The sequence below is a fragment of the Myxococcus sp. RHSTA-1-4 genome (genome assembly GCF_020037125.1).
Lineage (GTDB): Bacteria > Myxococcota > Myxococcia > Myxococcales > Myxococcaceae > Myxococcus.
In genome coordinates, this window is the sequence record NZ_JAIQDG010000015.1 from 1 (window position 1) to 55,642 (window position 55,642).

The window sequence follows — 55,642 nt, forward strand, 5'->3', positions numbered from 1 at the left end:
TGACGGCCCGCCTGCTCCTGACGGATGCCCATCAACCAGCCGGCTTGCTCGCCCATCAGCAGACGTGCGCGTCAACACCATGGCAGGACGCATCCGCGCCCTGACTGAGCCCGCGCGGGCCCGCGAGGCAGGGACGCACGGAGTGGCGCCCCCGCCGCCAGGAGAGGCCTGGCCTGCCGGACCAACGCAAATGGGATGCAATCTGGGAGCTGAACCGCCGCGTCACCGGCCAGGGGCAGCCCTTCCCGGTGACGGACGAAATCCGAGCTCTCCTTCAAGCAACCGCGCCGGATGTGGCTACCAGCCCAGAAGAAGCCGAGCGGGCACTGCGGACCGACGCGAGCACGGCCGAGCTGTTGAGGGAGGTTGCAACGCACATCCGCCAAGGTTCGCGCCGCCTGCCGCGTGTCATGCGGGAGGTGGACCAGCGCAATCAGGCGGGTGACGTGGATGGTGCTCGAAGGCCGTTGTTGGACGTGCGCAATGTGGGCCAGCTCCGGCAGCGAGGCGCCGGCGCGACCCGTCCTGCCCGCTCCATCCAGCAGCGCGGCGCAGTCTCGCACTGAGACGTGGCGTGTGTTCCCGTCAGGCGCGGGCGTCTGGCGTAGATTCGCCGGTCTCATGCCCCTGACCCGACTGGACTGTACGAAGTGCGACCGGACGTACGCGCCGGGCGTCGTGCTGAACCTGTGCGCCGCGTGCAACGCGCCGCTGTTCGCGCGGTACGACCTGGAGCGCGCGGCACGGACGCTGCGGCCGGAGGCGCTGGCCTCGCGCGAGCGCTCCATGTGGCGCTACCACGAGGTGATGCCGGTGGAGGACCCGGCGCAGCGGTTGAGCCTGGGGGAGGGCTGGACGCCGCTGTTGTCCGCGCCCCGGCTGGGCGCGCACCTGGGCATGAAGCGCGTGTGGGTGAAGGACGAGAGCGGCAACCCGACGGGCTCGTTCAAGGCGCGCGGGTTGTCCGCGGCGGTGACGATGGCGAAGGTGCTGGGCGCGAAGGCGGTGTGCCTGCCGTCGGCGGGCAACGCGGGGAGTGCGCTGGGGGCCTACGCGGCGCGCGGCGGGCTGGAGGCGCACGTCTTCGTGCCGAGGGACATCGCCAGCCTGTTCCTGATGGAGACGCGCGCGTACGGCGCCCACGTGGAGACGGTGGACGGCCTCATCACGGATGCGGGGCGCATCTGCGCGGGGCTGGCGAAGGAGCACGGCTGGTACGAGTGCGCGACGCTGAAGGAGCCCTTCCGCGTGGAGGGCAAGAAGACGATGGGCTACGAGCTGGCGGAGCAGCTCGGGTGGACGCTGCCGGACGTCATCCTCTACCCGACGGGGGGTGGTACGGGGCTCATCGGCATGTGGAAGGCGTTCGAGGAGATGGAGGCCATGGGCCTCATCGGCTCGAAGCGGCCGCGCATGGTGGCGGTGCAGGCGGAGGGGTGCGCGCCGATTGTGAAGGCGCACGCGGAGGGGAAGCCGGACGCGCCGATGTGGCCCGGGGCGACGACGCACGCGCACGGCCTGCGGGTGCCCAAGGCGCTGGGGGACTTCCTGATTCTGCGCGCGGTGAAGGAGAGCCGGGGCACGGCGGTGGCCGTGACGGAGGCTGAAATCATCCAGGGCGTGAAGGACGCCTGCTCCGCCGAGGGACTCTTCGTCGCACCGGAGGGCGGCGCGTGCGTGGCGGCGCTGCGCAAGCTCCTGGCGGCGGGGCAGGTGACGCCCGAGGAGTCCGTGGTGGTGTTCAACACGGGCACGGGCTTCAAGTACGTGGAGAACATGGCCCCGCTGTGGTGACGCGGGGCCACATGGCCGGGCCGGCTACTGGGTGAGGTAGAAGACGCCGAGGCACATCTCGTCGTCGGTGCCCTCGCCCCAGGAGCGGTCGGTGGCGCCCGGGGCGCTGTTGTCCCAGTGGCACTCGACGTTCAGCCGGTCCCCGTTCCAGAGCTGCACGGGCTTCTGAAGGTAGTAGCTGCCCTGCCAGTGGAAGTCCCAGTGGGGAATGTCCAGGAGGCACTCGCGGGCACCGGAGGCGCGCTGGATTTCGGCGCGAGTGCGAGTGCCCCGGGTGTGCATGTGCAGGGCGGCGGAGTGGATGGTGACGGGCACGCCGTTCTGGAAGACGCCCCCGGTGATGAAGGACGCGAAGGGCGTCAGTTCCTGGGACCACAGGTGCGAGGTGTCTGCGCTCCCGGCGGGAATCGGCATGGGGACGGTGCCCCGCGGCCAGCCCGGGTTGGCCCAGGGCTGGACGATGGCGACCTTCCGCACGGTGTCGTCGACCTTGAAGGCGACGGCGGTGCGGTCCGAGCCGGCGCGCTGGCCGTGGTCGTTGTAGTGGACCTGGAGGATGACCTTGGAGCCGGGCTCGATGCGCAGGCCGGTGTCCTCGGGGAAGTCCTGGCCGAGGGTGCCGGGAGCCCAGCCGCCCAGCCACGTGGCGCGGGTGGCGTCGGGGCCACCGGGGCCGCCGAAGCAGGTGTAGCCGGGGCCGGCGGAGGCGTCATCGAGGGCCTGGTAGGCGGCGGCCTCGTCGGGCTGGGCGAGGAAGGCGATGACGTGGTGGACGGTGGCGCGGTTGCCCGGGTCGGCGCGGAAGCCGGTGATGTAGCGCGTGCGCGTCTCGGGCCAGTCGATGAGGAAGCAGCGGTAGTCGTCGGGGGACTGCTGGGGGAGGTAGGCGTCGGCCATCTCCAGCCGGACGTCGACGCGGGACAGGCCGCCGGTGGGGGCGACGGGAGCGGGGGCCTCGGCCGGGTTGCCCTCGGCGGCGCCCTCGTCCACCCAGCGCGTGAGCAGGGCCACCTGCGTGTCGTTGAGCGAGCGGTCCTGCTGGTACGTGGAGCAGTCCGCGGCTGGGGGCCAGGGCGGCATGGTGCGGGCCTGGACGGCGGACCGGATGGCGGCGCGGTGGGCGAAGGCGTCGGCGTACGTCTGGAGCGCGAAGGGGGCGATGCCGCCCTCGACGTGGCAGGTGCCGCACTTCTGTTGCATCAGCGGCGCGACGTCCTTGTGCCAGGTGGCCGGAGTCTGGGGCGCGGTGGGAGTGGGCGCCGGGTCGTTCCCGCTGCATGCGGCGGCGACGGCGAGGAGCGCGCACGCGAGCGCGCGGAAGTGGAAGGGGCGGGACATGAAGACCTCGGCTGCACGGGGCCCGGGAGGCGTGGGTCGTTGCATCATGCCTCACTCTGGCTCTCGGGCTCACGTATCCACCGTCAGCCGCGTCCAGCCCGCGGCCACGCGGATTTCCAGCACACCTCGCTCGAACGTGTACGAGCGCGCGCCCGTCACCCCACTCACGTAGGGCAGTCCGTACACGTGAAGCGTCTCCTCCGCGCGCGCCAGGGGCAGCACGCCCTCCACCCGCTGCTCCAGCTCGAGCGCGCCGTCCGCCTGCCGCCCGCTCAGCAGGGTGAGGCGTGAGTCGCCATACCCGTCCCCCGCGTCCTCATAGAGCCGTCCGTGCACCTCCGGGGCCGCGTGCAGGTGCCACTCCAGGTGGCCCCAGTTGGCCGTGGTGGTGTGCTTCGCCGGCCGTGTCAGCGCCACCGCGCCGCCCGCGCGCAGCCACACCGGCACCGTGTCCAGGGGCCCCTCCGCGATGACGTGCCGGCCGCCCTCGACAATCGCGCCCGGCCGCTCCAGGCCGGGCCACTCCAGCCACAGCCCCGCGGGCAGGTACGCCAGCCGCTTCGTGTGCCCGGGGCGCACCACCGGCGCCACCAGCAGGTCCTCCCCGAAGAGGAACTCGTCATACGCCGCCACCGTCTCCGCATCCTCGGGCGCGTGCAGCACCAGCGGGCGCAGCGGGGGCAGTCCCGTCTCCGCGGCCTCGTGCATCAGCGTGTAGAGCGTGGGCAGCAGCCGGTAGCGCCGCTTCAGCGCCTCGCGCGCCAGGGACAGGTACGGCTCACCGAAGCGCCACGGCTCCTGCGGCTCCGTGCCCTTGCCCGCGTGGTTGCGCATCAGCGGGTAGAAGGTGCCCGTCTGCATCCACCGCACCAGCAGCTCGCCGCTCGGGTGGCCGATGAAGCCGGGGATGTCCACGCCCGTGAAGGGCACACCCGACAGGCCCAGCCCCACCAGCATGGGAATGCTCGTCTCCAGTTGCGTCCAGTGGCTGGAGTTGTCCCCCGTCCACACCGCCGCGTAGCGTTGGATGCCCGCGGAGCCCGCGCGCGTGAGGAGGAAGGGCCGCGCCTCCGGCCGCATCTCCCGCAGTGCCTCGTACGCCCCCTTCGCCATGCCCAGCGCGTAGACGTTGTGCACCTCCAGGTGCCGCTTGTCCCCGTGCCGCGCGTCGTACGGCAGCGTCTTGCCCTCCACCGTGCCAACGCCCTGGGCGCGCTCGTTGCTGATGGTGAAGATGCCGACGTCCGGCTGCACCGCGAAGCAGGACGGCTCGTTCATGTCATTCCAGAAGCCGGCCACGCCCAGCGCCACGAAGTCACGGTGCAGGCCGCCCCACCAGCGCTGCACCTCCTCGCGCGTCAGGTCCGGGAAGACGGCGGGGCGGGGCCACACCTCGCCCACCAGCACGTCGCCGCGGTCGTACCGCACCAGGAAGTCGCGCTTGCGAGCCTCGTCGTACACGGACCACCCCGGCTCCTGCTTCAGCGCCGGGTCGACGATGGGGACCACGCGCACGCCCTCGGCGGCGGCGTCACGGATGAGCGCCGCCGGGTCCGGGAAGCGCGTCCGGTCCCACGTCCAGGCCTTGTAGGTGTCCATGTAGTCGATGTCGAGGTACACGCAGTCCAGTGGTAAATCCCTCGCGCGGTAGCCGCGGATGACGCCCCGGATGTCCTGCGCGCTCTCGTATCCCCAGCGGCTCTGCTGCGCGCCCAGGCTCCACAGCGGCGGCAGCGGCATGCGGCCGGTGAGCGCGGTGTAGCGGCGCACCACGTCCGCCGGCCGGGGGCCGACGAAGAGATAACAGTCCAGCTCCGGCCCCCAGGACTCCCACTCCATCCGCGTGCCGTCCGCCAGCGCCACGTCCACCTCGGAGCGCCACGTCTCGTCCAGGTACAGGCCCCAGGCCACGCCGCCGCGCAGGCCCACGAAGAAGGGGATGGACTGGTAGAGCGGGTCCGTGTCCGGGTGGTGCGGCAGCACGTCCGTGTTCCAGAACGTGAAGTGCATGCCGCGCTTGTCCAGCGGGCCCACCTTCTCGCCGAAGCCCAGGTAGGCCTCGCCCGGCGGCGCGTGCAGCGTCAGCCAGGAGCGGTATGTGCTCATCGGGTAGCCGGCCTTCACCTCGCCGGCCACGCGGGTGCTGCGCGCCAGCTCGCGCCCGGCCGCGTCGTGGAAGCTCCACGTGCCGGTGTCCGTCGCCAGCTCCAGCGCCGCGTCCTCCGTGTGTACCCGCACACGCCCGTCCTCACGCGTCACGTCCAGGGGGCGGAGGCCGGAGGTTCCCACCACGGCCCACGAGCGCCTGGCGGGAAGCTGGGGATGCAGGAAGCCAACGGTGGAGGACGTCGGCGCATGCCGCAGCCGCAGCACGCCGGGGAGGGGACAGGAGACCTCCAGCGTGGCCCGCGGTCCCCACAGCCGCAGGCGGGCAGGCTCGACGGCCAGCTCTTCGATGCGCATGCGCGGATTGTAGGGAGGGCAGTCAACCGGGCGGCATACGAAGAATGTCAGGGGCGCGGGAGATGTTCTTGGCGGACACCCATGTGCCCTCGTTCGAGGCACGGCTTCCAGCACCGGACGGGCGCTCCTACCGAGGGGCGCGGGTCTGGCGGAGGCGAGATGAGGCAGCAGGACGTACGACGATGGCATTCGAGGGACCGCGGGGCGATGCCCTGCACACGCTGAGGAGTGATGGGCGCCTGCGCGCGCGGCCGGACAAGGCCCGCGGCGAGAAGGCCGGACCGAAGGGGCTGCACCCGCTGGGGTTGGGCGGCAAGCGGGACGGGCTGCTGTACGTGCCGGAGGACTACAGCCCGGAGAAGCCGGCGGCGCTGGTGGTGATGCTGCACGGCGCGGGAGGCAACGCGCGGCAGACGCTGGGCTGGCTGCAGGACCTGGCGGACACGGAGGGCTTCCTGCTGCTGGCGCCCGAGTCGCGTGCGCCCTCGTGGGACCTCGTCATGGGGGACTACGGGCAGGACGTGGCCTTCCTGGACCAGGTGCTGGACCACGTCTTCGAGCGCTACGCGGTGGACCCGGAGCGGGTGGTGCTGGCGGGCTTCTCGGACGGGGCTTCGTACGCGCTGTCACTGGGCATCATCAACGGCGACCTGTTCCGGCACATCATGGCCTTCTCGCCGGGCTTCGCGGCGCCGCGCGACTCGCACGGGACTCCGCGCCTGTTCATCTCGCACGGGGACAAGGACGGGGTGCTGCCCGTCGCGCGGTACAGCCGCCGCATCGTCCCGCAGTTGGAGGCGGCGGGGCTGGACGTGCGCTACCACGAGTTCAAGGGCGGCCACGTGATTCCGCCCGAGGTCGTGGGCGAGGCCATCGACTGGCTGAACGCGGCCGGAGGGCGCTGAGGCAGGTTCGAAGGGGAGTTGTGGCGGCTTTCCGGGGGGCTCATGCGATGCTCCCTCCCGCACAGGCCATGACACAGCCACCGCCCGAATCGCTGCCCTTTCCGGAAAGCCTCTGCCACCGCTGCGCCGCGCCGCCGCGCTACGTCCAGTCGCGGACGTCCACGTTCATCATGTGCCCGCTGCTGCCCCGGAAGTACCCGCCCCAGCCGGTGCGCATCTGCGCGCTGTTCCGGCCCGCGGAGCCGGACGCGTCCCGGTAGCCCCCGCCGGCGCCGCCCGCGTCAGTGCACGACGGGCGCGTTCGGAGGGGCGAGCTGGCGCAGCGGGTTCTGGGCGTGCATGGCGGCCTCACGCACCGCTTCCAGGTCCGCGGGCAGCAGCGGCGCGCGCTCGCAGCCCTGGAGCGTCAGGTCGAGCTGGCGCTCCAGCTCCCGCTGCGTACCGAGCCGGTCCGCGCCCTCCACCGCCTCCCAGAGCATCCGCAGGGAGCGCACCAGGGCGATGGCCACCTGGGGGTGGGGCGCCGCGTAGACGCGGAGCTGCTCGAAGGCATGACGGACGTACTCCGCGTGGTCGAGGTCCCACGGTTGCAGCAGCACGGAGCCGTTGTCCGCCACGCGCACCTGCGGGGGCAACTCGGTGAGCAGCAGCGGCCGGAGGATGGTGGCCATGCGCACCACCACCTCGATGGCGGTGGTGGGGTCGTTCACCGCCGGGGAGAGGGAGCGCAGGGCGATGTCCGAGAGCTGCCGCAGCCCGAAGTCCACGTCCTGCCGGGTCGTCCGGCGGTCCCCCACCGCCAGCGAGGCCTGGATGGCACGCCCCACCGTCTCTCCCCGCGGAGGCCGCGGCCAGAGGGTCGCGAGCGGGATGCCCTTCGCGAGGAAGGCCCCCACCCGTGTCTCCAGCCGCAGCACGCTGCCCGGGGGAATCGCCGCGAGCAGTCCCGTGGTGTTCACCTGCTGGACCCAGCCACTGACCTGAGCGCTCACCACGAGCGGCGGGCCGAGTCCGGACACGTCGGGCGGCTCTCGTGGCGGGAGGTGTCGCCGCATCCGGCATATCGCATCGACCTGCCCGACGGTCTCCTCGGTGATGGAGGCGATGATGCTGCCCACGTACTGCCGGCGCGCGATGCGGTGCAGGTAGAGCACCAGCGCGATGACGCTCACCAGGGTGAGGAGCACCGCGACATCAACGGTGAGGTGTGGCACCGCGGTGGGCGTCGACTCGAGGTTCTCCGGCAGCGCCCTGAGCGCCAGCACGCAGTAGGTGAAGACCGCCGTGAGCAGGCCCACCACCACCTTGCCGAGCCGCTCGCGAAAGAAGGTGTGCAGTACACGCGGGGAGAACTGCCCGCTGGCGAGCTGCATGGAGACCACGAGGAGCGAGAAGACCACCCCCACGGTGGTGATGGTGGCACCGGCGATGGTGCTCAGGAGCTGGACGGTGGCCTCGGAGGAGAGGCGCAGGAAACCCGGGAGCGAGCGCGGCTCGAGGATGCGGTCCAGCCGGGAGACCGTGAGCTCCAGCAACACGGCTCCCAGCACCATGACGGCGGGGATGATGAGCAGACTCTCGCCGAGCCGGTTGGCAAGCGACCGGACACGAAGGAGCAGCATCGAGCGATAGGGATGCCAGTCCACGCTCCTACGATGGGGACACCCGCCGACCCTGGCAGGGCGAGAGGTGTCCACTGGAGGACCCCCCGGTACCTCCAGGCACGGTGGAGAGCGAGGGCCCGGTGCCCCGGCGCTCCGAGCCCTCCGCGCTGGGTTCTTTCCTTTGGCGAGACTTGAATGTTTATTCAGTTTGTCCTGCTTTTCATGCAGGACGGCTCTGGCGCGGGCCGAAGGCCACGCGCATTTCCAAGAAGGAGTCCTGGATGACCCGACGTTACGCTCTAGCCCTCGCCGTGCTCGCGTCAGCCTGCGCGCCGGAAGGGGCCCCGCCCGAACAACCCGACCCACAGCAGCTCGGTGAGGAGGCGCAGGCCATCGAGCCGCTCGACACTCCCTCCGAGGAGAACGCCATCCGCTTCCTGGAGCAGGCCACCTTCGGCCCGCGCCTCGCGAACGGGGCCACCACGCTGCCCCTCGACTCGGTGGAGCGCGTGGTGTCGGTGGGCATCACCCAGTCCATCTCCGACCAGTTCAGCGCCCCGCGCTCCCTGTTCGATGGCACCAGCGCCAGCAAGGACCTGGGCTCGCAGTTCTTCGTCAACGCCGTCACGGGACAGGACCAGCTCCGGCAGCGGGTGGCGTTCGCGCTGAGCCAGGTCCTCGTCATCTCCCAGTCGGGCATCCCGGAGAACACGAGCACCCCCGAGTCGGAGCCCAAGGTGGCGATGGCGGGGTACCTCAACCTGCTCTCCTCGCGCGCCTTCGGCAACTTCCGCACGCTCCTGGATGCCGTCACGAAGGACCCCGCCATGGGGACGTACCTCGACATGGCGAACAACAAGGCCTTCAATACGAAGGGCGAGCCCATCGAGCCCAACGAGAACTACGCGCGGGAGCTGCTCCAGCTCTTCACGCTGGGGCTCCACAAGCTGAACGAGGACGGCACCCAGCAACTCGACGGCGAGGGGGCGCCGATTCCCGCCTACACGGAGGCCCACGTCCAGGCCTTCGCCCATGCGCTCTCCGGGTGGACCTATGGCGGCGCCGCCTGCCCCACGGTGGGGCGCTCCAACCCGGCCAGCTATGCGCAGCCGATGATTGGCTGCGATGTGAACCATGACTCCAGCTCGCAGGTGCTCCTGCGGGGCGTCTCGACGACGAACGGGGCCGGCGCCGCGCAGCACCTGAAGGAGGCGCTCGACAACATCTTCGCGGACCCCAACCTCCCGCCGTTCATCTGCAAGCAGCTCATCCAGCACCTCGTCACCAGCAACCCCAGCCCCGCGTACGTCCAGCGGGTGGTGAACGTCTTCAAGAACAACGGCAGCGGCGTGCGCGGGGATTTGCGCGCGGTGGTCCGCGCCATCCTGGAGGACAACGAGGCGCGTGGCCCGCAGCCGCCGCTGTCGCTGTACGCCACCTACGGGCACCTGCGCCCGCCCGCGCTGTTCATCACCAGCGTCGTCCGGTGGCTGAACGTGCAGCTCGACACGTCCGCGGACAAGGACCCGGGCGCGAAGCTCAATAGCTGGAGCCGCGCGCTGGGCCAGTACGTGCCCCGTCCGCCCTCCGTCTTCAGCTACTACCCGCCCAACACGCCCGCGCCCGGAGGCAACGGCCTGCTGGGCCCCGAGTTCGCCATCCTCGACACGGCCACCGTCGCCGCGCGCGCCAACTTCGTACACGAGCTGCTCTACTCGACCGCGCCCGCCACCGCCGGAGTCGTCATCGACCTGAGCACCGTGCCCGCGGACCCCGATGACCTGGTGCTCTGGCTGGGCCGCTACCTGCTGCACGACACCATGTCGTCCGACCTCCAGCTCGTCGTCTACAACGCCATCACCGACCCGCGCGCCGGCGACACGACGCGAAGGAAGAAGCTGGGCTTCTTCCTCACGTCGCTTTCCCCCGAGTTCCAGATCCAGCGGTGAGCCCCATGACCTTCTCTCGACGCAAGTTCCTCCAAGGTGCCACCAGCAGCCTGGGCTTCCTCGCCGCCGCGGCCACGCTCCCGAAGTGGCTGGGTGAGGCGAAGGCCGCCACGCTGACCGGCTACGCGGGCTACCGCGCCACGGTGTGTGTCTTCCTGCTGGGCGGCAATGACAGCAACAACGTCATCGTCCCCCTGGGCAGCACCCCCTACGCGCAGTACCTGGCGGCGCGGCCCAACGTGGGCATCCCCCAGGGCTCGCTCCTGCCCATCAACCCCGTGGGGCTGACCGCGGGCTCCTACGGGCTGCACCCCGCGCTCACGCGCCTCCAGGCGCTCTTCGAGCAGGAGCGCGCCGCCGTGCTGTGCAACGTGGGCCCGCTCGTGCTGCCCATGCTGAAGAGTGACTACACGACGGAAGCGGTGGCCCGGCCGGACAACCTGTACTCCCACAGTGACCAGCAGGACGCCTGGGCGAGCGCCATCGCGAACCCCTCCACCGCGGCGCTGCCGCTGGCCCTCGTGGGCAAGGCCACGGGGTGGGCCGGCCGTGTCGCGGACAAAATCCACGGCCTGAATCCGGGCGAGTACCCCGAGGTGACCTCGTTCGGAGGCAAGGCGCTCTTCGCCGCGGGCGCGGTGCGCCAGCCGATGATGGTGTCGTCGAGCGGCACGCTCGCCTTCCGCCAGACGACCGACGCCAACTTCAACGCGCTCCAGAACGAGGCGCTCTCCCAGGTGGTGGGCATCGACAACGACGTCACGCTGGAGGCGTCCTACGGTGGGGTGTTCACCACGGCGCAGGCCTTCGCCACGGCGCGCACCACGGCGCGAGACGCGGCCTGGAACGCGCTTCCCCAGGCCACGCGCGACGCGATTGACGCCCTGTTCGTCCCACCGCCGACGGGGAGCACGGGCTGGTCGCTGCACACGCAGCTCAAGCAGGTGCTGCGGGACCTCATCGCCGGAGCCATGCCCACGGCGAGCGGAGGGCTCGGCGTCCGGCGGCAGGTGTTCTCGGTGGGGCTCGGTGGCTTCGACACCCACGTGGGACAGCGGGCGACCCAGGACGCGCTGCTCGCGCAGCTCGACTTCTCGCTGGCGGCCTTCCACCAGGCCATGGACCTGCTCCGCGCGGAGGGCATCTTCGGCGCGAGCCCGCCGCAGGCCACGCTCTTCACGATGAGCGACTTCAGCCGGACGCTGATGGAGAACTCCGACCGGGGCACCGACCATGCCTGGGGGAGCCATGCCCTCGTCCTGGGAGACCGTGTCCAGGGGCGCCGGCTCTACGGCCCCTTCCCCAACCTGGACCTGTCGGGGAACGCGGTGAACAACCTCAGCACCGTCGACTCCAAGGGGCGCTGGATTCCCACGCTGACGGTGGACCAGTACGCCTACAGCCTCGCGTACTGGCTGGGGCTCAACACGGCCACGGAGCGTGACTACGTGTTCCCCAACCTCGCGGGCTACGTGGCCTCGGCCACGGCGAGGAGCTTCCCGTCGTCCGCGCGCTCGTACCGGATTGGCTTCATGCTGCCGGACGCGTAGCCGTCGCGGGCTCGGGGCGGCGCGCGCAGCGGAGCGCGTCGCCCCGGACGCCTCATTCGTCGACGGCGTAGACGGTGCAGGCGGAGGTGCAGGTCTCCGCGACGCGAATCTTCACCACCCGCGCGCCGGGCACCGTCAGGCGCTCGAAGAGCCACGCGGCCAGCAGCTCGCTCGTGGGGTTCTCCAGCCCGGGCACCTCGTTCAGGAGCCGGTGGTCGAGCTGGGCGTGGATGCGCTGCCAGGCCGCGGTCAGCTCGGCGAAGTCGACAATCCAGCCGAGCCGGGGGTCCACGGGGCCCCGGATGGTGATTTCCACGTTGTAGCTGTGCCCGTGCATCCGCGCGCACTTGTGGCCCTCGGGCACGTGGGGGAGCCGGTGCGCGGCCTCGAAGGTGAACTCCTTCGAGATTTCAGTCACGAGCACGGGCTTCTTCGCGGGGCGGGTCTCCATCGTGGGGGGGCCTTCTACCCCCGTCACGTCCGTGAGTCGAGCGGGAGGAAGCGGGCCTCGTATTCCGAGAGAAGCCCTGGAAAAGCGATGCACTTCTGGATTTCGGGGTACACGCCCGTGGAGTAGCGGATGGACGCGTAGGCGACGAGCTCCGTGAACAGCGCCAGCCGGGCCTCGGGAGGGGTCCGCCGGACGTGGTCATGGAAGGCCAGCACCTCTCCCTCCAGGGAGAAGGGCCGCAGGTACAGGACGTGCGGCAGGACGTCATGGACGATGCGGAAGAGGCAGTTCTCCTCCGGCGTCCAGAGGGGGTGCACGCAGTGCTCGGTGTTGATTTCGAGCCGCCCCCGCTCCACGTCCGCGGCGATGTCCTCGGGGCCGGAGTAGACGGTCCGCGTGGAGAACCCGATGTCCAGGTGCGGCCGCACGAGCGCGTGGACCTCCCGCGTGTGGTCCATCAGCGCCTGCCACGAGAAGGCGAAGGCGGGGTCGACGAGCCGGTCATCCGCGGCGTAGGCGTCCGTCACCCGCGTCGCGAACGCCAGGAGCGGAGCGGGCTGGAAGGCCGCGGGGTCCGGGTCCGCATAGTCAGAGGCGGGCAGGTGCTGGTCGAACAGCTCACGCAGGACGCTCGTGACAGGGGCCATGGCGATGCCTCCGGGACACGAGGATATCGGTGCGTGCCGATGAGCGACCCTGCCCTGGAGGGAGGGGTGAGGTGCCGTGCAGGTGGGCGCCGGTGCGTCAACTTGACGCACTCACTCCGTGACGGCCCGGGGTATGAAGGGAAGCGTGTCCAGCGTGTCGACCGACGCCCGGGCCGTCCCACCCGGTGCTCCGCTGCTGAACGCGGAGCCGCCGCGCCATGCCTACCGCAGCTCGGCCCGGGAGGTGGTGGCGCGGCTCTCCTCCAGTGCCATCGCGCTCGGCTGGCTGGTGCGGCTGCGCTGGCACGCGGCCGCCGGGCAGGCGCTGACGGTGCTCGTCGTCTCGAACGGGCTCGGGGTGGAGCTGCCGGTGGCGCCGCTGCTGGCCCTGGTGGCGACGACGGCGGTGTCCAACCTCCTCCTCGCGCTGTGGCTCGCCCGCGCCTCCACCGTGCGCCCGGGTGTGCTGGGCGGCGTGCTCGTGCTCGACCTGCTGCTGCTGACGGGGTTGCTCGCGCTCTCCGGAGGGCCGGCCAATCCGTTCGGCATGCTGTATCTCGTCCACGTGACGCTCGCGGCGCTCGTGCTGGGCCCGCGCTGGACGGTGCTCATCGCGCTGCTGTCCATGCTGGGCTACGCGAACCTCTTCGCCTTCCACGTGCCCCTGCCGCGGCCGGCGCATGGTGGCGCCGGGGAGGCGGAGTCGCTCCACCTGGTGGGCATGTGGATTGCCTTCGCGCTCACCTCCGGGGTCATCGCATTCGTGGTCGCCCGGGTGTCCGCGGCGCTGAGGGACCGGCAGGAGGCCGTGGTCCGGGCGCAGCAGCTCACGGCGCGGGCGGAGAAGCTCGCGTCCCTGAGCACGCTGGCCGCGGGCGCGGCGCATGAGCTGGGCACGCCCCTGGGCACCATCGCCATCGCCGCCAACGAGCTGGAGTCCCTCATCCTGGAGGAGCCGGGCGAGGCACTGGAGGACGCGCGCCTCATCCGCGACGAGGTGGAGCGGTGCCGCGACATCCTGGAGCGAATGAGCGCGCGGGCCGGCCGGTCGATGGGGGAGGTGCCCGAGCGGACCACGACGGGGGCGGTGCTGGCGCGGCTGCGGGAGCAGCTCGGCGCGGCGGAGCTGGCCCGCCTCCGCTTCGATGCGGGCCCGGACCTGCCGCTGTGGTGCCCGGTGCGGGGGCTGGTGCAGGTGCTGGCGAACCTGGTGCGCAACGGGCTCCAGGCGAGTGACGCCACCCAGGCGGCCGTCACCGTCACGGCGCGAGGGGACGGGGAGCGCCTGTGCTTCACGGTGGAGGACCTGGGCACCGGAGTCCCCCGCGCGCTGCTGCCGCGCCTGGGCGAGCCCTTCTTCACCACCAAGCCCGCCGGGCAGGGCATGGGGCTGGGGCTCTTCCTCAGTCAGACGTACGCCGAGCTGTGCGGAGGCCGGCTGGAGCTGGTGTCCGAGGAGGGGCGGGGGACGCGGGTGACGCTGGAATTGCCCAGCCGGACGGAGGCCGTCTGTGCGGCCGGGTGAAGCGTCCCCCACGGTGCTCGTCGTCGACGATGACGAGACGTACCGCGAGCGGCTGGTGCGGGCCTTCGGCCGGCTCGGCTTCGTGGCGCACGGAGCGGCCAGCGTGGGAGAGGCGCTCGAGCGCGCACGGGAGCTGCGCCCGGGGTACGCGGTCATCGACCTGCGTCTGCCGGACGGCTCCGGACTGGACCTGGTGCGCGAGCTGAAGGCGGTGGACGCGCGCACCAGGATGGTGGTGCTCACCGGCTACGGGAGCATCGCCACGGCGGTGGAGGCCGTGCGGCGGGGTGCCACGCACTACCTGCCCAAGCCGGCGGACGTGGACGACATCCTGCTGGCCTTCGCCGGAGCCACGCTGCCGGAGGGCCAGGAGGCGGCCCGGGAGCACGAGGTGCCCTCGCTGGCGCGCGCGGAGTGGGAGCACATCCAGCGCGTCCTCGCGGACTGCGGAGGAAACATCTCCCAGGCCGCGCGGCTGCTCCGCATCCAGCGGCGGAGCCTCCAGCGCAAGCTGGCCAAGCACCCCGTGCCGAAGTGAGCCCGCGCCCACGGGGTGCGTCATCAAGACGCATGAAGCGCCCCGGGTGCGCCGTTAGGTTGGCGCATGTCGGGAGGCTCGATGTCCACTCCGCGCCTGGGCGCGCTTCTTCTCATCCTCGTGGTGCTGCCCGGCTGGGGCTGCAACCGGAAGTCCACCCCGGAGGTGTCCGGGTGGAGCGAAACGGACGGTGGCGTCCGGTGCGAGGGGCTCCAGCATCTGGCCTGCACGGGCCTCTATGGCGAGGGCGGCACGGGCTGGAAGACGAGGACGGTGCCCCCGGAGGTGCGGCCCTTCACCCCCGGCCTCCAGCTCTGGAGCGACGGGCTGGACAAGTCGCGTTTCATCTTCCTGCCGCCGGGGACACGCGTGGACACCTCGCGGATGGACGAGTGGCGCTTCCCGGTGGGGACGAAGCTCTGGAAGGAGTTCCGGTGGAAGGGCCGGCGCATCGAGACGCGCTTCCTGTGGAAGCGGCCCAACGGCACCTGGCTGCGGACGACGTACCGCTGGAGCGACGACGAGCGCACCGCGCTCGAATTGACGGACGGCGAGCGCAACGTCCCCGGAACGAAGGACTACGAAATCCCCAGTCAGGCGGACTGCCTGACGTGCCACGGCGGTCGCGCGGACGGGGTGCTCGGGTTCGAGGCGGTCGCGCTCGCGCACCAGGACGCGCGGGGGGTGACGCTGGAGCGGCTCGTCCAGGAGGGACTCCTCACACACGCGCCCGGGCAGGCGCTCCGAATCCCCGGAGCGCCGGTGGAGGCGGAGGCGCTGGGCTATCTGCACATGAACTGCGGCGTGTCATGCCACAACGTCAACCTCCACGCGCTCGGGAGCACGTCCGGGCTCCACCTGCGCCTGGAGGCCGGCGAGCTCGGCTCCGTGGAGGCGACGGACACCTGGCGGACGTCGGTGGGCGTGAAGTCCCTCTTCCAGACCTCGGGACTGTTCGGAGGCAGCCACCCGCGCGTCACGCCCGGGGACGCGAAGCGCAGCACGCTGCTGCACCGCATGGCCGCTCGTGGAGACGCCGCGCAGATGCCGCCGGTGGGCACGCGCGTGGTGGACGAGCAGGGCCACGCGCTCATTCAACGATGGATTGACGCCATGCCCGCCCGGGCGGGCCGGTGAACGACATGCTCTATTCCGTGGTGTTGCTCCTGCACTCGTGGCTGCGCTGGGGCGTGGTGGTGCTCGGCGTGGTGGTGCTGGGAAGGTCCCTGGTGGGCTGGCTGCGCGGCCGGGACTGGACCCACTCCGACCGGCGCCTCCAGGTGCTGCTCGTCTCCGTGCTCGACCTCCAGTTCCTGCTCGGGCTGACGCTCTACTCCGTGCTCAGTCCGCTCACGCCAGGGACGATGGAGGCGTTCCGGACCAGCATGTCCGTCTCCTTCCTGCGGTTCTTCACCGTGGAGCACCCGGTGATGATGCTCCTGGCGCTCACCGCCGCGCATGTGTCGTCCCAGCTGAGCCGCCGTGCCGAGGCGCCCCATGCGCGGCACCGCGTGTGGGCGGTGGGAATCCTCGTGACGATGCTCCTCGTCGTGCTCGGGATTCCCTGGCCCTGGCTGTCCCACGGCCGGCCCCTGTTCCGGGGCTTCTGACCGCGGACCTCCACCCGGAAGGGGGTGGAGGCCCGCGGGGCCGCGGCTACTGCGCGGTGCCCTTGGCCAGCTCGGCCACGTACGCGGCGGCAATCTTGGTGAACTTGAGCGCGTGGGTGGCGGTGCCCGAGGAGCGGGCAAGCGTGTCGCTCGAGGTGTGGATGTACGGGTTGCCGGCGCTCACCGTGGCCTCGAAGGGGATGGACGCGGCGTAGCCCAGGTTGTGCCACGCGGCGTGGTCCGAGCACCCGTAGCCGCACGAGGTGTTGGTCTGCGGAATCTTCACGTACGTGGTGATGAGGTTGCGCAGGAACGTGTTCTGCGCGGCGTGGGTGTAGTCGGTGACGACGCCGACATCGATGGTGGACGAGCCCTTGTAGTTCGTCATGTCGAGCTGCAGGACGCCCACCACGTTGATGCCGTTGTTCTTGTGGTAGGTGGCGATCTCCTTGGAGCCGCGCAGGCCCACCTCCTCGGCGGCGTAGGCCATGAACTTCACCGTGCGCTGCGGCCGGTAGTTGCGGGCCATGGCGGCGCGGATGACCTCCGTGAAGGACGCCACGCCCGAGGCATCGTCATCCGCGCCCGGCGCGGTGCTGCCCGACTGGTTGATGGAGTCCAGGTGCCCGCCCACCACCACGACCTCGTTCGGCAGCGTGGTGCCGCGGATGGTGAAGATGACGGACGGCTGGGCCCAGCTCGCGTGCCGGAACAGCTCCACGGTGACGTCGGTGCGGGTGGCGGGGACGTAGCTCTTCCACTTCGACAGCAGCCAGTTGGCCGCGTCCACGCCGCTTTGTGACGTGTAGTAGCGCGTCGTGTAGCTCGACAGCGAGGTGATGGTGCTCCGCACGTTCGACTCCAGCACCGTGCCCATCAGCGTGTTGACGGTGGTGGCGTTGTCGAGCGTGTAGGTGACCAGGCTCTGCGGGGCCACGGCCGGGGCGGGCTCCAGCGAGGCCAGGGCCTCCTCACGGGTGTCATAGGTGATGAAGCCCGCGCACCGGTTGAAGCGCTCGTGCATGAGCGTCGCGAGCCGGGAGAGCTGCGACTCGCGCAGGCGGAACACCGACGCGTGCTCCTTTGCCAGGACGGTGGCGGGCTCGTCCCAGCCCGCGCTCTTGAAGGACTCGCGCATGGGCGCGACCGCGTCCGTGCCCAGGGTGACCCAGACCTCCCGGTCCGGAGGCTCGCTCTTGCGCTGCTCGGCGAAGGCGGGGGTGGTGCTCAGCAGCATCAGGGAGACGGGAATCAGCCTCTTCATGCGCACAGCTCCTCAGGGGCGGGGGTGGGGTGTTGCGCCGCATGCGGCGAGGGCCCGCTCCATGCGGCCCCTCGCGGCGGGAGCAGTCTGTTTTTCCGATAATACAGATTAAAATGGAATCGGAGGGATGTGCCGCGGTGAACAGAGGTCTCCGACCGGGGGGCGAGGAGGGCGCGGGCGTGCACCGGTGCGTCTCACGGTGCGGCCGCCCGGGGGCACGCCGTGCGCGTTGCTTGCCTCGGCCCGCCGCGTTCCCACTTTCAGGTCATGGGGCAGAGCCTCTTCTCTTCCCGCCCGCCGGCGGCTTCAGTGGGGAGTGGAGCCGGCCGGGCATGGGGGGCCCGACGGGAAGAGACACGCTCGGGCCCATGCCCACCACGCCGCCCGCGTGAAGCCGCTGGACATGGCGGAGTGCCGTGCGTCCCCCCGCGCCCGCCGCGTGGAGGGGGGCCATGTCGCGCTCGCCTCGCCGGCTGCTGATTGCACTGACGTTGGGGCTGGGGCTCGCCATCACCGCGGGGCTGATGGCCTTCGACAGGCTGGTGGGGGCCAGCCTGGAGCGCGAGGCCCTGCTGCAGCAGGCGACCCGCGCCGAGAACCTGGCCAGCCAGCTCCAGACCCGCCTGGAGGCGGCGGAGCAGGTGGCGCGCACCGTGGCCGCCCTGTCCGCCCCGCTGCGGAGGCGCTCCGACGTGGAGTCCCTCGCCCAGGGCACGCTGGCGTCCACGTCACCGGAGTACGTCTACGGCATCGGCGTGTGGTTCGCCCCCTACGCGCTGGAGCCCCGCAGCCGCTGGGTGGGGGCGTATGCCCACCGCGAGCTCGACGAGGGGCAGCGCATCGTCCTCACCTACGAGTGGTCCACCCCGGCCTACGACTACCACCGCCAGCCCTGGTACCGGCAGGGCCTCCAGGCGGGGGCGGACCCCTTCCTCACGGAGCCCTACTTCGACGTGGACTTCGTCTACTCCACCTTCACCATGCCCTTCGTGGCCGCGGACGGGACGCTCCGGGGCGTGGTCACCGTGGACGTCATCCTCCCTCAGCTTCGCGCCCTGGTGGCCCGGGCGAACACCACCCCGCACGAGAGCTTCTTCGTCGTCACGCGCGCCGGCCGGCTCTTCGCCCACCCATGGGAGGAGCCGCTCGTCGCCTGGGCCAGGGAGCGCGGCCGCGTGGGCCCCGGCGGCGTCCTGTCGGACCTGACGCTCGAGGACCTGCGCGCCTACGAGGAGGCGCATGGGCTGGCCGGCGACCGGCACACACAAATCGCCGCCGTGCGGGACGCCGGGTGGACCGTCCATGTCTCCACGGACACGAACCGGCTCTTCGCCGACACCCGCCGGCTGCACACCACGCTGCAGACGGTGGGCCTCACCGTCTGGGTGGCCCTCCTCGCCGCCATGGTGGCCGGCGTGCGCACCCTGCGGGTCCGCGCATTGTCTCGCGCGCTCCTGGAACAGGAGCGGGAGCGGGAAGTCTTGGAGCGCAGCGGGCGGATGCTGCGCGAAGTGCTGGAGACTTCCATGGACGGCGTGGCCGCGGCGGACGCTGGAGGGCGGCTGGTGGCGTGGAACACCAGCGCGGAGCGCATCTTCGGCTGGCCCCGGAAGGACGTGCTCGGCCTTCCAGCGGTGGAGGTCGTCTGCAGGCCAGAGGACCGGGCCCTGCGCAGCCACCAGTTCGCGCGCCTCATCGCGTCGGGGGGCGCAATGCTGCCGGCCTGCCGCCTGGAGGCGCTGGCGATGCGCCGGAATGGAGAGGTGTTCCCCGTGGAGGCGAGCCTCTCCGCGGTGCCCACCGAGGGCGCGTACCGCGTCTATGCCTTCTTCTCGGACATCACCGGACGGCGCCAGGCGGAGGAGGAGCGCCAGCGGATGCTGGAGCGGCAGCGCGACCTGCTGTCCCAGCTCCGGCGCCGCTCCGCCGAGCTGCGGGCCATCATGGACAACATGCTGGAGGGCGTCTTCGTGGCCGACCAGGAGGGCCGGCTCTCCTTCGTCAATCAGGCGGGCCTGCGGATGTGCGGGGGGGACCCGGGGGTGCTGAACGCGGAGGCGCCGTACGCCGGTTCCTTCCGTGACATGGACGGTGCGCCACTGCGGCGCGAAGCACTGCCGCTCTTCCGGGCCCTGCGGGGCGAGGTGGTCCTGGGCCGCGACCTCCGGGCGCTCGAGCCCGGAGGGGAGCGGGTGCTGCGCATGAACGCGGCCCCCATTCCGGATGAGGAGGGCCGGGTGTCCGCGGCGGTGGTGGTCATCCATGACGTCACCGAGGCGGTGGAGTTCGACCGGCTCAAGGATGAATTCGTGCGGATGGCCGCCCATGAGCTGAAGACCCCGGTGACGGTGATGAAGTCCTTCGCCCAGCTCGCGCTCAAGACGGGGGCCGGCCACGACGCCACCCTGTCCCGGTTGCTGGAGGGCATCGACCGGGGCGCCAACCGCATCGACCAGGTGGTGCGCACGCTGCTCGACGTGTCCCAGCTGCACCTGCGGAGCATGCGGCTGGTGGAGGAGCCGATGGACCTGCGGCCCCTGGTGGAGGCGACGGCGCGGCGCATGTCCGAGACGCGGCCGGGACACCCCATCCACGTGCGCGGGGAGGGGGCGCTGCCGGTGTGGGGAGACGCGGCCCGCCTGGAGCAGGTGCTGGTGGCACTGCTCGACAACGCCGTGCGCTACTCACCCTCGCTGACGCCCGTGGAGGTGGAGCTCTCCGCCCGGGAGGGCCTGGCGGAGGTGTCCATCCGGGACCGTGGCATCGGCATTCCCGCGGACAAGCAGGCCCGCCTCTTCCACCGCTTCTACCGGCCCCATGCGGGGACGGAGCATGACCGGGGAGGACTGGGCGTGGGGCTCTACATCGCGCGGGAAATCGTCCAGCAGCACGGGGGCCAGCTCACGCTGGAGAGCCGGGAAGGCGAGGGGACCACCGTCCACCTCCGCCTTCCGCTACGCGCGGTGCGAGCCGGAAGCGAGGCCCGTGCCGTACCTCACGAACAGGAAGGTGCATCCGCATGAATGGCGCGCATGTCCTCGTGGTGGATGATGACCCGGACCTCGTGGAGGTCGTCACGCTCGCCCTGGAGATGGCGGGCTACCGGGTGTCGCAGGCGTCCAATGGCCTGGGGGCGCTGAGGGTGCTCGAGCGCGAGCTGCCCCAGCTCATCCTGCTCGACATGCGGATGCCGGTGATGGACGGCTGGACGTTCGCCCGTGAGCTCCGCGCGCGGTATGGCTACCGCGTCCCCGTCGTGGTGGTCACCGCGGCCGAGGACGCCCGGCTGCGGGCGCGCGAGGTGGAAGCGAACGCCTGGCTGGGCAAGCCGTTCGACGTGGACGCGCTGCTGGCCACCGTCGGGCGCTTCGCGTCCGCCGCGCAGGAACATGAGGCGCCGGCTTCACACGGAGTGCGGTGACTGCGTCGCGAGCGGGCCCGGCCGCCTGCCTGCCGGAGGGGCGAGGGTGACCCGTTCACCTCGGGTCCTCCCGGACCGTCTCCATGACGATGCCCGGGGACGCTAGAGTCCGTGCACGGGCATCGGGGGACTCTGGATGGCAAGACCTCACGGAAGTGTCCTGGAGGAGTACAACTCCCTCCGGGAGCAGCAGAAATCACGGCCGCTGAGCCCCGAGGAGGAGCAGCGCCTGGAGCTGCTCCGGGACGTGCTGCTGGAGCTGGGCGCGCTGCCGCCGGAAGGCAGCCCGCTGCCCGCCCGTCCCGCGCGGGCCGACGCGGTGCTGGAGCTGTCGTTCGCGACGCATGAGGACGTGGTGCGCGCGTACAGCAAGAACATCGGGGCGGGCGGCCTGGCCATCAAGACGTCCCGCGTGCTGCCGCCGGGCAGCACCCTGGAGCTGCGCATCAAGCTGCCGGACGCGCCCCAGCCGCTTTTCGCGCAGGGGCAGGTGGCGTGGGCCCGCGAGGACGAGATGGGCGTGGCCTTCACGCAGCTTCCGGCCGAGGCGGAGCGCCGGCTGAAGGAGTTGCTCGCGGCGGATGCCTCGCTGCTCAATCGCGTGCGGAGCGTGCTGAAGTCGGACGTCATCGAGCTGCTGAAGAAGGACGTGCGCGAGCTGGGCAAGGCGCCCGCGCCCCAGGCCGCGCGGGCCCAGGAGGTGGACACGCGGCCCCTCATCATGGTGCGGCTGCTGGACGCGCGGCTGATGGAGCTCGTCACGGAGCTGTTCACCCAGCAGGCGCTGCGCATCACCTCGGAGGCGGACAAGGCCGCGTCCATCATCGTCGTCGACACGGGCACCGCGCTCGACGTGCTCCGGGCCGTGGGCCGTCCCGGCGTGCGCATCGTCATGGTGAACGTGAGTGGCCCGGACTCGCTGGTGGGCCGGCTGACGAACCTCAACCCCGCGGCGTACGTGAAGCACCCGGCCACCGCGGCCACGGTGCTCCAGGCGGTGACGCGGCTGCTGGCGGCCGCCGGTCCGCGCTGAGCGCGCCGTGGGTGGGGCCCCGGCTCCTGGTCTAGAGTGGGGCCGCTCGTGGGGCTGTCCGCCGTGACGGACGCGGGCGTGGCCCGTTATGGGAGGCAAGGCGGAAGGTCATGGACTGCGACTGGCTCATCATCGGCTCGGGGTTTGGCGGGAGCGTCAGCGCGCTGCGGCTGACGGAGAAGGGCTACCGCGTGGTGATGCTGGAGAAGGGCCGGCGCCTGCGGGGGCCGGACTTCCCCAGGACGAACTGGGACCTGAGGCGCTGGCTGTGGATGCCGCAGCTCGGCTGGCGGGGCCTGTTCAAGATGACCTTCTTCCGCCACGTCACCGTGCTGTCGGGAGTGGGCGTGGGCGGCGGCTCGCTCGTTTATGCCAACACGCTGCCCATCCCGAAGGATGACTTCTTCCAGTCCCCGTCCTGGGGCCACCTCGCCGCCTGGAAGGAGGAGCTGGCGCCGCACTACGCCACCGCGCGGCGGATGCTCGGGGCCACCGTCAACCCGCTGAACACCTTCCCGGACAAGGTGCTCAAGGAGGTGGGGGAGGACCTCGGCCGCACCGACTTCCAGTCCACCACCGTGGCCGTCTACTTCGGCGAGCCCGGTGTCACCGTGAAGGACCCGTACTTCAACGGCGAGGGGCCCGAGCGCACCGGCTGCAACGCTTGCGGTGGCTGCATGCTCGGCTGCCGGCACGGCGCCAAGAACACGCTCGACAAGAACTACCTGTACCTGGCGGAGAAGCGCGGCCTCACGCTGCACGCGGACACGGAAGTCACGTGGGTGCGCCCGCTGCCGGAGGGTGGCTACGAGGTGGAGGCGCTGCGGGGCGCGCGGCGCTTCTTCCGGGAGAAGCTGCGCTTCACCGCGCGCAACGTCATCTTCGCCGGCGGTGTGCTGGGCACCATGGACCTGCTCCTGAAGCTGAAGGAGCACCCGGACGGGCTGCCCCGGCTGTCGGAGCGGCTGGGGGACGGGGTGCGCACCAACTCGGAGGCGCTCATCGGCATCGTGAGCGGGCGCAAGGACCAGGACCTGTCCCGGGGCATCGCCATCGGCTCCATCCTCCACACCGACGCGCGCTCGCACCTGGAGCCGGTGCGCTACTCGGACGGCTCGGGCTTCTTCCGGCTGCTGATGGCGCCGCAGGTGTCCGGGGCCACGCTGCTCTCCCGGCTGGCGCGGCTGCTTGGAATGCTGGCGCGCCACCCGATGCGCTTCCTCAAGGCCTGGTTCGTCCCCAACTTCGCGCGGCGGACGATGATTCTCCTCTACATGCGCACGCTGGAGGGACACCTGCGCATGCGGCGCGGGCGTGGGTTGACGACGGCGCTGCGCAAGGGCGTGCTGACGGGTTTGCAGGAGGGGCCGGCGCCCACCTCCAACATGCCGGAGGCCTTCGACCTGGCGAAGCGCGTGGCCGGCAAGCTGGACGGCTACCCGATGACGATGGTGAGCGAGACGCTGCTGGGCATCCCCACCACCGCGCACATCCTGGGCGGCTGCTGCATGGGGGACTCGGCGCGGACGGGCGTCATCGACCACCGCCACCGCGTCTTCGGCTACGACGGGCTGTACGTGGTGGACGGCTCGGCCATCTCCGCCAACCCGGGCGTCAACCCGTCGCTGACGATTACGGCGCTGGCCGAGCGCGCCATGACCTTCATCCCCGCGGCGAAGGAGCTGCCGCGCGGGGACACGGACGCGGTGGTGGAGCCCGCGGCGAGGACCGCGGGCCCCGTGGCCGCCGCCCGTTGAAGGACTACAGGCGGACCTGCAGCTCGTAGCGGCGGTTCTTCGCCTTCTTGGCCGCCGTGTTGTCCGGCTTCACCAGGGGCTTCTCGGAGCCGAAGCCCACGGCGGTGATTTCCGCGCGGGGGATGCCGCGCGCCGCCAGCTCCTTGACGATGGTCTCCGCGCGCTCCTCGCTGAGCTTCTTGTTCTTGGCCGCGTCACCGGACGAGTCCGTGTGGCCGGAGACCTCGAACTTGTAGCTCTTCACACCGGCGCCATCGAGCTGCTTCTTGGCGTCGATGAGGGCGTTGGCCAGCTTCTTCAGCTTCGCGTCGCAGCCGGGCTCCAGCTCGGCGGTGCCCGTCTTGAAGCTGCACTGGTTCTTCCGGCCCTCGTCCATCAGCTTGGTGTTGACGCGCTTCTCGACGGCGCCCTTGCCGGCGTCGCCCGCCGTCTTCTTGATGGAATCCAGCATGCCCTGCGCGGAGGCCACTCCCGGGAGGGCCAGCAGCGACACGGTGAGGCACAGCGCCTTGAGCTTCATGGGATGAACTCCTGTGGGTCGGGTGGAACGGCGCGCAAGGCTGCCCAGGGGCGGGCGCCACGTCCAGCGCGGAGAAGTCCCCGGAGCGGGGGACACGGGGCCCGGCCGCCAGCCCGCCGGGCGGGGAGTGTCCGGTGGCCGCCCGGGAAAACTTGCCTCGGCCGCAGGGCGGAGCAGCATGGGCGGCGGGTCTTCTTCGCACAGTGAGGCAGGCGTGGGCAGCAACGGTCGAACGGAGAGATGGCGGCAGCTCCTGTCGCCGCATCGGGTGGGGACACCTGCTCCGAAGGAGGGCGCGGTGGTGAAGGCCGCGCCACCGCCGGACGAGCGCATCCTCCCGGATGAGCGGACGCCCTATGACCAGGACTACGACCGCATCGTCTTCTCCAGCGAGTTCCGCTGCCTGCACGACAAGACGCAGGTATTCCCCCTGTCCTCCAGCGACTACACGCGCACGCGGCTGACCCACAGCATCGAGGCCTCGTGCGTGGGGCGCTCCCTGGGACAGATGGCCGGGAGATTCCTCCTGCGTGAGCAGAAGGTGGAGCTGGAGCCCTCGCACCTGGGCACCATCGTCGCGGCGGCGTGCCTGGCGCACGACATCGGCAATCCGCCCTTCGGGCACTCGGGCGAGGCGGCCATCCAGCACTGGGTGGAGCAGAAGCTGGCGTCCCCGGGGCCGGAGGGCCCCCTCAAGACCGACGCCGAGTGGAAGGACCTGCAGAGCTTCGAGGGCAACGCCCAGGGCCTGCGCATCCTCACCCGGCTCCAGTCACGCGAGCGGTGGGGCGGGCTGCGCTACACGGCTGCGACGCTGGGGGCGATGAGCAAGTACCCGCGTCCCTCGGTGCTGCCCGGCGGGCGGCCGCCGGTGAAGGGACGCGTGTCGGAGAAGAAGTTCGGTTACTTCCAGGACGACCAGAAGCTGGCGGTGGAGGCCTTCAAGGCGCTGGGGCTGAAGGAGCGCGAGCCCGGCGTCTTCTCGCGGCACCCGCTGGCCTTCCTCGTCGAGGCGGCGGACGACATCTGCTACGCGGTCATCGACCTGGAGGACTCGGCGAAGCTGGGGCTGATTCCCATGGAGGAGGCCTGCAAGCTGTTGGAGGGCGTGCTGCCGCCACAGCCGGTTCCCGGCAGGGAGCCGCGGCCGCCTCCGGCGCACCTGGAGACGCGCATGGCGCAGGCGCGAGCCCGGGCCATCGGCCTGCTGATTCCGGCGTGCGTGAAGGTCTTCCTGGAGCACGCGGAGGAGATGGAGGAGGGAAGCTGGGAGACGCCGCTGGTGTCGGCGCACCCGGACGTGCGCGAGCAGCTGGAGCGCATCAAGAGCATCACCCGGCGCAAGGGCTACGAGAGCGAGCGGGTGTTGCAGATTGAGAGCGCGGGCTTCAAGACGCTCGGCGGCCTGCTGGACATGTTCGTGTCGGCGGTGGTGACGGACTCGCCGAACCGCGAGGAGCGGAAGCTGCGGCAGCTCCTCCCCATGGAGTCCTTCCAGCGGCCGGAGTTCGCCGAGGTGGACCAGAAGAAGCCGCCCGAGCGCGACGCGGCGATTGAGCGGCTGTCGAAGTACCAGCGCCTGCTGTGCGTGACGGACTACATCTCCGGAATGACGGACGGCTTCGCGGTGGAGTTGTTCCAGCGGCTGTCCGGCATCAAGCTTCCGACGTAGCCATGGAACCCATTTCCCCGGAGCAGCGCCAGGCGCTGGAGGCGCTGTACCAGCGAGTCGAGACCCGGGCGGCGGACATCTCCGGGTCGCATGACTGGTGGCCGTGCCGCCGGGGGTGTGATCACTGCTGCCGCCACCTGTCCGCCCCGCTGCCGCTCACGGAGCTGGAGTGGCGCTACCTCTGGGAGGGCTTCCAGCGGCTGCCCGAGCACGTCCAGGCGGAGGTCCGTGCCCGGGTGGCGGAGCTGGAGCGGAGCGGGGCCTCGCGTCCGTACACCTGCCCGTTCCTGGACCGCGAAGCGGGCGCGTGCCGTGTCTATGCGCACCGGCCGCTGGCCTGCCGCTCCTATGGCTTCGCCGCCGCGAGGGATGGCGGGCGTTGGTGCCACTTCATCACCGACCTGCTGGCGCGGCACGGAGACGGTGACATCGTCTGGGCGAACCAGGACTCGCTGGAGGAGACGGTGGCCTCCCTCGGTGGGCCCACGTCCACCCTGTTCGAGTGGTTCGCGGCCCACCGGTGAGGCCCGCCGGGCTGGCGTGCCTCGCTCACACGTCAAACGCTAGAAGTCCCGGTAGCACAGGTAGTTGTCGTTCCAGGTGGGGTCGCCGCCCTCGAGGAAGCGCACGCACGTCTTTCCCGCGACCGGTCCCTGGTAGGACCAGGTGAAGTGCACCGGGCTGCTGCTGGGGACGCAGAGATGGTTGTCGTACCAGGGGGAGTAGCCCTGGGCCATGTCTCCCGGCTCGTTCACCAGCGTGCATCGCATGCCCTGAATCGGCCCGGACCAGCTCCACTTCCAGTGGTAGGCATCCGCCTCGGGAACAAAGAGGTGGTTGTCGTTCCACACGCCGTTGTGCGCATCGCCGGGCTCCTCCAGCTTCAGTGCATTGGCACGGAAGGAGGGCGTGTAGTTCCAGAACTCCACCAGGCCACGCCACTCGCCCTCCGTCAGCCGGTCGTTGTACGCCAGCCACACGCTGGTCTGCCCGGAGGCGGCCAGGGCCCGGGTGAGCGCGGCGTTCTGGGCGCCATCCCGGGGAACCGAGAAGACGTAGCCGGAGGGGCAGCGATCGGTGTTCTGGCTCCAGGTGCCAGCGGTGGCGCTGAGCTGCCAGTCCAGGGGGGTATTCAGATTGCGGCACGCGAACCGCTTCTGGCTGTCGCACCGGACATCGTTCCATCGGCCATTGGAGCGCAGCTCGGCGCAGTCCTCCTCCTGCCAGTTGTCGGGCTGTCCCGTGTCCCAGCTCCAGAGGGAGGCCGTCATCAGCTCCTGGAAGTCCCTGGAGGGACCGAAGCCCGACTGGCCCACCGGGTCCAGGCCGACGCTCACGTTGCACTCCTGGGCTCGCCGGACGTGCTCGGGGGACGCGGACCAGAAGACAGGCTCCTGGCTGCTGTCGCCGCTGAATGAGTAGAAGCGGTCGTCCGTGGGGTGCGGTGGAAGGGGCTGGTAGGTGTTGGCCCAGCCGCTCGTGGGGTCGAGCACCTTCCACTCACACGCCTGGCGGGCTTCGGTGGACGTCCAGAAGTTCTTGATGCTGGACTGCCCGTTGTCCGTCCACCAGGGCCAGCTGCCGTGCAGGTCGACGGAGAGGGCCTCACCCGAGGGCCAGCCGCTGCCGGGCATCGGGATGTGGGCCCCGTAGATGAGGACCTGCCGCCCATAGGCGCGGAGCCGGTTCACACTGGGGAACCGGGAGCTCGTGTCCCCTCGCAACTGGTTCAGCTCGAGACGGCTGAGGAACTCCTCCGTCAGCTCGTTGTAGAAGATGAGTGCCACCTCCTGCGTCCTCGAATCCACCCACTCCGGCTGGACGTAGATGAAGACGAACTCGCTGGGGTTGGCCACCAGCCAGTCGCGAATCTCCCTGAGCGCATAGGCGAGCGGGCGCGAGCCGATGGGGCAGGCCATCTTGGAGAGCGTGTGGCACACCTGGATGTGCGAGGTCGCGTCCGCATGGACATCCAGGTCGATGAAGCGGATGCCCATCCGGAGCATGTCCGTGAGCGAGAACGAGTGCTGCCATCCCGCCAGTCCCGAGCCTTGTGACTCCTGCGCGGTGTTGTAGGAGTTGTGGGCGCCCAGCCAGGCGACGTGGTTGAAAGGTTGGCTCCCTCCGAGCTTGCGTTGGAGGCTCAAGGCCCGTGCGGTCTGGGACTCGGAGAAGGACGTCACGTCCGGGCGCCACCTGCGGTACTCGGGCGACAGCGGCTCGGGGGCGTTCTGGCAGGTCGAGCCGATGACGACGAGGCCGCGGTCGCACCAGTTCCAGACCCCCGCCCAGTTGGGATTGCAGGGGGGCTGTCCAAAGGCGCCACAGGTGACGGTGCTGAAGGCGGGTTGCCGGGTGACACCCAGGTCCGCCGGCTCGCTCGGAGCGCGTGTTTCACAGCCGAGCCAGAGGACGGAGGTGATGCCGAGCAACAGGACTCCTCTCCAGGCCACCCCAGGTGCTGTCTCCATGGTGTTCTCTCCTTGCTGGATGCCGCGCGGGCGCCAGTGGCACATCGCGGGGACATCGCGCTTTACATGATTTCCTCGCTCGCGTGTGACAAGTGGATTCTTCTGTCAGGACGGGCGGCCTGAGTCGTCCCGGCCGGTACGATGCCTTTCATGGACCATGGAATCAGGGAGCCCGAGCGTCTGGGTGCGGCCCGGCTGCCCGATGGGCGGATGCTGGGGTGGGCACAGTGGGGGCCGGAGGACGGGACACCCGTGCTGTTCTTTTCCGGCGCCGCGATGGGACGCAGCCTCGGCTTCGGTGCGGACGTCCTCGCCCGGCTGGGAGTTCGGCTCATCTCGGTGGACCGTCCGGGGCTGGGCGCCTCCAGCCCCGCCCCGGCGCGAACGCTGAATGACTGGGTGGCCGACATCCGGCACCTCGCCTCGGCCCTGGCGCTGCCCGGCTTCGGAGTCGTGGGGTTCTCCATGGGCGCGCCTTTCGCGCTGGCCTGTGCGGCGGCCGGACTTCCGCGCGCGGTGGCGGTGGTGTCGGGGCAGGACGACCTCAACCACCCAGACCTCGCGGGCCTGTTGCACCCCGACGTCGCGGGCATGTTGCGAGCCGTCGCGGGGGACCCGGTGGGATTCGAGGCGTCATTCGCCGGCATGGCGAACGCGGACCTGCTGTGGAAGCTGATTACGGAGACGAGCTCCAGTGCAGACCTCGCCGTCTACACCTCCCCGCGCTTCGAGGCGGCCTTCCGGCAGGCGCTCCGCGAGGGCTTCTCCCAGGGGGCACAGGGGTATGCCCACGACCTGATTCTGGCCATGGGACGCTGGCCCTTCGACGTCGCCAGCATCCGGGGCCCCGTCGACCTCTGGTACGGCGGGCTCGACACCAGCATCGTCCACTCGCCCGACCACGGTGGCGTGCTGTCACGCCGCATTCCCACCGCGCGCAGGCACCTGCTCCGAGACGCCGGTGGGTCGCTGCTGTGGACGCATGCCGGGGACATCCTGGAGTCGCTGCTGCCGCCGTGCCGCCAGCCGGGCAGCGGCAGAAGTTAACCGGGCTCCCCGAAGATGGTTAGCTCCGCACCCGTGCCATGGGCACACAGGAGCCAACATGAAGCTGATTTCGAGCAGTGCCATCGTGACGGGAGCAGGGCAGGGCATCGGACTGGGAATCGCCTCGCGCCTCATGCGGGACGGGGCCAACGTCCTCCTCTTCGGGCGGACCCCGGAGAAGGTGGAGGCGGCCGCCGCGGAGCTCAACCGGTCGATGGAGGGGCGCACGCGTGCCGTGGCCTTCGCGGGCGACGTGATTCGCGCGGAGGACATCGCGCGGGCCATCGAGGTCGCCACGCGTGAGTTCGGCCTGCCGGGCATCCTGGTGAACAACGCCGGGACGGCGACCCTCCGCCCGATGCTCGAGCTGCCGGAGGCGGAGTTCGACCAGGTCCTGGACATCAACCTGAAGGGGCCCTTCCTCTTCACCCAGGCGCTCGCGAAGGCGCTCGTCGCCGCGAAGCAGCCGGGCTCCATTGTCAACATCTCCTCGTTGAACCAGACGGCCGTGACGGACGGGCTTGCCCACTACTGCGCCTCCAAGGGGGGCCTCGCGAACTTCTCGAAGGTCGCGGCCTCGGAGCTGGGGCGGTACGGCATCCGGGTGAATGTCGTGGCTCCGGGAGCCATCCGCACCCCGCTGGCCGAGGGGGCCGGACTCATGCAGGGCGCCATGGCGCGGGAGTTCCTCGCCCACACGCCGCTGGGCAAGCAGTGTGGCGAGCCGGAGGACGTGGCGAAGGTGGTGTCGTTCCTCTGCAGTGACCTCGCGTCGTGGATGACCGGCGACACCCTCGCGGTCGACGGTGGCAATCACATCCGCGGGCTGCACAGCTACGCGGACACGCTGGGCCTCACCCGGCCCGTGGAAGGCTGAGCCGGCCGCCAGGGCCAGTCGCCCTTCACCCGCGAAACCAGACTGGAGCTGCCAGGGCACCCGGTCTGGATTCGCTATTCCCGGCCCCGGACTCGGGTTCGAGTCTCGGGGCACGGGTCAATCCATTGCATCCGCGACGTGACCTGGACGTCCCACGAGCACCGGTGCGGGTGTCAGGACCAGGCCGTCGAACACGCCGTAGGCATAGGCCGCGGCGAAGGCGTACGCCCCCACGAGGTACGTCACGTTGAGCGTCCTCGCCGTCCCCGCGTCCTTCGCGCTGTAGCGCCCGTCCGGTCCGCGCAGCGACAGCGTGGTGCCGAGCGAGGCCGCCGAGAGCGCGAGCCCCAATCCCTGCGCCACCGCGAGCACGGTTCCCTTGCGCGGCTGCCCCTGCTTGAAGTGCCCCACGCCGAAGGGCGCCAGGTACCACGCGCGCGACAGGGGAGGGTGGACCGCTTCCGCCATGCCCTCTCGCGCGACCGGGGGCGCGATGGGCGTGGCCGGAGGCTCCACGCGGGGGCGGCGCTCGGCGGCGAGCTCCGCGATGCGCGTCCGGTGCTCGGTCCGCGCGCGCACCACGAAGGCGAGGAAGTCCGGTGGGTACAGCAGCGGGTCCAGCACCGTGTCTTCGCGCACGGCCAGCCCGCGCACGACCTCGTCCTCCGCGCGCGCCAGCTCCTCCTGCGCGTGATAGGTGGCCGCCAGCAACAGGTGGGCCTCCGCCTCCAGCGCGTCGCCGTCCAGCCGCAGTGGGTAGAGCAGGGACTCCAGCTCGGTGCGGGCCCGGGACAGGTCGCCGGACTGGTAGGCCTCGCGGACCGTGTCCAGAGGGGAGGCCGCGAGCACCAGCGCCAGCAGGGCCGCGCCCATCATGGTGTCACCTCCAGCGCCACCTCGGCGCGGCGGCCCGCGACCACGTCCACCTCGCGCTGCAAGGGCGGTGCGCCCGCCTGGCGTGCCGTCACGGTGTGCCGCCCGTGCTCCACCGCCACGGGCCCCGCGAGCGGCGCGGTGCCCAGCTCCCGCCCGTCGACGAAGACGCGAGCGCCCTCCGGCGCCTGGATGAACAGCTCCGCCTTGCGCACCACCAGGACCACATCGCGAGACACCGTCTCGCCCGGCGCGAGAGTCACCTCCTGCTCCACCGCGTCGCAGAGCGGGTTGGCGAAGCGCAGCCGGTAGGTTCCGGCGGGGAGCGAGAGCTCGCGCACGCGGGGCGTGTAGCCCCGGCTCTCTCCGTTCACGAAGACCTCCGCCCACGGCCGCGCCGTCACGCGCAGCGTGGCGTGGCGCGCCGGTTCGACGGTGGGGAGGGCTCGCGGCGGCTCGGGCTCGGACGGCCGGACGGGAGGCTTCGCTTCAACGGAGAGGGGCTCGGAACGAGGTGGCCTTCCTCCTCCTGGGCTCGGGCCCCGCTCACTCGCGGGCACGGTCGTGCTCGCGGCGCTCCCGGCTGGAATGGCGGTGGCCGCCCCGCTGGGCGCACCGGTCACCTCGACGGGGCGGGGGAGCGCCGTGCCATCTCCTCCACTCGTACCGGCCACGTCGACGCGGGGCGTGCCGCCGACCACCACCGGGGTGGGGCTCGCGTCTCGCACGGGCGCCGATTCCCACGGCCGCCACGCCACCGCCACCCCGGCCACGAGTGCCGCACCCGCGGCCACGGCCTTCCAGCCCCGCCGCCGTGGCCGCTCGCGCAGCAGCGCCATCACCTCGGCGGAGCCCGGCTCCAGCGCCAGCGCCGCGTTGAGCACCCGGGCCGCCCGGCTCCCCTCGCCCCGCGCGAGCAGCCCGCGTCCCTCCTCCAGCAGCCGCTCGAAGCGCGCCCGCCGCCACCGCGTGACACAGGCCTCGGGAGCGAGGAAGAACTCCCGCGCCACCTCGGCCGGTGGTCCCACCAGCCGGGTGAGCAGCTCCGCCAGCTCCGTATCCAGCGCGGCGCCATTCTCCGGCCGGTCCCCGGGCTCCCTCGCCAGGCAGCGCGCCACCAGCGCCGCGAGGGGCGCGGGCACGCCTGGCACCCGCTCCGTCAGCGAGGGCGCGTCGCGCGTCATCACCTCCGCGATGAGGTGCGCGGCACCCCGGCCCGCGTGCGGCGTCGTGCCCGTGAGCAGCTCGAACAGGATGATGCCCACCGCGTACACATCCGAGGCCGGGGAGAAGGCGCCGGTGTCGATGCGCTCGGGCGCCATGTAGGGCAGGGAGCCCGTCACCGCGCCGGTGCTGGTGAGCCGCTCCTGGTCCTCCAGCGCGGCGAGCCCGAAGTCCGCCAGCTTCAGCGGCCCCCCCGCCGCCACCAGCACGTTGTCCGGCTTCACGTCGCGGTGGACGATGCCTCGCGCGTGTGCCGCCGCGAGCGCACGGGCCAGCTCCCAGGCCAGTACCACCGCGGCCTCTGGGGGCACGGGCGCCAGCCGCCCCGCCAGGGTGCGCAGGTCCTCGCCGCGCACCCACTCGCAGACCAGGAATGGCCCGTGCGTCTCGTCCTCTCCGTAGTCGTGAATCTCCAGCACGTTGGGGTGCTTGAGCGAAGCGGCCAGCTCGGCCTCGCGGCGGAACCGCTCCGCGCGGCCCGCGCCGCCTCCCGGGTGCATCCGCTTCAGCGCCACCGGGCGGGACAGCCGCTCGTCCATGGCCAGGAAGACCGTGGCCATGCCTCCCCGCCCCAGCTCCCGTTCGAGGCGGTAGCGGCCCGCAAGCACTTCACCCGTCATCACCGGGGCATTCTCGGGGAGCGGCCCCCCCGCGAGCAACCCATGCCTGCTACAGCCGGCAGGCGCTCGTGCCACCCACCTGCTCGCAGGACCCCTGCGCTCCCCCCGGGCAGTCCCTGTCGAGCCGGCAGGGCTGGCGGCAGCGGAGCACGTCCCCCGACGGCAGGCACACGCCGCAGCGGTTGCAGTCCAGCGAGTTGTCGCAGGTCAGCCCCAGCGTCTCGGGCACCCCGGTGCAGGCCTCCACGCACACCTCGTCCGGGGCGCACCGGTAACCCGGTCTACAAGTGTTTCCCAGATTCGGATTGCACGACTCCTCGCACCGCTGGCGCTCCGGGGGGCAGAAGGTGAACCCGGGGCACTCGAAGTCGTCGTCACAGGCCTCGCCGAGCCGCGGCCCCGGGACACAGCGGGAGTGGTCGCATCGTGTTCCGGCCGGGCACTCGAAGTCCGTCTCGCATGCCAGCGCGCAGGCTCCGTCCGCGCAGGTGGCTCCGGCGGTGGCGCAGTCACAGGCTCGCGCGCAGCGGCCTCCCAGTGAGACGGTGCCCTGGCACCCCGCGTCCGTGCCACCGTCCACGCCCCCATCGGAGCCCGGGGCCTCCGGCACGCACGCGCTGAGGGGCCCGCCCCGGTTGGGGACCGCGCCGCACGTGTACCCGGGCCGCGTGCACGCCCCGCCACAGGCCCGCAGGCAACGGCCCACGTCCCGCGCGCACACGCTTCCTTCCGGGCAGCCCTGTCCCTCCGAGCACTCCAGCAGGCAGTACCCGCCCGGAAAGCCCGCGCCACAGGTGAGGCCCGGGCCGCATTCCGAAGCCGAGCCACAGGCGTCGCCCACCCGCGCCGCGTCCACGCGCACGCACCCGCCCCGCACGCAGGCTTCACCGGTGGCGCAGGGCGCGGACTCGTCGCAACGGACGCGGATGTCGAGCGGGCAGCCGGCCGCGACGAGGAGGGCCAGCGCGGGCAGCAGGAGTAGGAGGAGGCGGCGCATCACGAAGGCTCGGGCCACTCTACGCTGGCGGGGGCGGAAGGGCAGCCCCCGCCAGCGGCCGTGCCTCTCGGACTACATGCAGACGCCCATCATCCCCGGCGCCGTCATGCACTGCCCGCTGGCGCAGTGGGCATTCTCGGTGCACGGGAACCCGAAGGAGCCAGGGCTGCAGAAGCCCAGCACGGCGTTGGTGAAGGGCTTCACGCAGCTCCACTGCGACGGGCAGTTCGAGTTGTCACGGCAGGCGCCCTGCATGCAGAAGCGGCCCTTGTTGGGGATGTAGCCGTCGTTGCACACGGCGCCGCCCTGGCCGGTGGGGCACACCCCATCCTGCGGGCACGGCGGGAAGCTGGCGCAGTAGGGCTGCTGGGCGCCTGCGTCATCCGGGTCCATGCACACCGAGTACTTGTCGCAGCCGTCGTTGAAGTCGGAGGTGTTCGCCTTGCAGGACGGCGGGTTCTCGGGCGGACGCAGGCTGCACAGGCCCTCCATGCAGCGCTGGTTGCTCGCGCACTGGCTGTCCGAGGTGCACCCGCTCACCGTCTTCTTCTTGCAGTAGGCGACGGCGGCCCCCGTGTCCTCCAGGTCGCAGTACTGGTCCGCCGCGCAGTTGGCGTCCGACTGGCAGCCGATGGCGCACAGCCCGTTGAAGCAGAACTGCCCCGAGGGACAGGCGTTCCTGGCGCTGCACAGGATTTCCGCCTGCGTGTTGGGGTCCTTCGGTCCGTTGTTCCCGTCGCCGTCGTCCCCGCCGTCGCTGGAGTTGCCACAGCCCACCACCGCCAGCGCCAGGAAGAGGCTCATCACCACGTGCTTCATGTCGGTCATCTCCGTGAGTTTCGGTTCCCATCGCGGCGGCCATCCGCCGTCGCGCGACGGGAGGCCCCATCGCAACGGGCGTGCCGGGTGGCGTGTGGCGCGCGAAGTCCTTCGATTCCACGGGGTTGCGCGGCCCCCCGGGGCTCGCGGGGGAAGGGGCGCCGGGGAAACGTGCCAGGACTGGCACGGTCTCGAGCCCTCCCGAGGAGGCGGCGTGTCAGTCCCCTTCGCCCAGGTAGCGGAACAGGGAGCGCAGGCCGATGCCCAGCGCCGCGGCCGCGTCCTTCTTGCTGCCGCCACAGCGGGCGATGGCCTCCCGCACGTAGCGCTGGACGAAGGCCTCGCGCGCCTCCTCCAGCGGAACCATGGGCGTGGCGTCTCCGCCCAGCTCCAGGTCCTCGGGGCCCAGCAGCTCGCCCGGCGCCAGCACCGCCGCGCGCCTCACCCGTGAGACCAGCTCGCGCACGTTTCCGGGGAACGGGTGGCCTCGCAGTGCCTCCGCCGCCTTCTGCGTGAAGCCCCGGGCCTTGCGCCCTTCCTGCGCCAGCACGTGATGGGCGATGAGGAGCGCGTCGTCATCCCGCTCGCGCAGCGGAGGCACCTCCACGCGCACCTCTTCCAACCGGTACCGCAGGTCGGCCCGGAAGGCGCCCCGTTGGACGGCCTCCTCCAGGGACGCATGCGTGGCGGACACCACGCGCACGTCCACCTTGCGCGGCGAGTGTTCGCCCAGCCGGGTCACCTCGCGCTCCTGCACCACGCGCAGCAGCCGTGTCTGGAGCGCCAGCGGCATGTCTCCAATCTCGTCCAGGAAGAGGGTGCCTCCGTCGGCCGCCTCCACCAGCCCCATCCGGTCCGTGCCCGCGCCGGAGAAGGCTCCGCGCGCGTGGCCGAAGAGCTCGCGCTCGATGAGGTTCTCCGGCAGTGCCGCGCAGTTGATGGCCACCAGCCGCCCGCGCCGTCCGCTGCGGCGGTGGAGCGCCCTGGCCACCAGCTCCTTTCCCGTCCCCGTCTCCCCCTGGATGAGGACGTTGAGCGGGGTGGGCCCCAGCCGCTCCACCTGCCGGTAGAGGGCGCGCATGGCCGGCGACTCACCGATGAGTCCCTCGAAGGTGGCCGCCTCGATGCGCCGGGTGAGCCCCTCCACCTGTGCGCGAAGTTCCGTCAGCTCCCGGCGGGTGGCCAGCAGCAACGCCGTCAGGGAGGACAGCGCCATCGCCTCCTCCAACTCCGCCGCCGTGAAGGGTGGGGCGCCCGGGCGCCGGCCCAGGTACACCACCGACAGCGGGGCGGGCTCCACGCGCAGCGGAAGCACCAGCGCCGAGGACAGGCGCAGTGCTTCCACGCTGGGGGCCCGCGCCAGCGCCGCGTCCGCTCCCACGTCCGCCACCCGCACCGGAGCGCCCGAGGTCAGCACCCGGTCCACCAGGCTGTCCACCACGGCCGCCTCCGGCACCGGTCCGGTGGAGCACAGCACGCGCCGCGCGCCCTCCCGTGAATCCGCCGCGACCAGGAAGCCCACGTCCGCCGCCACCACCTCGGCGAGGCCGCGCATCGCCGTCTCCAGCAATTCCATGGGCGGCCGCTGCACCAGGAGCCGTGACGCGAGCTCCGTCAGGACCGTCACCAGCCGCCCCTGCTCTCCTCGTGGCGCGAGGGGGTGGGACGCGCCGGTGCCCGCCGCTTCCGGGGCCTCATGGGACGGAGGCTCGGCGAGTTCCAGCTCCACGCTCCCCACGCGGAACCGGTCCCCGGGTTCCAGTGGCGCCAGGTCCACGCGCCGGCCGCGAACGCGGACGTCACAGCCCTTGCCGGCCGGAGACACGCTCCAGCCGCGTGAGTCCCGGAACAGGAGCGCATGGCTGGGCTTCACGCCGGGCGCGGCGAGGACCGCATCGCAGGTGGAATCGGAGCCGACGGAGATGACCGGCTTGTCCAGCGGGAGTCGGCGGCCGTCGGGAAGGACGAGGACCTGGGGCATGGCGGCGGAGGAGGTGCGGTGTGCCGTCCGCATATCAGGAATGCGGCGGCCGGGTGTCAGGACGCATGGGGCCGCCGTCCATTCAAGATGGGTCCGCCTTGGGGCCGTCGCCTCGTGTTCCCAACGGAGAAAGCACCGCCCCGTTCCTGGCGGTGCTGGGCGTGGCGCACGCCGTGGACTCGCAGCGGCGCGCCAGGGAAAACGAGGTCAGGCAACCGATATCAAGGAATGGGAGTCGCGGCCGTGGGGCTGGACTGCTGCTGCCGCTGCTTCAGCGCCGCCTCCTCCTTGGTGATTGCCTCACCCTTTTCCAGCAGTTCCTGCTCCTTCTTTGCGAGAGCGGCCCGCTCGGCAAGCTCTTTCTCGAACCGCTCCAGCGCATTCTTGCGCTCCTCGAGTGCAGCGGCTCGCTGGGCGGCGATACGAGCCTCAAACTGCTTCCGCTCCAGCGCGAGCGCCTCTTGGCCATCCTGAAGGGCCTTTTCTTGAGCCAGCTTTGCCCGCCGGTCCGCGAGGGCCTTCTCGCGGGCGCTGATATCCTGGCGCTCATCGAGTTCTCGCTCCCGAGCCGCAAGCTCACCTTCCTTCTTCTTCAGCTGCGCCTCCGCATCTCCAAGGGAAGACAGGTCAAAGGCGCCACCCACGCTCACGCTGGGCAGGAACTGTCCGTTGGTCAGCCCGGCAACTCGCCCCATCAACAAGGGAAAGCGCACACCGAAGGAAACCTCATTGAGCTGCCCGAAGAGTCCCGCCTCGAAACCAACGTAGAGACGCTGAGGACTACCCAATGCCTCGCGAAGGAAATCCTGGTCCGACCACGCGTTCCCAAGGATGCTGCGGCCCGTGACGCCCACATGGGTGAGGAGCCGCAGCGAGTTCTTCCCGGCCTGTTTCGTGACTCTCATGCTGAACCCTAACGAGGTGGCCATGACCAGCACGCCGCGTGTTTGCTCCGCACGGCCCGTACCCGTATCGGCCGCGAGCCTCCAATCGGCGGCTCCGAGAATCACCTCGGTGTACCCTCCCCAGACAGACGCAGTGCGTTCGAAGAGCCACCCGTCGTACTTGACGTGGGCGGACCAAGATGATGATTCGGGGGACAGCGTGAACCGCGCAAGCTCAGCGCGGCCCGTCAGGCCGTACGCCTCCGAGCCGCGGCTCAGGCCAATGGCGAGCTGCGAGAGGTCCCCTCGGGTGCGAAGCAGCGATACGCTGAAGGCGGCCCGGCCATCGGCGGCCTCCCGGAGTTCCCCATAGCCGCTGCCGAGCAGCTGCCATTCGCCCACGTCGTCAGTGCCGCCCTCTTCTGAGTTCTCCGCCCTGGCTTTGGCTTCCGCCGTGAGTCTACGGACTTGATCCACGCTCGGAGCTGGCAATGGAGCTTGTGCCCAGGAGGCGGTCCCCAAACACAGGGCCACCGTGAATACGAAACGCTTCAACATACAATTCCCCCCTTCTTGAGTAGGAAAATACCTTTCCTATAGAGATGCCAGATTGGCAGATGTGATTTGGATTGAACACCCTCCTCACCTGCGATTCATCTCCAGGGCCTGACTACCACTGGGGAGGTATGGGTGGGGGAGGCCGGCCTCGGTTACGAAGGGCCTCCATGGGTTCCTTCACCCTCCGCATCCTTCCCGCGGTGCTGCTTCTCCTCGGCGCCTGCGATTACTCGCTGGACGGTGCATCGGGCGCCTGCTCCGACACGAATTGCGCCAACTACACCTCGCAGACGGCGGCCCAGGCCGCGTTCGACGCCGACCCGGAGTGCCGGGATGACCTGGATGCGGATGATGATGGGATTGCCTGCGAGGAGCCCGGCAACAGCGTGAGGACGTGTTCCTCCACGTCCGCTTGCGGGTGCTCGAACAAGAACAAGGACGTCTGCGGGGGGGACCCGTGCTGCCGGTGGGTTGTTGGCTCGGGCTGCGGCTGCCGTTAGCGGCCCGGTCGCGCGCATTCTCGCGAATCTTCAGCCGGCCACCCGGCCGGCGCTCAAGGGGGGTACGACAATGACAGTGCGGTATGACGCCAACATCATTCGCGAGCACGCCGCTGCTCTCTACAGCCGGGCAGCTCGCATCGTCTTCATGACGGGATTCATCGGCTGCGTCTTCGGCGCCATCGCCGGGGGCGCTCTCGGCGCCTCGTCGGGTGGGAGCCGTGGAGTCTTCATGTTGCTCGGTGCGCTCTTCGGGACGTTGGTCGGAGTGACCATCGGCCGAGGCCGGGCATTCGTTCTCCAGCTCCAGGCGCAGACGGCGCTCTGCCAGGTCGCCATCGAGGCGAACACCCGCAGGGCGGCGGATGCCGCCGCTGAGGCCTCGCGCCCGGTGCCTTCGGGCCACATCGCGCAGGTGGGGTGACCGCCAAGGTGGGTTCGATTGCCAGGGTCATCCGCGTGCGAGGCGGGGGCGGGCAACGCCCGCGAGCTTGAGCGCGAAGATGCCAAGCACGAAGAGGGACTGGGCCGCGACGAGCGCGACGCCGAGGCCGGACATCCGGGGGCCGTACGCCACGAGGAGCGCGACGCTGCCCAGCACCCACGCGCCGTCGACCGCGAGGTGCACTCGCGCGGCACGCGGGGGAACCGATGGCTGGGCCCCCGTCCACGCATTGAATCCGGCCCAGGGCACCAGGAACAGCCCCACGCCAGGCAGGAAGGCCGGGGGCAGGGGCCAGCCGGCGAGCGTGGTGAGCGGCGAGGCCCAGAGCAGGAGGGCCGCGCCCATGGAGATGGCGGCAAGGGCATCGAGGCGGTAGATGAAGCGGTGCGACATGCGGGGACCTTCCGGTGAGGGTGAGCCTCCGCAGATTCGAATGTGCCCGGAGCCCCCCGCAATGACCTCGGAGGGAAGTGCGTCGCCGCTCAGCCTCGGGTACCGGCCGGGAGGAGCCCACGATGCGTGACGGTGGCGACGGGAGCACGGAGGGCACCAGGCGCCCCACGGCGCGGCTGAAGGCGAAGTCCACGGCGGCTGCTGGTGGCGGGCTGGGCGCGCTGTTGAAGGACTGGCGCGCGCTGCGTGGCATGAGCCAGCTCCGCCTGGCGCTCGAAGCCGAGGTCTCCCCCCGTCACCTCGCGTTCATCGAATCGGGCCGGGCGGTCCCCAGCCAGGACATGGTGCTGCGGCTGGCGGACGCGCTGATGCTCGGGCTCCGGGAGCGCAACGTCCTGCTCGTGGCGGCAGGCCATGCGCCTCGGTTCGGCGAAGGCGCGTGGAACAGCGAGGAGCTGAAGGAGCTCCGGCGGGCGGCGTCGATGATGCTCGCGGCGCATGAGCCGTACCCCGCCCTCGTGCTCGACGCGGCATCGACGGTGCTCGACGCGAACACCGGCGCGCTCACGATGATGGGGGAGGGGCGCGACGCGCTCGGGCGCATCAACCTGATGGACCTGGTCTTCTCACCCGGCCGCGTCCGCTCGGCCATCGGGAACTGGTCCGAGGTGGCGGGCTTCCTGCTCCACCGGCTGCGGGAGAACGCCAGGCTACGCGGCCCCCGCTCCGAGGCCGCGCGCGTGCTGGAGCGCGTGCTCGCCTTCCCCGAGGCGCGTCACCTGCCGCCCATGCCGGGCGGCGCGGGCTCCGTGCTGGTGCCGTTGACCTTCACCGTCGACGGCGTCACCACGCACTGGTTCACGACGGTCACCACCTTCGGGGCGCCCCTCCACGCGCTGGCCGAGGAAATCACCATCGAGCAGTTCCACCCGCGCTGAGGGACGCCGGAATGCGCCGGGGAGGAAACATGCTCAGTCTCCCGCGACGGCGAGCTGCCAGTCCCCCTTGGACGTGATTCCCAGGCGCAGGCCGAGGTAGCCCGTCCCGCCGTCCTTGGCCTTCCAGTCATTCTCCGCGTTCGTGACGTGCACGGCGGGCCAGAAGTACAGGTCACCCTGCTTCGCACCGGGGAGGTTGAGCACCTGGACCATGCGTGCCAGCACGGGCTCTCCCTCCGCTTCCGCCTTCCGCCAGAACGCGACCGGGTCCTTGCCGCCATTGAAGCTGAACCGCAGGCCCTGGCCATTCTCATTGGCCAGCGCGCCCAGCGCCGCGTAGTCGCACGCCACGGCGGCGGTGATGATGGCGCGGCGCATGCGCTCCACGGCGGGAGGTGGGGGCGGAATCGGAATGTGCGTCTTCGCGCTCAGCGTGCCCGCCGAGCACGCCGCGCTCCCCGCGTCCGGCGAGGCGGTCTGCTCAGCCAGGGCTCCCGCGTCCGGCGCACCCGCATCCTCGACCGCGGCCACGGGAGGAGGCTCCGGAGTCAGGGCCCCGGCGTCGGGCACCTCGGCACTGGCGCGGGCCGCACCGGCATCCACTTCGGCGGCGGGGCCGGAGGGGCGCTCCGAGCAGGCACAGAGCGAGACAGCGACACAAGCGGACAGCAGCGCGGACCGGTTCATGGCGCGCCCGTTGTAGATCAGGGCACGCGGACGAGGCACCGGTTTCGGGCGCTCAGCCCCCGCCCTTCGGTGACTCGATGACGACGGCGAACGGGTCGAACGGCGTGTCGTCCCGCTTCTTCGGCTTGTTGTCGGGCATGCCCCACTCGCCAGTGGGGTGGTCCGGCCGCACGGAGGAGTACGGGTCGATCTTCACCGGCACCCCGAACACCTTCGGGTTCTTCTTCGGCTCCGCGGGCTTGCCGAAGTTGGACTGGCTGTCGTCGCTCATACCCCCAGTCTACCGCGACGGCCGTCCGCCTGCTTCCTGGCCCTCCCTCCGCGAGAAGCTTGGGCCTCGTCCCGGACGGGGCGATACTCCGCCCCCATGTGTGGCCGTGTCACCGTCCGGACCTCTCCTGATCAGCTCGTGGCCGAACTGGGCCTCGCCGGCATCCGCGCCGCCGTGGATCGCCCGCGCTACAACCTGTGTCCCACCCAGCAGATGCCCGTGGTCGTCAACGACGGCGCCCGCATGCTGGACGCCTTCCGCTGGGGCCTCATCCCCTCGTGGGCGAAGGACCCGAGCATCGGCAGCAAGCTCATCAACGCCCGTGGCGAGACGGTGGCGGAGAAGCCCAGCTTCCGCACCGCGCTCAAGAAGCGCCGCTGCCTGGTGCTCGTGGACGGCTGGTACGAGTGGAAGCAGTCCACGAAGCCGAAGACGCCGTACCACTTCCACCGCAAGGACGGGAAGGCCCTGGCCCTGGCCGGCCTGTGGGAGGAGTGGACGGCGCCGGACACCGGCGAGGTGCTCAACACCTGCACCATCATCACCACCGGCCCCAACGCGCTGATGGCGCCCATCCACGACCGGATGCCCGTCATCCTCGCGCCCCAGGCCCAGGAGCTGTGGCTGCGTCCCGAGCCGCAGGACCCGGCGGTGCTCCTGCCGCTGCTGGTGCCCTTCTCCGAGGACACGCTGGAGGCCTACGAGGTATCTCGCGTCGTCAACTCACCCACCAACGACATCCCCGCCTGCGCGGAGCGCGTGGCCGCCTGACATGAGCACGAACCCTTCGCTTCGAGAGCGCCTGCAGTGGTCCCTGGCGGACTTCGCCATCCGGTGGCTGGAGCGCCTGTTCGCGGCGGTGCACAGCCAGCTCGCCCATCTCCGGTGGCTCCGCCTGCGCCATCGGCTGTTCAAGCCCCGGCCCGGAGACATCTACATCGTCACCGCGCCCAAGGCGGGCACGACGTGGGCCCAGCAAATCGTCCACCAGCTCCTCACGGAGGGGCGCGGCGAGTTCGACCACGTCTATCAGGTGGCCCCCTACCTGGATGTGCTCGGTGAGCGGCGCGAGGCGGGGCGTTTCCTGGAAGCACTGCCCTCGCCGCGCGTCCTGAAGACGCACCTGAACCACGAGCACCTGCTCCCGCCCGCCGACAGCCGCATCCTCTACGTCACCCGCGACGCGTCCGACAGCCTGCTCTCGTACTTCCACCACCGGTGCCTGCGCGAGGGCTTCCACCTGGACTTCGACGCGTTCTTCCGCGGCATGCTGGCCCGCAACCCGTGGAGCGACCACCTGAAGTCCTGGTGGCCGCACCGCTCGGATCCGAACGTCCTCCATGTCCGCTACGAAGACCTGATTGCCGACCTGGAGGGTGGCATCCGCCGCATCGCGGCCTTCCTCGGCATTCCCATCCAGGAGGAGCGCATGCCGGACATCCTCCACAAGTGCGGCTTCGCGTACATGAAGCAGCACAACACGCGCTTCGACATCCGGCTGGGCTTCTACGACTCGACGGGCCCCGGGGGCGGCTTCATCCGGAAGGGCGTCGTCGGCGCGGGCCGCGCCGCGCTCAGCCCCGAGCAGCAGGCCGCGCTGGGCGCCGTGGTGGACCGGCTTCGCGGCAAGCTGGGCATCCGCGCGGCGGAACTGTGAAGCACGCGTCAGGAGCTCCAGGGCTTTCCGAGCATCCTTGTCTCCCAGGCCACCCTGGGAAGTAAGATTGTTCAGTACCTCGGGAAAAAGTGGCCGGGGCAGAAACCTTGGAAGACAAAACAACGATAATCGCCTCCAGCGGTGGGCCAGGGTCGGCCCTCCGTATTCCCCAGTGGAGGCGTACTAATGAAGGGTCTCTCGCGTTTCGGTGTCCTGAGTGCGTGTGTGCTCGCAACGGCTTGTGTCACGAAGGAGGAGCCCACGACGGCACCGACGGAGACCGGGTCTCCGGAGCAGGGCACGCAGTCGCTGTCCGCGAAGGCCGCTGAACGCTGCGGCACGCGCCAGCTCACGGACGACGAGGAGAAGCAGGTCAAGGAGCACCTCGCGAAGCACGCGGAGGCGGCGAGGAAGCCCGGGAGTGGCGGTGGGGCGTCCGTGACGGGCGGCACCATCAACGTCTACTTCCACGTCATCAACAAGGGCACCGGCGTCTCCAACGGCGACCTGACGTCGACGATGATCAACGACCAGATTGCCGTGCTCAACGACGCCTACGCGCCGTGGGGCTGGACCTTCAACCTGGTCCAGACGACCCGCACGACCAACAGCACCTGGTTCAACAACTGCGGCGACAGCACGGTGGAGACGGCGATGAAGACGGCGCTCCGCCAGGGCTCGGCGGACGACCTCAACATCTACAGCTGCAACCCGTCCGGCGGGCTGCTGGGCTGGGCGACCTTCCCGAGCTGGTACGCCAGCGCGCCCACGGACGACGGCGTGGTGCTGCTCTACTCGTCGGTGCCGGGCGGCTCGGCGGCCCCGTACAACCTGGGCGACACGGGCACGCACGAGGTCGGCCACTGGATGGGCCTGTACCACACGTTCCAGGGCGGCTGCTCCAAGACGGGCGACTCCGTGAGCGACACGCCCGCCGAGCAGAGCGCCGCGTTCGGCTGCCCCGCCAACCGCGACACGTGCCGCGGCACGGGCCTGGACCCCATCTACAACTTCATGGACTACACCGACGACGCCTGCATGGACCACTTCACCGCGGGCCAGGACGCGCGCATGGACCAGATGTTCAGCGCGTACCGCTACGGCAAGTAGTCGTGGGTTGAAGCGCTGAGCGCCACCGGGGGCCGGGCGTGTCCCCGGTGGCGCCCGTTGTACCCGTCCTCAGGTCACCGCCCCGGGGGCGTGCTCCTTCTGCCAGGCCAGGGGCGTCGTGCCACTCCAGCGCCGGAAGGCGCGGGTGAAGGCGCTGGGGTCGCTGAAGCCGAGCAGGAAGGCAATCTCGAAGTGGGCGAGCTGCCCGTCGCGCAGGAGCTGGAAGGCGCGCTCGCGGCGCACCTCGTCCTCGAGTCCCGCGAAGGACGCGCCTTCCTCACGCAGGCGGCGCTGCAGGGTGCGCTCGCTCACGGCAAGGCGCGAGGCCACCTCCGCCGGGCCCAGCTCTCCGGTGCGGGGCTGGGCCGCCAGCATCTCGGTGACGCGCTCCCGCCACGTGCGGCGCTCCGCCGCGTGTGCGCCGGCCAGCGCTGCCTCGGCGCGGGCGTGCAGGAGGTTGCCCAGGTCGATGTCCGCGTGCCGGATGGGGAGCGAGGGGATGGGCTCATCCGCCTCCATGACGTAGGCCCCGGCGTCGTACTCCGCGGCGATGCCGAGGAAGGACTCCACCTCGGACGAAGCCGCGTGACGTGGGTGCGCGAAGCGGAGCCTTTTCGGACTCCAGTGCGTGCCGGTGAGGGCACGGCCCGCGGCCACCATGCCGAGCATCAACCCCTCGGTGGGGTGCCGCAGCGCCACGGCCCAGGCGTCCTCGGGGTGGAGCCGCAGCTCCGTGCGCATTCCCGAGGGCGTGTCGGTGGTGTGCCACTCCGTGCGCGGGTCCAGCAGCGCGTTGACGCGGCAGTGCCGCACCAGGGCGGTGCGCAGGTCGGGGCTGTTGACGAGCACGTACCCCACCAGGCCGAAGTGGGTGGGCTCCAGGCACTCCGCCAGCCGCACGCCGAGCGGCTGGGAGCCGCCCACCGAGACGAGCAACTCCCAGACGCGGCGCAGCGCCTCGTACGACACGCGGGTGTCCGGGGCGGCCAGCCGCTCCTCCGTCTCTCCGGTGGCCTCCAGCAGGCGTGGCCGCGGAATGCCGAGCGACTCCCCCACGCGGAACAGCGTGCGGAAGATGGAAGACTGGAGCGACCGCGCGAGCATCGGGCATGGGCAGCATGGACCAGGGGCTTCGGGGCCGCAATCCGGCGTGGCGGCGGGGGACAACGGGTTGGCGGCCCGGGGCAATGCACCCGGCGTCCCTTCGCGCCATGTATCGCCGTGCAAGGAGACGCCGCCATGATGACCACCGCCATGCCCACGTCGAACACCACCGCCCCCCGAACCGCCTCCGGGCCCCGGGGCCACCTGCTCTTCGGCGTGCTGCCCGAGGCGCGCCGGGACGTGCTCGGCCTGCTGACGCGGACGGCTCGCGAGTACGGGGACGTGGCCCGCTACCGGCTCGGGCCCATCACCTCGCACCTCATCACGCACCCGGACGGCGTGCGCCACGTGCTGCAGGAGCACGTGAAGAACTACACCAAGGACCACTTCTCCTACCGGCTGGTCAGCCGCGTCGCGGGCAACGGGCTGCTCACGAGCCAGGGCTCCTTCTGGCTGCGGCAGCGGCGGCTGGCCCAGCCCGCCTTCCACCGGCAGCGCATCTCCGCGATGGCGGAGGCGATGACGCGGGCGACGGTGGAGATGCTGGAGCGCTGGGACGCGCACGCCGCGCGCGGTGAGCCGGTGCCGGTGGTGGAGGAGATGATGCGGCTGACGCTGACCATCGTCGCGGATGCCCTCTTCGGCACCTCGATGGGGGACAAGGCGGCGGAGGTGGGGGCCGCGTTCAACGTGCTGAGCGAGCAGACCACCACCCGCTTCCGCACGATGCGCCTGCTGCCTCCAGTGCTGCCCACCCGCTATGACCGCGAGTTCCGCGCCGCCGGACGCACGCTGCAGACCACCGTCATGGACATCATCTCCGAGCGGCGCCGGCGGAACGAGGACCGGGGCGACCTGCTCTCCATGTTCATGCTGGCGCGGGACGAGGACACCGGCGAGTCGATGACCGACGAGCAGCTCCGCGACGAGGTGCTCACGATGCTGGTGGCCGGCCATGAGACGACGGCCACGACGATGAGCTGGGTGTGGGCGCTGCTGGACCAGCACCCGCACGTGGAGGCGAAGCTGCACGCCGAGCTGGACGCGGTGCTGGGAGGCCGTCCACCCACGGCCGCGGACGTGCCCCGGCTGGGCTATACGCGCATGGTGGTGGAGGAGGCGATGCGGCTCTACCCGCCCGCGTACATCTTCAGCCGGGCCGTGAAGGAGGACGACGTCATCGGCGGCTTCCGGATTCCCGGGGGCACCACCGTGGACCTCAGCCCCTACGTCACCCACCGTCACCCCGGCTTCTGGGCGCGCCCGGAGGAGTTCCTCCCGGAGCGCTTCTCGCCCGAGGCCTCCGCGCAGCGCCCGCGCTACGCGTACTTCCCGTTCAGCGGCGGTCCGCGCCAGTGCATCGGCAATGGCTTCGCGATGATGGAGGCGCAGCTCATCCTCGCCACCGTGGCGCAGCGCTTCCGGCCGAGGCGTCTCCCCGGCCACGAGCTTACGCCCGAGCCGCTCATCACCCTGCGCCCCAGGGGGAGCCTGCCCATGCACCTGGAGCGGCGCGGGTCATGAGGCCACGCGCCTGGGGGCGCGCAGGTCGGTGATGGGCAGGGGGTGGCGCTGGCCCTGGGGGGAGACGAGCGCGGCGTTGAGGACGAAGTCCTGGCCCATGCGCAGCTCCAGGGTGGTGGGCCCCTTGTGGGTGGTGCGCCACTCCAGGTCGATGCGGACGGTGCCCAGCAGCTCGCGGTCCACGGTGGTGGCGTCGAGCGACTCGAAGAGGGCCACGGAGATGGGGCCGGGGATGAGGGGCAGCTCCAGGGTGATGGACTTCGTGGCGGGCACGGGGGTGTTGGCGGGGATGACCTCGTGCTGGGCGCCGCCCGGCACCATGATGCCAATGGACATGGGCACCACGTCCGCGAGCCCGGCGATGCCGCGCGCCAGGTTGCGCCCGAGGATGGCCGCGCCCACGCACACGCCCAGCTCCGGGTGGACCTCCTTCTCCGAGGACAGGCGCTTGAAGTGGGCGAGGCGCTGGCGGATGGCGGGCATGCGCGTCTGGCCGCCCACCAGCACCAGCTCGTCAATCTGGTCGGACCTGAGCTTCGCGCGCTCCAGCACGTCGTCGCAGGCGGACGCGGTGCGCTCGATGAGCTGGAACACCATCTCCTCGAGCTGCTGGCGGGTGAGGGTGTAGTCGAAGTCGATGAAGGCGCCGTCCTTCTGGGCGATGCAGGGCACGCGCAGCACGGTGGCGTCGCGCTGGCTGAGGGACATCTTCGCGGTCTCGGCGGCGAAGACGAGCCGCTGCATCACCACCTTGTTCCCGCGCAGGTCGATGCCGTGCTTGCGCTGGAAGTCCTCCGCCAGCATCTCCACGACGCGCTCGTCGAAGTTGGCGCCGCCGAGGAAGGCGTCGCCGCCGGTGGCCAGCACCTTCACCACGCGGTTCTGCACGGCGAGCAGGGTGGCGTCGAAGGTGCCGCCGCCGAGGTCGAAGATCATCACCGTCTGCTCGGGGTTGCGCAGGTTGGCGTAGTAGAGCGCGGCGGCGGTGGGCTCGTTGACGATGGCGCGCACCTGGAGGCCGGCCTGCTCGGCGGCCTGCCGCACCGCCTCGCGCTGGCGGATGCTGGCGTGGGCCGGCACGGTGAGCACGCACTCGCGGAAGGGCTCCCCGGCGGCATGGTTCGCCAGGGTGAGGATCTGCTTGATGATGAGGTGGGCAACCTCGGTCAGCGACGTCTGCTTCCCGTACATCGTCACGGCGGTGTAGCCGTCCGGGGCCTCGACCAGCTCGAAGGCGTACTTGTCCTTGTGCTGGGTGACGTACTCGGACTGGAAGCGGCGTCCCAGGAAGCGCTTGGCGCCGAAGACGGTATGGCGCGGGTCGTCGATGATCTGCCGCCGCGCGGCATGACCGACGATGGACTTGTCCGCCGCGTGGAACCACACCACGGAGGGCAGGGTGAAGCTCTTGTCCGTCACGGGCACGAGACGCAGCTTGCCCGCCTTGTCGAAGAAGGCCGCCGAGGTGTTCGTGGTCCCGAAGTCGATTCCGAGGATGGAGGCCGTGCTCATGCGGGCCGGAGTTTCCCACGTCCGGGAGCCCGCTTCAGCCCCTGAAGTGGTGGGCCCGGTCGCCTGCCGCCTCTTCACCTGGGGTCGAAGGCGGAGCGGCACGGAGAGGCCGGGCGAGGTGGGCAGGCCGCCCCGGTTGGTGGACGCAGCGGGGCTGCATCATTGCCGCGCTTGCACAGGCAGAGGCAGACACTCGGCGCTGGGACTCCTTCTGCATGCGGGCGCATTGGGGACCCGGCGAGCCGGCGCTCGAAGCCACAACCGCGCAGCTCGAGGCGGCGGGCCAGCAAGGCTGGGAACTCGTCACGGTCGATGAGGGGACCTACTGCATGAAGCGTCCCCTGCGCCAGGCACGCGCGCCCCTATTACGCGCCGCAGGTGGCGCCGCGGTTCACCCGCCCCCTCCCGTCAGGACCTGGGCTGCCACCACGGGGGCAGGAGGAGCAGGGCCAGCGCGCCGGAGCGGGGCGCGCGGCGTCAGCCGCCACGCTTCCCAGCCCGGAACTCGGTGGCCCATCGCTCCAGGGTGGCCGTCACCCCGCCGCCCTCGGCCTGTCGTGGCATGGCCGGGCTGCGTCGCGGTACCGGCGCCGGGGGCGCTCCCTCCGCGCTGGAGGGCAGTGTCTCCGGCCGGCCCTTCTTCCGGACCCACGCGCGCGGCGAGGCGCCGGTACGAGGCGCGTCGGCCGGCGGGGCGGCCTTCTCCGCCTCCGCCCGGCGTTTGCGCGAGAGGATGACGTCGGGGAGGCTGTGGGGCGCGGCGTCCTCCACCCACAAGCGGTGCAGGCGCCCGGTGGCCACCATGAGGCGCCGCTTCTGGTAGTGCGCGGCGCAGTACCCAAGGCTCCGCACCGGGTTGCGGCAGCCGATGACAGCGCAGGCCCGGGGCCGCGGCTCGGCGGCGGCAGGTGGCGCAACCTGCTCGGCCACCGGTGCGGTCCCGGCAGGGGCGCCCAGGCGCGCGTTGCGAGGGTGATGCCGCCCCCCAGACAGCCGAGCTGCAAGGCGCTCCAGGTCCGACGCCAGTCCGGAGAGAGACGCCTTCAGCGCGCTGCGGAGCGCATTCCGAAGGGACTCATCCAGCGACAGCGGGGCAGGGGACAGAGCGTCGGAGGCAGAGGGGCGAGGCCCCCGAGATGGAGTGGATCGACGGCGAAGGGGTCTGGGCATGTGGAGTGGCTTCGCTGCCGGGGTCGCGCGGACGCGGCGAACCGGAACGTGCGCTGATGGTTAACACGCCCCTTTCGTGGTGCACAGCCCTCGCCCATGAATGCTGGTGGCTGCTCGTCCGCCACCAGCAGCCGGGCCTTCACCGCCGCCCAGCAGTTCGCGGGCCACTCCACCCCCGCCGCCACCGCCACGTCCTACGCGGGCCGGGACGTGGAGCACCAGGCGAGCCGCGTCGCCGCGTTCCGTCTGGTGGACGCCCCGGCGGCCGAGCACGCCGCGGGCACACGGGAAGCTGTCAGCATGGCTGCCCGCCCACGCAGCACGCAAGAGGGGCAGGGGATGCAGGGGGTTACGACTCCGACTGCCCGCGCCGCAGGCCCAGTGCCTTCATCTTCTTGTAGAAGTGCCCACGCTCCAGGTCGAGGATGCGCGCCGCTTCCGTCACGTTGTCGTGCGTGTGCGCGAGCACGTGAACGATGATTTCGCGCTCCGCGTCCTCCACCTGCTCGCGGAAGGTGCGGTCCACGCGGGGGCGGAAACCCGCCTGCGCCGGGGCCACCGCCGCCGGCACCGGAGCCGGAGCCGCCAGGGCCGGCGCGGGCGTGTTGGAGGCCTCCGTGAGCGCCGCCTCCGCGCCAGGGGAGGGGACGGGCGCCGGAGCACTCTCGGCCGGGGATGGAGGCAGCGCCACCGTGCGGCCCCGGGGCAGCAACTCCAGCGCGTCCGTCCGGGTGATGATTGGCCCCTCGCAGAGGATGGCCAGCCGCTCCACCAGGTTGCGCAGCTCGCGCACGTTGCCCGGGTAGTCGTAGGCGCTCATCACCGCGAGCGCCTCGGGTGAGAGCGTCAGCGGCCGGCGCCCGTTCTTCGAGCACGCCTCGCCGAGGAAGGTGTTGATGAGGTCCGGCAGGTCCTCCCGCCGCTCTCGCAGGGGCGGCGAGTGAATCTGGACGACGTTGATGCGGTAGTACAGGTCCTCGCGGAAGCGCCCGGCGGCAATCTCCTTCTCGAGGTTCTTGTTCGTCGCGGCGATGACGCGCACGTCCACCTTGAGCGTCTCCGTGCCACCCACACGCTCCAGCTCGCCCTCCTGCAGCACGCGCAGGAGCTTGGCCTGCATCGCCGGCGGCATGTCGCCAATCTCGTCGAGGAAGAGCGTGCCCTCGTGCGCCAGCTCGAACTTGCCCCGGCGCACGCTCACCGCGCCGGTGAAGGCGCCCTTCTCATGGCCGAACAGCTCGCTCTCGATGAGCTCGTGCGGCACCGCCGCGCAGTTGAGCTTCACGAACGGCTGGCCCTTGCGCCGTGAGTTCTGGTGCAGCGCCCGGGCGATGAGCTCCTTGCCCGTGCCGTTCTCGCCCGTGATCAGCACCCGCCCCTCCGAGGGCGCCGTGCGCTGGATGAGGGAGAAGATGCGCTGCATGGCCGGGCCGCTGCCCACCATGTCGTAGCGCCCGAGCTGCGCCCGCAGCTCCCGCAGCTCCTCCATGGCCGCCTGGTGCTTGAGCACGTTGCGCAGCGCCACCAGCATCCGCTCGCGGGCGATGGGCTTCTCCAGGAAGTCCCTCGCCCCCAGCTGCGTCGCCTTCACCGCCGTGTCGATGGTGCCGTGCCCCGACATCATGATGACGGGAAGCTCCGGCTTCAGCTCCGTCAGCCGCGCCAGCGCCGTCAGTCCGTCCATGTCCGGCATCTTCACGTCCATCAGCACCGCGTCCACCGGCCGCGCGCTCACCACGTCCAACGCCACCTGCCCGCTGCTGGCCAGGTGCGTCTGATACCCGGCGAGCTGCAATGACTGGCTCAAGGTGAGCAGGATGTTTTTCTCGTCGTCGACGATGAGGACGGAGGCGGGCATGGAGGGCGCTCCCAGCGGCGGGCCGCGGCGCGCGGCCACTCGCGGGTCAATGACGCAATCTCACGGAAAATATTTGGAGATTCAAGGGTTTCGGGGCGTGCCCGGGGTGTCTCGGAAGGGACAAATGCTTTGACTCGTCTCGTTACTGCGACTAGACGCGACACAGTTGCCCGTGGAGCGGGCGTGCTTTCGTATTTCACGAATTCGGGAGGAATGATGCGTCGGATTTCCCTTTGGGCGGGGCTCTCCCTCGCCATGGCCGTGCTGACCGGCTGCCCCCCTACGTACCCCAACTGCAAGGATGACTCGACGTGCGCCGAGAAGGGCGAGGTCTGCGTCCAGGGGACCTGCCAGGAGTGCGCGACCGACGCGAACTGCAAGGAGGGCTTCACCTGCCAGAACAACAAGTGCGCGCCCAAGCCGCCCGAGTGCACCACCGACGCGGCCTGCGGCGAGGGCCGTATCTGTGAGGCCGGCAAGTGCGCCGAGGCCCAGTGCAAGGACGACTCCGCGTGCCCCGGCGGTGGCAAGTGCCAGGCCGGCCGCTGCCAGGCCCCGACGGACACCTGCACCACCAACACGGACTGCGGCGAGGGCCAGGAGTGCCAGGCCGGCAAGTGCGTGACGGCCGCCGCGGACCGCTGCGACTGGAGCCCCATCCGCTTCGGCTTCAACGAGTCCTCGCTGACCTCCGAGGCCCAGCAGCGCCTGTCCGACCTGGCCGCGTGCATGAAGTCGGGCCAGCAGGGCGCCCTCACGCTCGCCGGGCATGCGGACGAGCGTGGCACCGAGGAGTACAACCTCCAGCTGTCCAACCGCCGCGCGGCCTCCGTGAAGCGGTACCTGACGGACCTGGGCGTCGCGGCCAACCAGCTGAAGACGGTGGGCTATGGTGAGACCCGCCCCGTCAGCAACGCCTCCTCGGAAGAGGCGTGGTCCGAGAACCGCCGCGTCGAGTTCCAGCGCTAGTCTGAGGTAGGCTGCGCGCTCAATGGCCGTCCACGAGCCCGAAGCGCGTCAGTCCTATCTCGTCTTCGCCTGCGGCAGTAGCTGGTACGCGGTGCCCGCGGAGAGCGCGGCGGAGGTTGTCACCTTCCCCGAGCTCACGCGGGTGCCCGGTGCCCCGCCCCACCTGCTCGGCGTGTTCGCCCACCGGGGAGAGGTCATCCCGGTGGTGGACCTGGGCCTGCTGGTGGCAGGGGTCAGTCAGTCCTCGCGGCGGGCGGTGCTGGTGCGCCTGCCGCGCGGAACCCTCGCCCTCACGGCCAGCACGGTGGCCGGCGTCTCCCCGGTGACGGGGACGCTGGAGCCGCTCGGCCCCACGGGCGTCCACGTCCACCTGCGCGGCCCCGCCAAGAGCGGCCCCCGGGACGTGGCCGTCATCGACCCGGAAGGCCTCTTCGACCACCTCAGCCAGGGGGCTTGAGCCGTGGGCCCGCTCAGCGTCCGGGGGATGCTCCTGTGTCACGCGGGGCCCCACCGCATCGCCTTCCACGCGCACGAGGTGGCGTCCATCGCCTCGCCGGAAGGCGTGTCCGCGGCCTCCGCCCGGCGTGCCTTCCAGGCCCCCGACGGCGCCTCGCGCGTGCTGGTGTCCTCGTCGGGGGGCGCGGTGGGCGTGGACACGCTGGAAATCGAGGCGGAGCCGCACCCGGTGCTTCCCGCGCCTCCGCTGGCGGTGCGCGTCTCGGGCGGTAGCCTCCAGGGCTTCGTCGTGGTGCAGGGGAAGCTCTGGCCGCTGGTGGGACTGGTGGACTTCGAGCGCTTCCTGCGCGGGCTCGTCGGGGAGGAGGCGGCATGAAGGCACCGGAGGGGCTCAAGGGGTTGGCGCGGTGGACGGCGCTCCCCGCGTCGCAGGGCAGCGGCGTGGGCATGGTGCTGGCGCTGCTGCAGGCGTGGCGGACGGACGCGGTGCCGGAGGGGGCCTGGGGCCTGCTCCTGGGGCTGGTGGCGATGGCGCTCGTGGGCTCGCTGTGGCTCTTCCACGCGTTTGCCTGGCGGGCGCTGCGCACGCTGTCCGCGCTGGGCGAGGGACGGCTGCCGCCCACGCCGGAGCACCTGCGCGCCGCGTTGCTGGAGGCGCGCGCCTTTCCCGAGCGGTGCTTCGCCTTCATCCTCCAGAACTGGGTGGGCGGCGCGCTGCTGATGGCCATCCTCTTCGTCCCGCTGGCGGGCGCGTCGTGGACGCTGGGGCTGCGCATCGTCCTGGCGGGCGTGTCCCTGGGGCCGCTGAGCGCGCTGCTCATCTACCTGCTGGTGGCACGCCGGGCGCGCCGGGCCGTGGAGATGATTGCCTCGCAGGGGCTGACGCCGCTGGATGTGGTGGCCGCGGCGCCGCCCCGGCGCATGCACATCCGCCGGCGCATGGTGCTCTTCACCGCCATCGCGGTGCTGTGCCCCTCCATCTTCATCCTGGACGCGTCCGTCTCCCGCACCTTGCGGGTGGTGGACCAGGTGGTGGCGGCTTCGCCCGGCCTCCAGGAGGGCGTGGCGGAGCAGGCCCACGACGGGGGCGGGCTGGAGGTGGCCGGGCTCATCACCCTGCTGGTGATGCTCACCGCCTACCTGGGCGGCACCGTCATCGCCGAGCCGCTGCGCTCGATTACGGAGGACGCCACCCTCATCGCCCAGGGAGACCTGCGCCCGCCGCGCGTCATCGCCGCGGAGGACGAGGTGTGGGCCACCTCGGCCGCCTTCGCGCAGATGCAGGCGCAGCTCGGGCAGGCGCTCATGCAGCTGCGGCGCGCGGGCCTCCAGATTTCCACCACCACCGAGCAGCTCGTGGCCACCTCCGGCGAGCAGGAGTCCGGCGCGGACGAGCAGGCCAGCTCGCTCAACGTGACGAGCGCCACCACGGAGGAGCTGGCGCGCTCGGCGCAGCAGATTGCCGGCAACGCCGAGTCCGTGTCCGCCATCGCCGAGACGACCTTCACCGCCGCCCAGACGGGCCAGCGCGGCGCGGCCGCCTTCCTGGGCGCCATGCAGCGCATGAAGGAGGACAACCAGGCCATCGCCGACGCCGTGGTGCGCCTCAACAAGCGCGTGCAGCAGATTGGCAAGGTGGTGGAGTTCATCAACGAAATCGCCGACAAGTCGGACCTGCTGGCGCTCAACGCGGAGCTGGAGGGGACGAAGGCGGGCGAGGTGGGGCGGGGCTTCTCGCTGGTGGCCGCGGAGATGCGGCGCCTGGCGGAGAACGTCATCCGCTCCACCAAGGCGATTGAGCAGCTCATCGAGGAGATTCGCGACTCGACGCACGCGGCGGTGATGGCCACCGAGGCGGGGCTGAAGACGACGGAAGCGGGCACGGTGCTGGCGGCGCAGGTGGACGAGAGCCTGAGTCTCATCCTGGAGCTGGCGCGGCAGACGTCGCACGCGGTGCGCAGCATCTCCCTGGCCACGCAGCAGCAGCAGACGGGCACGGACCAGCTCGCCGCCGCCATGGGGGACATCCTCCGCGTCACCGAGCAGAACTCGGCGGCCACCAAGCAGATGGCCGCGGCCAACGCGGACCTGGCCTCGCTGGCGCGTGACTTGAAACGGGTGGTGGAGCGCTTCCACGTGGGGGCTGGAGATGAGGCGTGAGGGGACCATGAGCGAGTCCAGCAAGCCCCCCCGCCGGGCCTCCTTCAGCCGGCACCTGATGATGCCCGTCCCCCTGGCGAACCTGGTGGGCGCGGCGCTCAGCCTGCACTTCGCGTCACTCACCCTGGCCGGCGACCTTCAGGGCGGGGGGCCGCGGCACCTCGCGCTGGTGGGCGGGGCGTTGACCGCGCTGGCCCTGGTGGCGGGCTCCCTGGGCTCCCTGGGGCGGCTGCGCACCCTGCGCGGGCTGGAGCGCGGGGACGTGCCCTCCACGCCGGACCGGCTGGCGGCGGCGGTGGCGGAGGTGACGCGCGCCCCGGACGAGGACTTCCTCGGCTCGCTGGGACTGTGGCTGTTCACCACCGTCTCCATGGCTGCCGGCATGTGGGGCCTGGACCGGGTGGAGGTGGGAGTGGCGGTGCGCATCGCCGCGCTGGGGCTGATGTTCGGGCCGCTCACCGCGCTGCTCGTCCACTGCCTCGTCATCCTCCGCTCC

At 71.1% G+C, this 55,642-nt stretch carries 51 protein-coding genes (1 of these 51 cut by a window edge); 30 read left to right on the plus strand and 21 right to left on the minus strand.

Annotated features, from left to right (window positions below):
• The first annotated feature begins 173 nt into the window (after positions 1-173).
• Positions 174-566, plus strand: coding sequence for a DUSAM domain-containing protein (locus K8638_RS45255; RefSeq protein WP_223756465.1), 393 nt, complete (start codon positions 174-176; stop codon positions 564-566).
• Between the two features lie 55 nt (positions 567-621).
• The gene (locus K8638_RS20610; protein ID WP_223756278.1) at positions 622-1,794 is read left to right on the plus strand and encodes a threonine synthase; all 1,173 of its coding nucleotides are present in this window, start codon (positions 622-624) and stop codon (positions 1,792-1,794) included.
• Between the two features lie 24 nt (positions 1,795-1,818).
• On the opposite strand, the gene K8638_RS20615 is transcribed toward K8638_RS20610, so the two are convergent.
• Positions 1,819-3,132 (minus strand): hypothetical protein, encoded by a 1,314-nt coding sequence (locus tag K8638_RS20615; RefSeq protein ID WP_223756279.1) that lies wholly within the window; start codon positions 3,130-3,132, stop codon positions 1,819-1,821.
• Between the two features lie 69 nt (positions 3,133-3,201).
• Positions 3,202-5,595 (minus strand): glycoside hydrolase family 31 protein, encoded by a 2,394-nt coding sequence (locus tag K8638_RS20620; protein ID WP_223756280.1) that lies wholly within the window; start codon positions 5,593-5,595, stop codon positions 3,202-3,204.
• Positions 5,596-5,777: 182 nt separating this feature from the next.
• On the opposite strand from K8638_RS20620, the gene K8638_RS20625 reads away from it, so the two are divergent.
• Entirely contained in the window at positions 5,778-6,500 is a 723-nt protein-coding gene (locus tag K8638_RS20625) for an alpha/beta hydrolase (protein WP_223756281.1), read from the plus strand.
• Positions 6,501-6,568: 68 nt separating this feature from the next.
• Positions 6,569-6,760, plus strand: a complete 192-nt coding sequence (locus K8638_RS20630) for a hypothetical protein (protein WP_223756466.1) — start codon at positions 6,569-6,571, stop codon at positions 6,758-6,760.
• A 21-nt stretch (positions 6,761-6,781) separates the two neighbouring features.
• Here K8638_RS20630 and K8638_RS20635 read toward each other — a convergent pair whose 3' ends face one another.
• Positions 6,782-8,146 carry a DUF2254 domain-containing protein gene (locus K8638_RS20635; protein ID WP_223756282.1) on the minus strand — a complete coding sequence of 455 codons (1,365 nt, stop codon included), beginning with the start codon at positions 8,144-8,146 and terminating at the stop codon, positions 6,782-6,784.
• Between the two features lie 239 nt (positions 8,147-8,385).
• Here K8638_RS20635 and K8638_RS20640 point away from each other — a divergent pair, with 239 nt between their 5' ends.
• Both K8638_RS20640 and K8638_RS20645 read left to right on the plus strand, forming a co-directional pair.
• On the plus strand, positions 8,386-10,053 hold the full coding sequence (locus K8638_RS20640; RefSeq protein ID WP_223756283.1) for a DUF1800 family protein: 1,668 nt from the start codon (positions 8,386-8,388) through the stop codon (positions 10,051-10,053).
• A 5-nt stretch (positions 10,054-10,058) separates the two neighbouring features.
• Positions 10,059-11,603 carry a DUF1501 domain-containing protein gene (locus K8638_RS20645; protein WP_223756284.1) on the plus strand — a complete coding sequence of 515 codons (1,545 nt, stop codon included), beginning with the start codon at positions 10,059-10,061 and terminating at the stop codon, positions 11,601-11,603.
• Positions 11,604-11,655: 52 nt separating this feature from the next.
• Here the strand turns inward: K8638_RS20645 and queD are convergent, their stop codons facing one another.
• Complete coding sequence (gene queD / locus K8638_RS20650) at positions 11,656-12,054, minus strand: 6-carboxytetrahydropterin synthase QueD (RefSeq protein ID WP_225937447.1); 399 nt, start codon at positions 12,052-12,054, stop codon at positions 11,656-11,658.
• Positions 12,055-12,077: 23 nt separating this feature from the next.
• On the minus strand, positions 12,078-12,701 hold the full coding sequence (locus K8638_RS20655) for a hypothetical protein (protein WP_223756285.1): 624 nt from the start codon (positions 12,699-12,701) through the stop codon (positions 12,078-12,080).
• A gap of 145 nt (positions 12,702-12,846) precedes the next feature.
• Between K8638_RS20655 and K8638_RS20660 the strand changes: the two genes are divergently transcribed.
• From K8638_RS20660 to K8638_RS20675, 4 genes are all read left to right on the plus strand, one after another.
• The gene (locus tag K8638_RS20660; protein WP_223756286.1) at positions 12,847-14,226 is read left to right on the plus strand and encodes an ATP-binding protein; all 1,380 of its coding nucleotides are present in this window, start codon (positions 12,847-12,849) and stop codon (positions 14,224-14,226) included.
• The gene (locus K8638_RS20665) at positions 14,213-14,764 is read left to right on the plus strand and encodes a response regulator (protein WP_223756287.1); all 552 of its coding nucleotides are present in this window, start codon (positions 14,213-14,215) and stop codon (positions 14,762-14,764) included. Before K8638_RS20660 ends, K8638_RS20665 begins: the two co-directional genes overlap by 14 nt.
• A gap of 81 nt (positions 14,765-14,845) precedes the next feature.
• Entirely contained in the window at positions 14,846-15,901 is a 1,056-nt protein-coding gene (locus K8638_RS20670; RefSeq protein ID WP_223756288.1) for a hypothetical protein, read from the plus strand.
• 5 nt (positions 15,902-15,906) lie between these two features.
• Positions 15,907-16,374: a hypothetical protein gene (locus tag K8638_RS20675; RefSeq protein ID WP_223756289.1), complete on the plus strand. Its 468-nt coding sequence runs from the start codon at positions 15,907-15,909 to the stop codon at positions 16,372-16,374.
• Between the two features lie 46 nt (positions 16,375-16,420).
• Here K8638_RS20675 and K8638_RS20680 read toward each other — a convergent pair whose 3' ends face one another.
• Positions 16,421-17,638, minus strand: coding sequence for a M20/M25/M40 family metallo-hydrolase (locus tag K8638_RS20680; protein ID WP_223756290.1), 1,218 nt, complete (start codon positions 17,636-17,638; stop codon positions 16,421-16,423).
• A 452-nt stretch (positions 17,639-18,090) separates the two neighbouring features.
• Here K8638_RS20680 and K8638_RS20685 point away from each other — a divergent pair, with 452 nt between their 5' ends.
• From K8638_RS20685 to K8638_RS20700, 4 genes are all read left to right on the plus strand, one after another.
• Positions 18,091-20,661, plus strand: a complete 2,571-nt coding sequence (locus tag K8638_RS20685) for an ATP-binding protein (protein ID WP_223756291.1) — start codon at positions 18,091-18,093, stop codon at positions 20,659-20,661.
• Positions 20,658-21,059: a response regulator gene (locus K8638_RS20690; RefSeq protein ID WP_223756292.1), complete on the plus strand. Its 402-nt coding sequence runs from the start codon at positions 20,658-20,660 to the stop codon at positions 21,057-21,059. The genes K8638_RS20685 and K8638_RS20690 overlap by 4 nt, the downstream gene beginning before the upstream one ends.
• A 136-nt stretch (positions 21,060-21,195) precedes the next feature.
• The gene (locus tag K8638_RS20695; RefSeq protein ID WP_223756293.1) at positions 21,196-22,092 is read left to right on the plus strand and encodes a PilZ domain-containing protein; all 897 of its coding nucleotides are present in this window, start codon (positions 21,196-21,198) and stop codon (positions 22,090-22,092) included.
• A 110-nt stretch (positions 22,093-22,202) separates the two neighbouring features.
• A complete protein-coding gene (locus tag K8638_RS20700) occupies positions 22,203-23,849 on the plus strand; it encodes a GMC family oxidoreductase (protein WP_223756294.1) in 1,647 nt (548 codons plus the stop codon).
• A 4-nt stretch (positions 23,850-23,853) separates the two neighbouring features.
• On the opposite strand, the gene K8638_RS20705 is transcribed toward K8638_RS20700, so the two are convergent.
• A complete protein-coding gene (locus tag K8638_RS20705) occupies positions 23,854-24,369 on the minus strand; it encodes an OmpA family protein (protein ID WP_223756295.1) in 516 nt (171 codons plus the stop codon).
• A 298-nt stretch (positions 24,370-24,667) separates the two neighbouring features.
• Between K8638_RS20705 and dgt the strand changes: the two genes are divergently transcribed.
• Positions 24,668-26,041: a dGTP triphosphohydrolase gene (dgt, locus tag K8638_RS20710; RefSeq protein ID WP_223756296.1), complete on the plus strand. Its 1,374-nt coding sequence runs from the start codon at positions 24,668-24,670 to the stop codon at positions 26,039-26,041.
• A gap of 2 nt (positions 26,042-26,043) precedes the next feature.
• Positions 26,044-26,565 carry a YkgJ family cysteine cluster protein gene (locus tag K8638_RS20715; protein WP_223756297.1) on the plus strand — a complete coding sequence of 174 codons (522 nt, stop codon included), beginning with the start codon at positions 26,044-26,046 and terminating at the stop codon, positions 26,563-26,565.
• Positions 26,566-26,604: 39 nt separating this feature from the next.
• On the opposite strand, the gene K8638_RS20720 is transcribed toward K8638_RS20715, so the two are convergent.
• Complete coding sequence (locus K8638_RS20720) at positions 26,605-28,512, minus strand: phosphatidylinositol-specific phospholipase C domain-containing protein (protein WP_223756298.1); 1,908 nt, start codon at positions 28,510-28,512, stop codon at positions 26,605-26,607.
• Positions 28,513-28,662: 150 nt separating this feature from the next.
• On the opposite strand from K8638_RS20720, the gene K8638_RS20725 reads away from it, so the two are divergent.
• Together K8638_RS20725 and K8638_RS20730 are read left to right on the plus strand one after the other, a co-directional pair.
• Positions 28,663-29,559: an alpha/beta fold hydrolase gene (locus K8638_RS20725; RefSeq protein ID WP_223756299.1), complete on the plus strand. Its 897-nt coding sequence runs from the start codon at positions 28,663-28,665 to the stop codon at positions 29,557-29,559.
• Between the two features lie 58 nt (positions 29,560-29,617).
• Positions 29,618-30,436 carry an SDR family NAD(P)-dependent oxidoreductase gene (locus K8638_RS20730; protein ID WP_223756300.1) on the plus strand — a complete coding sequence of 273 codons (819 nt, stop codon included), beginning with the start codon at positions 29,618-29,620 and terminating at the stop codon, positions 30,434-30,436.
• Positions 30,437-30,553: 117 nt separating this feature from the next.
• Here K8638_RS20730 and K8638_RS20735 read toward each other — a convergent pair whose 3' ends face one another.
• From K8638_RS20735 to K8638_RS20770, 6 genes are all read right to left on the minus strand, one after another.
• Positions 30,554-31,312 (minus strand): hypothetical protein, encoded by a 759-nt coding sequence (locus tag K8638_RS20735; protein ID WP_223756301.1) that lies wholly within the window; start codon positions 31,310-31,312, stop codon positions 30,554-30,556.
• Complete coding sequence (locus tag K8638_RS20740; protein ID WP_223756468.1) at positions 31,309-33,153, minus strand: serine/threonine-protein kinase; 1,845 nt, start codon at positions 33,151-33,153, stop codon at positions 31,309-31,311. Before K8638_RS20740 ends, K8638_RS20735 begins: the two co-directional genes overlap by 4 nt.
• 49 nt (positions 33,154-33,202) lie before the next feature.
• A complete protein-coding gene (locus tag K8638_RS20745) occupies positions 33,203-34,150 on the minus strand; it encodes a hypothetical protein (RefSeq protein WP_223756302.1) in 948 nt (315 codons plus the stop codon).
• 72 nt (positions 34,151-34,222) lie between these two features.
• The gene (locus K8638_RS20750) at positions 34,223-34,978 is read right to left on the minus strand and encodes a Dickkopf N-terminal cysteine-rich domain-containing protein (RefSeq protein WP_223756303.1); all 756 of its coding nucleotides are present in this window, start codon (positions 34,976-34,978) and stop codon (positions 34,223-34,225) included.
• Positions 34,979-35,186: 208 nt separating this feature from the next.
• Positions 35,187-36,983: a sigma 54-interacting transcriptional regulator gene (locus K8638_RS20755; protein WP_305071177.1), complete on the minus strand. Its 1,797-nt coding sequence runs from the start codon at positions 36,981-36,983 to the stop codon at positions 35,187-35,189.
• Between the two features lie 188 nt (positions 36,984-37,171).
• Entirely contained in the window at positions 37,172-38,392 is a 1,221-nt protein-coding gene (locus tag K8638_RS20770; RefSeq protein WP_223756304.1) for a hypothetical protein, read from the minus strand.
• A 167-nt stretch (positions 38,393-38,559) separates the two neighbouring features.
• On the opposite strand from K8638_RS20770, the gene K8638_RS20775 reads away from it, so the two are divergent.
• Together K8638_RS20775 and K8638_RS20780 are read left to right on the plus strand one after the other, a co-directional pair.
• The gene (locus K8638_RS20775) at positions 38,560-38,892 is read left to right on the plus strand and encodes a hypothetical protein (protein ID WP_223756305.1); all 333 of its coding nucleotides are present in this window, start codon (positions 38,560-38,562) and stop codon (positions 38,890-38,892) included.
• A gap of 70 nt (positions 38,893-38,962) precedes the next feature.
• Entirely contained in the window at positions 38,963-39,316 is a 354-nt protein-coding gene (locus K8638_RS20780) for a hypothetical protein (RefSeq protein ID WP_223756306.1), read from the plus strand.
• Between the two features lie 27 nt (positions 39,317-39,343).
• Here the strand turns inward: K8638_RS20780 and K8638_RS20785 are convergent, their stop codons facing one another.
• Positions 39,344-39,730 (minus strand): hypothetical protein, encoded by a 387-nt coding sequence (locus K8638_RS20785; protein ID WP_223756307.1) that lies wholly within the window; start codon positions 39,728-39,730, stop codon positions 39,344-39,346.
• Between the two features lie 122 nt (positions 39,731-39,852).
• On the opposite strand from K8638_RS20785, the gene K8638_RS20790 reads away from it, so the two are divergent.
• Entirely contained in the window at positions 39,853-40,668 is an 816-nt protein-coding gene (locus tag K8638_RS20790) for a helix-turn-helix domain-containing protein (protein ID WP_223756308.1), read from the plus strand.
• Positions 40,669-40,701: 33 nt separating this feature from the next.
• Here the strand turns inward: K8638_RS20790 and K8638_RS20795 are convergent, their stop codons facing one another.
• Together K8638_RS20795 and K8638_RS20800 are read right to left on the minus strand one after the other, a co-directional pair.
• Positions 40,702-41,355: a hypothetical protein gene (locus K8638_RS20795; protein ID WP_223756309.1), complete on the minus strand. Its 654-nt coding sequence runs from the start codon at positions 41,353-41,355 to the stop codon at positions 40,702-40,704.
• 52 nt (positions 41,356-41,407) lie between these two features.
• Entirely contained in the window at positions 41,408-41,626 is a 219-nt protein-coding gene (locus tag K8638_RS20800; RefSeq protein WP_223756310.1) for a hypothetical protein, read from the minus strand.
• Between the two features lie 96 nt (positions 41,627-41,722).
• Here K8638_RS20800 and K8638_RS20805 point away from each other — a divergent pair, with 96 nt between their 5' ends.
• From K8638_RS20805 to K8638_RS20815, 3 genes are all read left to right on the plus strand, one after another.
• Positions 41,723-42,397: an SOS response-associated peptidase gene (locus K8638_RS20805; protein WP_223756311.1), complete on the plus strand. Its 675-nt coding sequence runs from the start codon at positions 41,723-41,725 to the stop codon at positions 42,395-42,397.
• Between the two features lies 1 nt (position 42,398).
• Positions 42,399-43,283, plus strand: a complete 885-nt coding sequence (locus tag K8638_RS20810) for a sulfotransferase domain-containing protein (RefSeq protein ID WP_223756312.1) — start codon at positions 42,399-42,401, stop codon at positions 43,281-43,283.
• A gap of 225 nt (positions 43,284-43,508) precedes the next feature.
• Positions 43,509-44,393 (plus strand): zinc metalloprotease, encoded by an 885-nt coding sequence (locus K8638_RS20815; RefSeq protein ID WP_223756313.1) that lies wholly within the window; start codon positions 43,509-43,511, stop codon positions 44,391-44,393.
• 69 nt (positions 44,394-44,462) lie between these two features.
• Here the strand turns inward: K8638_RS20815 and K8638_RS20820 are convergent, their stop codons facing one another.
• The gene (locus tag K8638_RS20820) at positions 44,463-45,497 is read right to left on the minus strand and encodes an AraC family transcriptional regulator (RefSeq protein WP_223756314.1); all 1,035 of its coding nucleotides are present in this window, start codon (positions 45,495-45,497) and stop codon (positions 44,463-44,465) included.
• Between the two features lie 135 nt (positions 45,498-45,632).
• Between K8638_RS20820 and K8638_RS20825 the strand changes: the two genes are divergently transcribed.
• Entirely contained in the window at positions 45,633-47,021 is a 1,389-nt protein-coding gene (locus tag K8638_RS20825) for a cytochrome P450 (RefSeq protein WP_223756315.1), read from the plus strand.
• On the opposite strand, the gene K8638_RS20830 is transcribed toward K8638_RS20825, so the two are convergent.
• The 3 genes from K8638_RS20830 to K8638_RS20840 form a co-directional block, all read right to left on the minus strand.
• Positions 47,016-48,533 carry an Hsp70 family protein gene (locus K8638_RS20830; RefSeq protein ID WP_223756316.1) on the minus strand — a complete coding sequence of 506 codons (1,518 nt, stop codon included), beginning with the start codon at positions 48,531-48,533 and terminating at the stop codon, positions 47,016-47,018. The two genes, K8638_RS20825 and K8638_RS20830, sit on opposite strands and share 6 nt — an antisense overlap.
• 477 nt (positions 48,534-49,010) lie before the next feature.
• A complete protein-coding gene (locus tag K8638_RS20835; RefSeq protein ID WP_223756317.1) occupies positions 49,011-49,463 on the minus strand; it encodes a cell wall protein in 453 nt (150 codons plus the stop codon).
• A gap of 589 nt (positions 49,464-50,052) precedes the next feature.
• Positions 50,053-51,561, minus strand: coding sequence for a sigma-54 dependent transcriptional regulator (locus K8638_RS20840; RefSeq protein WP_223756318.1), 1,509 nt, complete (start codon positions 51,559-51,561; stop codon positions 50,053-50,055).
• Between the two features lie 216 nt (positions 51,562-51,777).
• Between K8638_RS20840 and K8638_RS20845 the strand changes: the two genes are divergently transcribed.
• The 5 genes in view from K8638_RS20845 to K8638_RS20865 are tightly spaced (at most 27 nt apart) and all read left to right on the plus strand, a layout consistent with a single transcriptional unit that may run on beyond the window.
• The gene (locus tag K8638_RS20845) at positions 51,778-52,530 is read left to right on the plus strand and encodes an OmpA family protein (protein ID WP_370644070.1); all 753 of its coding nucleotides are present in this window, start codon (positions 51,778-51,780) and stop codon (positions 52,528-52,530) included.
• A 22-nt stretch (positions 52,531-52,552) separates the two neighbouring features.
• On the plus strand, positions 52,553-52,987 hold the full coding sequence (locus K8638_RS20850; RefSeq protein WP_223756320.1) for a chemotaxis protein CheW: 435 nt from the start codon (positions 52,553-52,555) through the stop codon (positions 52,985-52,987).
• A gap of 27 nt (positions 52,988-53,014) precedes the next feature.
• Positions 53,015-53,362 (plus strand): protein CrdC, encoded by a 348-nt coding sequence (locus tag K8638_RS20855; protein ID WP_223756470.1) that lies wholly within the window; start codon positions 53,015-53,017, stop codon positions 53,360-53,362.
• Positions 53,359-55,146 carry a methyl-accepting chemotaxis protein gene (locus tag K8638_RS20860; RefSeq protein WP_223756321.1) on the plus strand — a complete coding sequence of 596 codons (1,788 nt, stop codon included), beginning with the start codon at positions 53,359-53,361 and terminating at the stop codon, positions 55,144-55,146. The genes K8638_RS20855 and K8638_RS20860 overlap by 4 nt, the downstream gene beginning before the upstream one ends.
• Positions 55,147-55,153: 7 nt before the next feature.
• A protein-coding gene (locus K8638_RS20865) for a methyl-accepting chemotaxis protein (protein WP_223756322.1) crosses the window boundary here: on the plus strand, positions 55,154-55,642 show its 5' portion. The gene runs 1,323 nt beyond the window's last position; only the first 489 of its 1,812 coding nucleotides appear in the window; it begins with the start codon at positions 55,154-55,156; its stop codon lies beyond the right edge, outside the window.

Excerpts from the sequence above, each read along its gene's own strand:
- K8638_RS20610 (WP_223756278.1), top strand. The coding sequence starts at position 622 with ATGCCCCTGACCCGACTGGACTGTACGAAGTGCGACCGGACGTACGCG.
- K8638_RS20615 (WP_223756279.1), bottom strand. The coding sequence starts at position 3,132 with ATGTCCCGCCCCTTCCACTTCCGCGCGCTCGCGTGCGCGCTCCTCGCC.
- K8638_RS20620 (WP_223756280.1), bottom strand. The coding sequence starts at position 5,595 with ATGCGCATCGAAGAGCTGGCCGTCGAGCCTGCCCGCCTGCGGCTGTGG.
- K8638_RS20625 (WP_223756281.1), top strand. The coding sequence starts at position 5,778 with ATGGCATTCGAGGGACCGCGGGGCGATGCCCTGCACACGCTGAGGAGT.
- K8638_RS20630 (WP_223756466.1), top strand. The coding sequence starts at position 6,569 with ATGACACAGCCACCGCCCGAATCGCTGCCCTTTCCGGAAAGCCTCTGC.
- K8638_RS20640 (WP_223756283.1), top strand. The coding sequence starts at position 8,386 with ATGACCCGACGTTACGCTCTAGCCCTCGCCGTGCTCGCGTCAGCCTGC.
- K8638_RS20645 (WP_223756284.1), top strand. The coding sequence starts at position 10,059 with ATGACCTTCTCTCGACGCAAGTTCCTCCAAGGTGCCACCAGCAGCCTG.
- queD (WP_225937447.1), bottom strand. The coding sequence starts at position 12,054 with ATGGAGACCCGCCCCGCGAAGAAGCCCGTGCTCGTGACTGAAATCTCG.
- K8638_RS20655 (WP_223756285.1), bottom strand. The coding sequence starts at position 12,701 with ATGGCCCCTGTCACGAGCGTCCTGCGTGAGCTGTTCGACCAGCACCTG.
- K8638_RS20670 (WP_223756288.1), top strand. The coding sequence starts at position 14,846 with ATGTCCACTCCGCGCCTGGGCGCGCTTCTTCTCATCCTCGTGGTGCTG.
- K8638_RS20675 (WP_223756289.1), top strand. The coding sequence starts at position 15,907 with ATGCTCTATTCCGTGGTGTTGCTCCTGCACTCGTGGCTGCGCTGGGGC.
- K8638_RS20680 (WP_223756290.1), bottom strand. The coding sequence starts at position 17,638 with ATGAAGAGGCTGATTCCCGTCTCCCTGATGCTGCTGAGCACCACCCCC.
- K8638_RS20685 (WP_223756291.1), top strand. The coding sequence starts at position 18,091 with ATGTCGCGCTCGCCTCGCCGGCTGCTGATTGCACTGACGTTGGGGCTG.
- K8638_RS20690 (WP_223756292.1), top strand. The coding sequence starts at position 20,658 with ATGAATGGCGCGCATGTCCTCGTGGTGGATGATGACCCGGACCTCGTG.
- K8638_RS20695 (WP_223756293.1), top strand. The coding sequence starts at position 21,196 with ATGGCAAGACCTCACGGAAGTGTCCTGGAGGAGTACAACTCCCTCCGG.
- K8638_RS20700 (WP_223756294.1), top strand. The coding sequence starts at position 22,203 with ATGGACTGCGACTGGCTCATCATCGGCTCGGGGTTTGGCGGGAGCGTC.
- K8638_RS20705 (WP_223756295.1), bottom strand. The coding sequence starts at position 24,369 with ATGAAGCTCAAGGCGCTGTGCCTCACCGTGTCGCTGCTGGCCCTCCCG.
- K8638_RS20715 (WP_223756297.1), top strand. The coding sequence starts at position 26,044 with ATGGAACCCATTTCCCCGGAGCAGCGCCAGGCGCTGGAGGCGCTGTAC.
- K8638_RS20720 (WP_223756298.1), bottom strand. The coding sequence starts at position 28,512 with ATGGAGACAGCACCTGGGGTGGCCTGGAGAGGAGTCCTGTTGCTCGGC.
- K8638_RS20725 (WP_223756299.1), top strand. The coding sequence starts at position 28,663 with ATGGACCATGGAATCAGGGAGCCCGAGCGTCTGGGTGCGGCCCGGCTG.
- K8638_RS20730 (WP_223756300.1), top strand. The coding sequence starts at position 29,618 with ATGAAGCTGATTTCGAGCAGTGCCATCGTGACGGGAGCAGGGCAGGGC.
- K8638_RS20735 (WP_223756301.1), bottom strand. The coding sequence starts at position 31,312 with ATGATGGGCGCGGCCCTGCTGGCGCTGGTGCTCGCGGCCTCCCCTCTG.
- K8638_RS20740 (WP_223756468.1), bottom strand. The coding sequence starts at position 33,153 with ATGACGGGTGAAGTGCTTGCGGGCCGCTACCGCCTCGAACGGGAGCTG.
- K8638_RS20745 (WP_223756302.1), bottom strand. The coding sequence starts at position 34,150 with ATGCGCCGCCTCCTCCTACTCCTGCTGCCCGCGCTGGCCCTCCTCGTC.
- K8638_RS20750 (WP_223756303.1), bottom strand. The coding sequence starts at position 34,978 with ATGACCGACATGAAGCACGTGGTGATGAGCCTCTTCCTGGCGCTGGCG.
- K8638_RS20755 (WP_305071177.1), bottom strand. The coding sequence starts at position 36,983 with ATGCGGACGGCACACCGCACCTCCTCCGCCGCCATGCCCCAGGTCCTC.
- K8638_RS20770 (WP_223756304.1), bottom strand. The coding sequence starts at position 38,392 with ATGTTGAAGCGTTTCGTATTCACGGTGGCCCTGTGTTTGGGGACCGCC.
- K8638_RS20775 (WP_223756305.1), top strand. The coding sequence starts at position 38,560 with ATGGGTTCCTTCACCCTCCGCATCCTTCCCGCGGTGCTGCTTCTCCTC.
- K8638_RS20780 (WP_223756306.1), top strand. The coding sequence starts at position 38,963 with ATGACAGTGCGGTATGACGCCAACATCATTCGCGAGCACGCCGCTGCT.
- K8638_RS20785 (WP_223756307.1), bottom strand. The coding sequence starts at position 39,730 with ATGTCGCACCGCTTCATCTACCGCCTCGATGCCCTTGCCGCCATCTCC.
- K8638_RS20790 (WP_223756308.1), top strand. The coding sequence starts at position 39,853 with ATGCGTGACGGTGGCGACGGGAGCACGGAGGGCACCAGGCGCCCCACG.
- K8638_RS20795 (WP_223756309.1), bottom strand. The coding sequence starts at position 41,355 with ATGAACCGGTCCGCGCTGCTGTCCGCTTGTGTCGCTGTCTCGCTCTGT.
- K8638_RS20800 (WP_223756310.1), bottom strand. The coding sequence starts at position 41,626 with ATGAGCGACGACAGCCAGTCCAACTTCGGCAAGCCCGCGGAGCCGAAG.
- K8638_RS20805 (WP_223756311.1), top strand. The coding sequence starts at position 41,723 with ATGTGTGGCCGTGTCACCGTCCGGACCTCTCCTGATCAGCTCGTGGCC.
- K8638_RS20810 (WP_223756312.1), top strand. The coding sequence starts at position 42,399 with ATGAGCACGAACCCTTCGCTTCGAGAGCGCCTGCAGTGGTCCCTGGCG.
- K8638_RS20820 (WP_223756314.1), bottom strand. The coding sequence starts at position 45,497 with ATGCTCGCGCGGTCGCTCCAGTCTTCCATCTTCCGCACGCTGTTCCGC.
- K8638_RS20825 (WP_223756315.1), top strand. The coding sequence starts at position 45,633 with ATGATGACCACCGCCATGCCCACGTCGAACACCACCGCCCCCCGAACC.
- K8638_RS20830 (WP_223756316.1), bottom strand. The coding sequence starts at position 48,533 with ATGAGCACGGCCTCCATCCTCGGAATCGACTTCGGGACCACGAACACC.
- K8638_RS20840 (WP_223756318.1), bottom strand. The coding sequence starts at position 51,561 with ATGCCCGCCTCCGTCCTCATCGTCGACGACGAGAAAAACATCCTGCTC.
- K8638_RS20845 (WP_370644070.1), top strand. The coding sequence starts at position 51,778 with ATGCGTCGGATTTCCCTTTGGGCGGGGCTCTCCCTCGCCATGGCCGTG.
- K8638_RS20850 (WP_223756320.1), top strand. The coding sequence starts at position 52,553 with ATGGCCGTCCACGAGCCCGAAGCGCGTCAGTCCTATCTCGTCTTCGCC.
- K8638_RS20855 (WP_223756470.1), top strand. The coding sequence starts at position 53,015 with ATGCTCCTGTGTCACGCGGGGCCCCACCGCATCGCCTTCCACGCGCAC.
- K8638_RS20860 (WP_223756321.1), top strand. The coding sequence starts at position 53,359 with ATGAAGGCACCGGAGGGGCTCAAGGGGTTGGCGCGGTGGACGGCGCTC.